Source organism: Pseudomonas sp. FW300-N2F2, assembly GCF_017351655.1.
Classification (GTDB): Bacteria; Pseudomonadota; Gammaproteobacteria; order Pseudomonadales; family Pseudomonadaceae; genus Aquipseudomonas; species Aquipseudomonas fluorescens_AA.
The window spans coordinates 173,015-230,685 of record NZ_JACNDQ010000003.1 but is presented as its reverse complement, the minus strand read 5'-3'; the positions used below and the strand labels follow the sequence as shown (position 1 = coordinate 230,685).

General features: G+C 57.8%; 47 protein-coding genes and 1 pseudogene (1 of these 48 cut by a window edge). 28 read left to right on the top strand and 20 right to left on the bottom strand.

Translation table 11 applies throughout. The features are described from left to right. From J4E63_RS21855 to J4E63_RS21820, 8 genes and pseudogenes are all read left to right on the top strand, one after another. On the top strand, positions 1 to 793 hold the 3' portion of the coding sequence (locus J4E63_RS21855; RefSeq protein WP_207283346.1) for an Abi family protein. Its footprint begins 197 nt before the window's first position; 793 of the gene's 990 nt are visible here — the last part of the coding sequence; the start codon falls outside the window, past its left edge; the stop codon is at positions 791 to 793. Between the two features lie 499 nt (positions 794 to 1,292). Next, positions 1,293 to 2,272: pseudogene (locus tag J4E63_RS21850) on the top strand (integrase domain-containing protein). A 641-nt stretch (positions 2,273 to 2,913) separates the two neighbouring features. Further along, a complete protein-coding gene (locus tag J4E63_RS21845; protein WP_207283345.1) occupies positions 2,914 to 3,516 on the top strand; it encodes a hypothetical protein in 603 nt (200 codons plus the stop codon). A 319-nt stretch (positions 3,517 to 3,835) separates the two neighbouring features. Continuing rightward, positions 3,836 to 11,422, top strand: a complete 7,587-nt coding sequence (locus tag J4E63_RS21840) for a CHC2 zinc finger domain-containing protein (RefSeq protein ID WP_207283344.1) — start codon at positions 3,836 to 3,838, stop codon at positions 11,420 to 11,422. Positions 11,423 to 11,579: 157 nt separating this feature from the next. Then, a complete protein-coding gene (locus tag J4E63_RS21835; protein ID WP_258679816.1) occupies positions 11,580 to 11,864 on the top strand; it encodes an HNH endonuclease family protein in 285 nt (94 codons plus the stop codon). A gap of 574 nt (positions 11,865 to 12,438) precedes the next feature. Next, complete coding sequence (locus J4E63_RS21830) at positions 12,439 to 12,939, top strand: sigma-70 family RNA polymerase sigma factor (protein WP_192262068.1); 501 nt, start codon at positions 12,439 to 12,441, stop codon at positions 12,937 to 12,939. Continuing rightward, positions 12,939 to 13,886 carry a FecR domain-containing protein gene (locus tag J4E63_RS21825; protein ID WP_259334097.1) on the top strand — a complete coding sequence of 316 codons (948 nt, stop codon included), beginning with the start codon at positions 12,939 to 12,941 and terminating at the stop codon, positions 13,884 to 13,886. The genes J4E63_RS21830 and J4E63_RS21825 overlap by 1 nt, the downstream gene beginning before the upstream one ends. Before the next feature lie 111 nt (positions 13,887 to 13,997). Beyond that, complete coding sequence (locus tag J4E63_RS21820) at positions 13,998 to 16,412, top strand: TonB-dependent siderophore receptor (protein WP_207283342.1); 2,415 nt, start codon at positions 13,998 to 14,000, stop codon at positions 16,410 to 16,412. Positions 16,413 to 16,550: 138 nt separating this feature from the next. Here the strand turns inward: J4E63_RS21820 and J4E63_RS21815 are convergent, their stop codons facing one another. Then, positions 16,551 to 17,552, bottom strand: a complete 1,002-nt coding sequence (locus tag J4E63_RS21815) for an alpha/beta hydrolase (RefSeq protein WP_310650716.1) — start codon at positions 17,550 to 17,552, stop codon at positions 16,551 to 16,553. 500 nt (positions 17,553 to 18,052) lie between these two features. Between J4E63_RS21815 and J4E63_RS21810 the strand changes: the two genes are divergently transcribed. Further along, positions 18,053 to 18,331: a DUF3077 domain-containing protein gene (locus J4E63_RS21810; RefSeq protein ID WP_192262066.1), complete on the top strand. Its 279-nt coding sequence runs from the start codon at positions 18,053 to 18,055 to the stop codon at positions 18,329 to 18,331. A 335-nt stretch (positions 18,332 to 18,666) separates the two neighbouring features. Then, positions 18,667 to 20,274, top strand: coding sequence for a methyl-accepting chemotaxis protein (locus tag J4E63_RS21805; protein WP_207283341.1), 1,608 nt, complete (start codon positions 18,667 to 18,669; stop codon positions 20,272 to 20,274). Positions 20,275 to 20,328: 54 nt separating this feature from the next. Here J4E63_RS21805 and J4E63_RS21800 read toward each other — a convergent pair whose 3' ends face one another. Then, a complete protein-coding gene (locus tag J4E63_RS21800) occupies positions 20,329 to 21,006 on the bottom strand; it encodes an RES family NAD+ phosphorylase (protein ID WP_060739640.1) in 678 nt (225 codons plus the stop codon). Then, positions 21,006 to 21,416 carry an MbcA/ParS/Xre antitoxin family protein gene (locus tag J4E63_RS21795; protein ID WP_060739641.1) on the bottom strand — a complete coding sequence of 137 codons (411 nt, stop codon included), beginning with the start codon at positions 21,414 to 21,416 and terminating at the stop codon, positions 21,006 to 21,008. Before J4E63_RS21795 ends, J4E63_RS21800 begins: the two co-directional genes overlap by 1 nt. Positions 21,417 to 21,760: 344 nt before the next feature. On the opposite strand from J4E63_RS21795, the gene J4E63_RS21790 reads away from it, so the two are divergent. Next, positions 21,761 to 22,687, top strand: coding sequence for a LysR family transcriptional regulator (locus J4E63_RS21790; RefSeq protein ID WP_207283340.1), 927 nt, complete (start codon positions 21,761 to 21,763; stop codon positions 22,685 to 22,687). Here J4E63_RS21790 and J4E63_RS21785 read toward each other — a convergent pair. From J4E63_RS21785 to J4E63_RS21750, 8 genes are all read right to left on the bottom strand, one after another. After that, positions 22,604 to 22,921, bottom strand: coding sequence for an AzlD domain-containing protein (locus J4E63_RS21785; RefSeq protein WP_060739643.1), 318 nt, complete (start codon positions 22,919 to 22,921; stop codon positions 22,604 to 22,606). The two genes, J4E63_RS21790 and J4E63_RS21785, sit on opposite strands and share 84 nt — an antisense overlap. Then, positions 22,900 to 23,613, bottom strand: coding sequence for an AzlC family ABC transporter permease (locus tag J4E63_RS21780; RefSeq protein ID WP_053117411.1), 714 nt, complete (start codon positions 23,611 to 23,613; stop codon positions 22,900 to 22,902). The genes J4E63_RS21785 and J4E63_RS21780 overlap by 22 nt, the downstream gene beginning before the upstream one ends. Next, positions 23,610 to 24,047 (bottom strand): GNAT family N-acetyltransferase, encoded by a 438-nt coding sequence (locus J4E63_RS21775; protein ID WP_207283339.1) that lies wholly within the window; start codon positions 24,045 to 24,047, stop codon positions 23,610 to 23,612. Before J4E63_RS21775 ends, J4E63_RS21780 begins: the two co-directional genes overlap by 4 nt. Positions 24,048 to 24,060: 13 nt before the next feature. Further along, entirely contained in the window at positions 24,061 to 24,807 is a 747-nt protein-coding gene (locus J4E63_RS21770; protein ID WP_207283338.1) for a 2OG-Fe dioxygenase family protein, read from the bottom strand. 292 nt (positions 24,808 to 25,099) lie between these two features. Further along, a complete protein-coding gene (locus tag J4E63_RS21765) occupies positions 25,100 to 26,386 on the bottom strand; it encodes an OprD family porin (RefSeq protein ID WP_109751952.1) in 1,287 nt (428 codons plus the stop codon). A 533-nt stretch (positions 26,387 to 26,919) separates the two neighbouring features. After that, positions 26,920 to 27,120 carry a hypothetical protein gene (locus tag J4E63_RS21760; protein ID WP_092169148.1) on the bottom strand — a complete coding sequence of 67 codons (201 nt, stop codon included), beginning with the start codon at positions 27,118 to 27,120 and terminating at the stop codon, positions 26,920 to 26,922. A 244-nt stretch (positions 27,121 to 27,364) separates the two neighbouring features. Further along, a complete protein-coding gene (aguA, locus tag J4E63_RS21755) occupies positions 27,365 to 28,471 on the bottom strand; it encodes an agmatine deiminase (RefSeq protein ID WP_207283337.1) in 1,107 nt (368 codons plus the stop codon). Between the two features lie 253 nt (positions 28,472 to 28,724). Next, positions 28,725 to 31,637: an aminotransferase gene (locus tag J4E63_RS21750; RefSeq protein WP_207283336.1), complete on the bottom strand. Its 2,913-nt coding sequence runs from the start codon at positions 31,635 to 31,637 to the stop codon at positions 28,725 to 28,727. A gap of 209 nt (positions 31,638 to 31,846) precedes the next feature. On the opposite strand from J4E63_RS21750, the gene rfbB reads away from it, so the two are divergent. The 7 genes from rfbB (at position 31,847) to J4E63_RS21715 (ending at position 38,982) form a co-directional block, all read left to right on the top strand. Continuing rightward, positions 31,847 to 32,929 carry a dTDP-glucose 4,6-dehydratase gene (gene rfbB, locus J4E63_RS21745; protein ID WP_207283335.1) on the top strand — a complete coding sequence of 361 codons (1,083 nt, stop codon included), beginning with the start codon at positions 31,847 to 31,849 and terminating at the stop codon, positions 32,927 to 32,929. Next, positions 32,926 to 33,801 carry a glucose-1-phosphate thymidylyltransferase RfbA gene (gene rfbA / locus J4E63_RS21740; RefSeq protein WP_207283334.1) on the top strand — a complete coding sequence of 292 codons (876 nt, stop codon included), beginning with the start codon at positions 32,926 to 32,928 and terminating at the stop codon, positions 33,799 to 33,801. The genes rfbB and rfbA overlap by 4 nt, the downstream gene beginning before the upstream one ends. Continuing rightward, positions 33,798 to 34,343: a dTDP-4-dehydrorhamnose 3,5-epimerase gene (rfbC, locus tag J4E63_RS21735; protein ID WP_207283333.1), complete on the top strand. Its 546-nt coding sequence runs from the start codon at positions 33,798 to 33,800 to the stop codon at positions 34,341 to 34,343. Before rfbA ends, rfbC begins: the two co-directional genes overlap by 4 nt. After that, on the top strand, positions 34,340 to 35,224 hold the full coding sequence (gene rfbD / locus J4E63_RS21730; protein WP_207283332.1) for a dTDP-4-dehydrorhamnose reductase: 885 nt from the start codon (positions 34,340 to 34,342) through the stop codon (positions 35,222 to 35,224). The genes rfbC and rfbD overlap by 4 nt, the downstream gene beginning before the upstream one ends. A gap of 68 nt (positions 35,225 to 35,292) precedes the next feature. Further along, positions 35,293 to 37,101 (top strand): ATP-binding protein, encoded by a 1,809-nt coding sequence (locus J4E63_RS21725; protein ID WP_207283331.1) that lies wholly within the window; start codon positions 35,293 to 35,295, stop codon positions 37,099 to 37,101. Next, a complete protein-coding gene (locus J4E63_RS21720; RefSeq protein ID WP_207283330.1) occupies positions 37,098 to 38,489 on the top strand; it encodes a sigma-54 dependent transcriptional regulator in 1,392 nt (463 codons plus the stop codon). The genes J4E63_RS21725 and J4E63_RS21720 overlap by 4 nt, the downstream gene beginning before the upstream one ends. Positions 38,490 to 38,526: 37 nt before the next feature. Continuing rightward, entirely contained in the window at positions 38,527 to 38,982 is a 456-nt protein-coding gene (locus tag J4E63_RS21715; protein WP_207283329.1) for a YiiD C-terminal domain-containing protein, read from the top strand. A 125-nt stretch (positions 38,983 to 39,107) separates the two neighbouring features. Here J4E63_RS21715 and cysQ read toward each other — a convergent pair whose 3' ends face one another. Together cysQ and nudE are read right to left on the bottom strand one after the other, a co-directional pair. Beyond that, positions 39,108 to 39,935: a 3'(2'),5'-bisphosphate nucleotidase CysQ gene (gene cysQ / locus J4E63_RS21710; RefSeq protein WP_207283328.1), complete on the bottom strand. Its 828-nt coding sequence runs from the start codon at positions 39,933 to 39,935 to the stop codon at positions 39,108 to 39,110. Continuing rightward, positions 39,932 to 40,498, bottom strand: a complete 567-nt coding sequence (gene nudE, locus J4E63_RS21705; protein ID WP_060739656.1) for an ADP compounds hydrolase NudE — start codon at positions 40,496 to 40,498, stop codon at positions 39,932 to 39,934. Before nudE ends, cysQ begins: the two co-directional genes overlap by 4 nt. An 88-nt stretch (positions 40,499 to 40,586) precedes the next feature. Here nudE and yrfG point away from each other — a divergent pair, with 88 nt between their 5' ends. Then, a complete protein-coding gene (gene yrfG / locus J4E63_RS21700; RefSeq protein WP_207283327.1) occupies positions 40,587 to 41,249 on the top strand; it encodes a GMP/IMP nucleotidase in 663 nt (220 codons plus the stop codon). Positions 41,250 to 41,360: 111 nt separating this feature from the next. Here the strand turns inward: yrfG and lysM are convergent, their stop codons facing one another. Then, positions 41,361 to 41,801, bottom strand: a complete 441-nt coding sequence (gene lysM / locus J4E63_RS21695) for a peptidoglycan-binding protein LysM (RefSeq protein ID WP_092330074.1) — start codon at positions 41,799 to 41,801, stop codon at positions 41,361 to 41,363. A 133-nt stretch (positions 41,802 to 41,934) separates the two neighbouring features. Here lysM and J4E63_RS21690 point away from each other — a divergent pair, with 133 nt between their 5' ends. The 4 genes from J4E63_RS21690 to J4E63_RS21675 all read left to right on the top strand — a co-directional run bounded on the left by J4E63_RS21690 (position 41,935) and on the right by J4E63_RS21675 (position 46,877). Then, complete coding sequence (locus J4E63_RS21690) at positions 41,935 to 42,822, top strand: LysR family transcriptional regulator (protein WP_207283326.1); 888 nt, start codon at positions 41,935 to 41,937, stop codon at positions 42,820 to 42,822. Between the two features lie 93 nt (positions 42,823 to 42,915). Continuing rightward, entirely contained in the window at positions 42,916 to 43,755 is an 840-nt protein-coding gene (gene fdhD, locus J4E63_RS21685; RefSeq protein ID WP_207283325.1) for a formate dehydrogenase accessory sulfurtransferase FdhD, read from the top strand. After that, positions 43,752 to 46,100: an FdhF/YdeP family oxidoreductase gene (locus tag J4E63_RS21680; protein ID WP_207283324.1), complete on the top strand. Its 2,349-nt coding sequence runs from the start codon at positions 43,752 to 43,754 to the stop codon at positions 46,098 to 46,100. Before fdhD ends, J4E63_RS21680 begins: the two co-directional genes overlap by 4 nt. A gap of 297 nt (positions 46,101 to 46,397) precedes the next feature. Next, on the top strand, positions 46,398 to 46,877 hold the full coding sequence (locus tag J4E63_RS21675) for a glycine zipper domain-containing protein (RefSeq protein ID WP_060739662.1): 480 nt from the start codon (positions 46,398 to 46,400) through the stop codon (positions 46,875 to 46,877). Positions 46,878 to 46,955: 78 nt separating this feature from the next. On the opposite strand, the gene J4E63_RS21670 is transcribed toward J4E63_RS21675, so the two are convergent. The 3 genes from J4E63_RS21670 to J4E63_RS21660 form a co-directional block, all read right to left on the bottom strand. Then, positions 46,956 to 47,375, bottom strand: coding sequence for a thioesterase family protein (locus J4E63_RS21670; RefSeq protein WP_092475515.1), 420 nt, complete (start codon positions 47,373 to 47,375; stop codon positions 46,956 to 46,958). 46 nt (positions 47,376 to 47,421) lie between these two features. After that, positions 47,422 to 48,648 carry a 3-hydroxyacyl-CoA dehydrogenase gene (locus J4E63_RS21665; RefSeq protein ID WP_207283323.1) on the bottom strand — a complete coding sequence of 409 codons (1,227 nt, stop codon included), beginning with the start codon at positions 48,646 to 48,648 and terminating at the stop codon, positions 47,422 to 47,424. Between the two features lie 107 nt (positions 48,649 to 48,755). Further along, the gene (locus J4E63_RS21660) at positions 48,756 to 50,684 is read right to left on the bottom strand and encodes an ATP-dependent DNA helicase RecQ (protein ID WP_207283322.1); all 1,929 of its coding nucleotides are present in this window, start codon (positions 50,682 to 50,684) and stop codon (positions 48,756 to 48,758) included. A gap of 257 nt (positions 50,685 to 50,941) precedes the next feature. On the opposite strand from J4E63_RS21660, the gene J4E63_RS21655 reads away from it, so the two are divergent. From J4E63_RS21655 to J4E63_RS21645, 3 genes are read left to right on the top strand one after another with little or no spacing between them, the layout of a single operon-like run. Then, a complete protein-coding gene (locus J4E63_RS21655) occupies positions 50,942 to 52,006 on the top strand; it encodes a S8 family peptidase (RefSeq protein WP_207283321.1) in 1,065 nt (354 codons plus the stop codon). Between the two features lie 51 nt (positions 52,007 to 52,057). After that, positions 52,058 to 52,303: a hypothetical protein gene (locus tag J4E63_RS21650; protein ID WP_207283320.1), complete on the top strand. Its 246-nt coding sequence runs from the start codon at positions 52,058 to 52,060 to the stop codon at positions 52,301 to 52,303. 47 nt (positions 52,304 to 52,350) lie between these two features. Continuing rightward, positions 52,351 to 52,704, top strand: coding sequence for a DUF1493 family protein (locus tag J4E63_RS21645; RefSeq protein ID WP_207283319.1), 354 nt, complete (start codon positions 52,351 to 52,353; stop codon positions 52,702 to 52,704). A 78-nt stretch (positions 52,705 to 52,782) separates the two neighbouring features. On the opposite strand, the gene J4E63_RS21640 is transcribed toward J4E63_RS21645, so the two are convergent. The 3 genes from J4E63_RS21640 to J4E63_RS21630 all read right to left on the bottom strand — a co-directional run bounded on the left by J4E63_RS21640 (position 52,783) and on the right by J4E63_RS21630 (position 55,985). Further along, positions 52,783 to 54,327, bottom strand: coding sequence for a phosphoenolpyruvate carboxykinase (locus tag J4E63_RS21640; RefSeq protein WP_060739668.1), 1,545 nt, complete (start codon positions 54,325 to 54,327; stop codon positions 52,783 to 52,785). A gap of 178 nt (positions 54,328 to 54,505) precedes the next feature. Beyond that, complete coding sequence (gene hslO / locus J4E63_RS21635) at positions 54,506 to 55,408, bottom strand: Hsp33 family molecular chaperone HslO (protein ID WP_192262045.1); 903 nt, start codon at positions 55,406 to 55,408, stop codon at positions 54,506 to 54,508. 172 nt (positions 55,409 to 55,580) lie between these two features. Beyond that, the gene (locus tag J4E63_RS21630) at positions 55,581 to 55,985 is read right to left on the bottom strand and encodes an RNA-binding S4 domain-containing protein (RefSeq protein WP_060739670.1); all 405 of its coding nucleotides are present in this window, start codon (positions 55,983 to 55,985) and stop codon (positions 55,581 to 55,583) included. A gap of 253 nt (positions 55,986 to 56,238) precedes the next feature. Between J4E63_RS21630 and J4E63_RS21625 the strand changes: the two genes are divergently transcribed. After that, the gene (locus J4E63_RS21625; RefSeq protein WP_170847591.1) at positions 56,239 to 56,703 is read left to right on the top strand and encodes an ATP-dependent zinc protease; all 465 of its coding nucleotides are present in this window, start codon (positions 56,239 to 56,241) and stop codon (positions 56,701 to 56,703) included. Further along, a complete protein-coding gene (gene rimK / locus J4E63_RS21620) occupies positions 56,700 to 57,605 on the top strand; it encodes a 30S ribosomal protein S6--L-glutamate ligase (RefSeq protein WP_003196697.1) in 906 nt (301 codons plus the stop codon). Before J4E63_RS21625 ends, rimK begins: the two co-directional genes overlap by 4 nt. Positions 57,606 to 57,671: the final 66 nt, after the last annotated feature.

Sequence of the window (57,671 nt, the reverse complement as noted above, 5' to 3'; positions counted from 1 at the left end):
GGCAATCGTCGATATTTACCGCTTCGATGGTACGTTGCGGCGCATCACCATGGATGCCATCGAACGTGTCGAAGTCGCCATACGAGCGACTATCAGCAATCATATGTGCCCAAAGTACGGGCCTGACTGGATAGCTGACGCGTCCGTCTTCTCCTCGTCATACTCACACACCGATTTATTGCGTCCATTGCGGGAGCAAATGAATAAGGAGCGCAGTAAACTCAAACGTGATATCGACCGCATCAGAAAGGGCCGACACGCCGATGGGCTCCAGCAGCAACGGATCGAAAACCGTATGCGTGACAACTATTTCCGATATTACGGTGCAACCTATGCCCACCCGGAGTTGCCGCCCGCTTGGGCGGTCTTGGAAGAACTCAGCCTTGGGACGGTATCTACTCTCTTCAATGCCATAGGCAGAAGCGCCGACAAGAAAGCTATCGCCACCAGGTTCAGTCTGCCATTCGAAGTATTAGCCTCTTGGCTACACACGTTGACCTTCATTCGTAACTGCTGTGCTCACCACTCACGGCTATGGAACCGAGAGCTCTCGATTCGACCATCCTTACCTAAAGAATGGGCCATCCCAACGGCTCCCGCTGACCGACCTCAGCCCAAACAGCGGCTATACGTCGTATTAACGATGCTGGCCTACCTAACCGACTTGATCAGCCCAGACAGCTACTGGAAGCTTCGCCTGGCCGAAATCATGGATCGGCAGGAACTGGATTACTTGAGGCTCATGGGATTTCCAGATGATTGGAAACGTCAGCAGCAATGGTGTCTAGCGTAAGGAAGTTAGAAACAGACTGCGGTTAGTTTCCTGTTCGATCACTCTAGCCAAAAACCGTGGTCTGTCCCCATCGATCTTCTGCTGCAGCCCACCTCGTACAAGGCATTGCGGCATTCCCCCTCGTGACAATCGGCGTGACAAACACCGAAGTCACCAGCAACAGCGATGCCGATGATGGTGCCGCAGCCCAGGGAATGGACTGCACCTGACTGACAGTCAGGCACGCCCCGGTCATCGCATCGCTGCCTTCACCCGACTCAGGATCTCGCGGCGTCGGTTTCGTCAGCCAGAGCAGCCTCCACCCGCCCACTTCTTCGGAAGTGTTCAGGAGGCCAGATCATGAGATGCCCAAGCTCACGGTCGTAAAGAGCCGTCAGTCCCGCGTTAGTGGACAACCCTCACAGGTCGCAGGGGCCTTGATCCCTGATAACACTCAACATTTTTGGCGGGATGACGTGGGGGAAGGTTTCAACGGTTTGGCTTCGAGAGGAGTTTGATCATGGCACTGGTGGGCAAGCGAGATGGCCGCAATTTTGGTTATGGCCGGCAACTGAGCTATGCCGGGCCGCAGGCTTTGAAAGACCTGTTTGGCAGTGGGCATTACGGTACGGTCAAGGCGCATTGCGATCGCTGGCAGGCGTTCGTGCGGTGGTGCCGATCCGAAGAGGGACCGGGTTACAACGATGCTCGGCTGATAGACAGACCGACCTTACTGCAATATGCCAATCACCTACGCCAACAGGTCAAACAAGGTGACCTGAGCATCGCCACCGCGCAGAACCGACTGTCCAGCGTTAACCGAACAATGGCAGCGCTTCGCGGTGATCAATACGTCAGAGTACCGAGTCCGAGAGCGCATTAGGCATGCAGCGCTCGGGCGTTCGCAGCGCGGCTCCGCAGGGCCAGGACAGAGCGCAAATTGAGCGGGTTGTTGAGGCGCTCAGCGACCAACAGCAATATCGAGTCGCTGCCATTCTGTATCTAGCCCGTGAAACCGGAATTCGCCTGCGCGAGGCCATTTTGGCAGACCTGCCAAGGCTGCAACGTGAAGCTAGGCAAATTGGGAAGATCAACATTCAAGAGGGGACCAAAGGCGGTCGGTCTGGGGCATCCGTTCCCCGCTGGATCACCGTGAACGACCAGATACGATCTGCGTTAGAGTTCGCCCAAGTAGTATCACCGAATAAAAGTCGTAATCTTCTTGCTCGCGACGAAACCTATGCCGACTTTATCCGTGAGACCGTTCGGCCCGTCCGCGACGCTCTACATCAGCATCGGCTAAAAGGCTTTCACGAACTGAGAGCGGCCTATGCCTGTGAGCGCTATGAACAAATCACTGGCTACCCAGCCCCAATCAACGGCGGCGATTGCTATCAACGGGATCCCAATCTCGACAAAGTCGCCCGCCAGCAGATCAGCCACGAACTCGGGCATGGCCGAATCGATGTAGTTTCTGCCTACATCGGGGGACGAAAATGACCAAGCCGTTCGATATGGAGCTTTTCCTTAGTGGCGTGCTCACCGGATCGCATGCGACCAGGACGCGACATATTCGCCAGGCCAAGATTATTCAAGCAGCGATTGTGGGTCGCTGGCGGAAGGATAACCCGTGGAGATGGCAGAGAAAGTACCTAGTGTGGGTACTGAACCATTACTTACAAAGCTGTAAAGGCTCAACTCGTTACTACTACCGGTTGACGATTCAGTTGATAGCCCTACGACTAGGAAGATCATGGTCTCAAGCATCACTCGAGACTGAACGCGACTTTCGGAAATAGGCCCTCACCAGATACACCCTCCTAGCTTCAACGTCCTACCTTTCGTCAGCGTTGCTCTCAACCATAACCAAAAAAGTACTCGAGCGTTTTTCCTAAGGGTCGCAAGCAGCAAAAGTGGACGATAGTAAACCCTCCTTTTCTGCAGTTGCCTTATGCCATCACACGTGCGTTACTAGTACCGAATGTCCGTTCGATGTGATGGTCAAAAGGTCACTTGTTATCTTGCTACAAGTACTATTTTATGACATTACGGCTACCGCCGAGACATTCCCTACTTGAGTCCAACTGCTAGGCGGTTGCTTGCTGACTAGCATAATAGCTATACATACAAGGGTTGCTCACATGAGTGAACTAGATCCAGAAGAGTTAGAACAGAGAGCAAAGTTAACTCTAGACATGTGTGGCGGCATTCAGCCTATGCATATTTCATTTTATGCACTGTCAATATCCTATTCCGCCGAGCGGGCCTTGGCAGCGTTTGAGTTGTACGACCATCTAATCGAACATGTCGCAGACGCAGCATCTTTAATAAGCTCGGTTCAAGATGCTGTCGGTCACATCGGAGCACTATCTCGTTATTTCTGGCCATCGCCCAGTGGAAAAAAGAATAGTCAACACGCGCTTAGACTAGCGCGAGGAAAAAAGCTACGGAAGCATTATAAAATAGCTGACAATTCACCTTTAGCAGATAGAGAACTTCGAAACGCTTGGGAGCACTTTGATGAAAAGCTAGACACATATGTCATATCAAATGATGCTGGTTACTTTTTTCCTACTCCTATTATTGATTCACATACATTGGCTGACGACCCCACTGGTAAAATATTCAAACTACTAGACCCAGAACACGAATGCTTAGTTCTACTCGGGAGGAAATTCTTCTTTCGCCCCTTGCGTGACGAGGTAGAACGAATTTTTTCAAAAAACAAAAAACCTATTTTATAGTAGATATTCCACTATCGTCATTTTGTTAAATAGGTGTGATAAAAATTTCGCCTATACTCGCCCAATCTATGACTCACTTCTAGTATCGCTTAATACTTCATTTAGCCTTGAATTAAAAATAAAGAACATGGAGGAATATCAATAGAGTCAGTCTATCACAAGACCTGAGGTTTACTGAAACCGCTAAACACACGACTCCAATTTATACATCTCAGGACGGAAACCCAGTTAAAAAATTGAAACTGTATTTCAACTCCCATGCAGCCATCCTAAAAAAATGATACAGTTTTGCCATCATCTACATAAATGCGAATTCAACATGAATAACAAAATTTCAAGGAATGAATTTCACCAATTGATCCAGCAATTGGCTGACAATGTGGAAATTGATGAGCTTGCTGAACGCCTGGGATTATCGGTCAAGAGGGTTGGTGATAAATCGGTATCTTTATGTATTGAGCATAACGAAAAAAATCCCTCAATGCAGTTATATAAAAAAACTTCAAGCGATAGATCCCATTACCACTGTTTTTCTTGCCACGCTCACGGAGACATATTTAAGTTTGTACAAAATGTCAAAAATGTAGATTTTACTACTGCTGTGAAATGGCTGGCGGAAACTTACGGCTACACTATTTCGAAGCAAACTTTCAGAACAAAACCCAAAAACAATTTGTCGCCTTCCGAGAAAAACGAATCCTCAAAGATTAATATTGACTTCAAAACCTTAGAAAGCGCACTAAAAATATATAAAACCAATTCAAGCAAAGAGCTTGAGAATTGGCTAACCCTCAGAAAGCTTACACTATCCACAAGCACAATCGCAGAAATTTATCTAGCACCTCCAAGAACATTATCGCGAGAAATAGAAAAAAATAAAAACAACTATGGAGCATTCAGAGCCACTCTCGAACAGTTCGAGTCCAATGGACTGATAAGACGAGAAACCTCAGAACTAGTTCAGGAGCGAGTCCAAAATTTAAACTTAGGTGATTCGTATAGAGACTTCTTTTACGATGAGCGAGTAATATTTCCGATACGAGACGAACATAACCAACTTGTAGGCTTTGCAGGCCGCAAAACAAAAGAGGGGTCACGATCACCAAAGTACTTATATTCTCCTAGGCTACCTAAATCTAGTATATTGTACCGGTCTCACGAAGCTTTTTCTAGAATAAAACTCCTTATTAAGGACAACAAGCAGCCCACCCTCTATATTTGCGAAGGTTTATTGGACTGTCTGAGACTTGAAGAGTTAGGGTACGCAGCAGTAGCGATCTTAGGCTCAAGCCTTTCTGAACATCAAGCACAAATTATAATCGACCTCGCCAACACCCTCCCAGAAGTTTCTCCACTTCATTTAAGAATATTTTTAGACCGCGATCAAGCTGGCCTTAAAGGTTCAGCTATATCTATAGAGAAAATTTTAAATAAGGATACTCAACTTCGAGTTGAGATTTCATTTATTTGGGTTCTCGATGAAGATATTCCCAGCGAATCATTGACTGCGAAAGACCCTGACGAACTGCTGAGCAACTACAAGCACATAGATGAAGCTGAGGTTTTTCTCAATCGATCTACGCATCCTGCGGCTCTCGCACTCATATCAGAAAAATTAAAAATCTCGCCTTCTTCCATCCTGGATGACAACGCTTGGAGTTCAATACCCGCCGGGGCGAAATTTCGAGTAGGACAGTATCTATCAGCCGTATCCCAAGGTTTTCCAAGAAAGCTTCTCGTTATAAATGGCTCGCCGCTAAGTGAAGAAAAAACTTGGATACAAGAACTAGCCAGTTATAGCGAACCGAAAAAACTCAAAGAAAAAACTAATTATCATATTTATCCAGACCAAAACGCTGCTCTGAAATTAAATTTAGCGAGAGAGTTAGCCCAATCTGGCGCTAATAAGGGGGAAGTTCTTTCGGATATAGCCGCTTGGCGTAGGCTGTCATTAGCTGCGACAACGTTTAATGAAGGAATTGCATCGCGCTTAAAGCAAAATCAGTTTCAACCTATCGAGCCTTTTGACGCTGTGCATGTTTCACGTGGATTTGGCAAGACTGAACCGCGACTGAAGTCGATGCCCTGCCCAGAAGACTTGATAGCCCAACAATATATTATTAATGAGTTGCTATCTGAACAACTAGACGACGGTACAGATCTACAATTTAGCGAATTTATCCCAGCAGTTCGTTACTACCGGAGCCTGGATAAGCAAAAAACCACGGGAGAACCTAATGGCTCATCCTTTGAAGAAACACTAAGCTTCGCCTATCAAATTGATATGGATGTTCTAGAAGGTCGACACCCACCATCATCGGGAGGAATATTTCGACCTTACTTTGATTGCTGGAAGGAATTCATAGCATCGCTCCTTTCGCAAGGCAAAGGAATGAATCAAGTACACATGGTCCGACTTGATTTAAAGCGTTATTATGACAATATAAAACGCTCTGTAATGAAAAGTATGCTTCAAGAATGCATAAGCTCCGCCTTTGCAAACTTGGATAGTTCCGAACATTTTGCTCCTCTATTCCAACCTAAGGGTTTTATAGGTGAACGTAATCGAGCTGTGGTAGATTTTCTTGTAGATCAAAGTTTTGGATTTTACTTCTATCACCCAGATACAGGAGAGTCAAAAAAATCTGATCGTGAGCGAGGAATCCCCCAAGGCCCAGTTTTATCGGCATGGTTAGGTAACAGTTTACTTTTCAAACTGGATTCAAAAATAAGGAGTAAGCTCAAAGAGTACAACTATGAAGGGCAGTCACGTGCAGGGTATGCGCGTTACGTTGATGACGTCGTAATTATTAGCGACAGCCTCGATATCCTGAACGTGCTCAGAGCTGTTGTCGAAGACGTAACCAGTTCACTGGGACTGGAAATGGTTCCAAAAGAAAGTTTTGCACCAATGAGTGCTCAAGATTTCTTAGATGAGCTAACTTCTGGGCGTGCTTTAGCCGTATCAGGACCGCGCGAAGAAACGGAAGTATTCGAAATTGAAGATTTCGAATATGGCTGGGGCGCGTGGCAAGAGCAGCAAATAACTCGGCAAAGTTCACTGGAGCTATTGAGAGACCCACGTTTATATCAGGCATCACCTGAAATAATAAAAAATCAGCTTTTTACTGCCCTCAGAGCTAGCGACCTCAGGCCTTCGGAGCTTAGTAAAGCAGCGCGCTGGACATGGTACATTTCGGCGATTATTTGTCACAATGCAAACAACACAAATGTTATTGGTGTTTATTGGGAAATTTGGAATAGCGTTTGTCAAAATTCACCCTTCGAGTTAAACAAGGATTTACCTTGGGACGACCCATCATTTTACGCATTGGAAGGGTTACAAAGTTTATTAGAGCGAGCAAACAAGATCGATTACGGTTTCGACTCTAGCGAATCTAATGCTCGACAACAAGGCATTATTAGCCTAGCCAGAGTTGCCTGTGAGTCGAGTTTTTTTGAGCCATTTTACTCAACCAGTTCTGATCAATGCCCTGAGGGATGGGGGCAAGGTACACACCAACTCAAACGTATGTTTGTGCAAAGAATCATTTGTATTCAATGGATGGCTAGTCAACTATCAAATCAGTTAATACAGACTTCTAAAACTGATTCGCTTGCGTTAAGCATTATAGAGAAACAGAACGCTCCATTCAGAATCTCCCTCAAGAGGGCTATTATCACAGATACGGAAACTAATGGCCGCAATATTACAGGATTAACAGTATCTGGTGACCCTTTAGGAGAGTGGAATCTGCTGCGTGATGCTTTTTTGTGGCTACATAAAGCAATAGTTTGTTTGGCTATAAACTCGGGAGCTAATGGGCCCGATCCCCTTGCGGATTTTGCACAAGAGCTAAATCTAATATCACAAAAGTCTCAAAATCCGTCAAGTGCCTTCGTCCTAGACAATGATAATTACCTTTCAATTCTTAAATGTCTTCTTCCTTCCTGCGATAATGACGAGCATGCCAGTGATGATCATGATCCATCTGGAGAAGTTATACTTCTGGCATTACAAACATTTGCTGCGATCACTCCTAGAGAAGCCTTGGCGCATCTATTAGTTAATCGGCATCATTTACTGCAAAATGGCGAGACGAAAATACCTTTCCCTCCTCTCCCAGGCATCCCAGCACATGGCCTACTTCTTTATTCTGATCGGTCGAGCGAGTCGAGTTGGGTAAAAATTTCAAAAATATGGTGGGTTACTCTTCCATCACTTAATGCAGATGCAGAGAGTATTCAAAATCCGACCTTTAAAGTGTCAACAGCAGACACCTCCGCACTTGAATTTCGACCGAACTGGAAAGCCATAGTACAAGTTGGAAAACTGGAAATTTTTGAAGCAGAACTAAAAGAAAATAACAACTTTTGGACTCCAAGCTCTCCGCCGGTCTTTGATATCGATGCCTCGAAGTTAAAGTGGATAGCAGATGCATACGAAGCGATCGCTAGAATAAATAAAACCTCATCTTCCAGCCAGCTAGAATATGTACCTGCTTGGCCATATTTAGTCACCAACAACAGACCTGATCACAACGATGAAAGCGTTTTAACAATTTCTTTGTTCACTCCGAGCTACCCCGCGTTATCCCTTGATGGACTTGCCTTCGTTAGAGAGGGTTCACGTGGACTGAGAACCATAGAGGTACCTGAACAATATGGCCGATATTGGCGTACAGGCGTATTTTTATCAGAGCTTTCTGGGTTTCGTCGTGACATTGATACATTTGCTGAACTCGGCCAAAAAACCGCAGATACAGCTAACAAGCAAGAACTACTAGAGCCGGCAACTCACTTACTCAGGAACGTATTACGTAAGCTACGCGGCACTTATTTCAAAGATCAAGTTCTAAGCCCGCTAGAGAATGAAGATCATCTACCTGCAACTGTTGCTAGATCTCTAGAACTTCTTCGTGGTTTCCCTGTAGGTGGGGAGCTGTCTGAAGAGATTGCATATGTTATATCCAGTGAGGCCGAAACAGCAGCAATGCATATTCGCCTGTCCGGAAATATATATCCATTTTCACAAGGACTTTTCTCTCATTACATCGAAAAAGTTGCTCTAAAAGTCATAAACGTAATGCCTACCAGCTGGGGGGCAGAATTAGCAGATAGTGACGACGAGAACTTACTAGCAACCGATAGAATCATTCCTGCATCTTATTTCAAACTCTCTGAGCGTTTTTCTAAACTAATAAACGCACAACGTTCAGTCCCCTTGCAGGCAAGCAGTTTATCCGCCCTCATTGTGGGTTGTAAAATAGCTGCGATTTCCTCATGGGCGCGGGAGCTCGCTTTTATAATTCAGGCTTTAGGCGAAGATCATTGGCCTTACCCCGCTGAAGGAGAGCTTACTCAAACGTGGAAAATCACAGAGAACGGATTTTTGCTGGATCAGGCAGAGGATTCAATTCCTTTCCTAAATGAATATTTTATTAAACAAGTTAAAGCCAATGCCTCGGAGTCAGCATTCACCCAAATAACACCCTTGGGTTGGTTAGTTTTGGTTTCAGGGAGGGTAGGACTATTTGGTGAACACCGAAAGCTGCCCTTAGAACGCGAGTGGGATATAGAAACAAAAAATAAAATTGGAAAGCTAGCCATCCTCCTTTCCGAGACACCTATAAAAAGTGATCATGATCAAGCTACTCTTGATCCAGACTGGCCATTTGAATTTAGTTGCGATAATGCGTTTTCTTCATGGGCCGACCCAGGGGTGCTTGAAGCAATTAATTGTTTTTCAGTTATAGAGTCAAATTTAAAATTAAACATAGAGAAAGCTGTAGGCTCTTGGAAATTCAACTCCTCCGAAAATAGCTTCACAACTATATCTGGCGAAGAATGGTCTATTTCTCGTTGGCAGATCGCACTATCAAGCGGAGTAAAACCTGAACGTATACAACAAGGTTCCAAACTTCTGAGCATCTGGCAAGAAACCTTTGATTGCAATGACAATCTCTTATTGATCAGTGCACGAGATGAAAAACTTAGCAAACTTTTAATTCCCATCCCCCAACGTACCGCTCTTGAGAGCGAAATTAAAGACTCATCTCAATCATCGTTTGAAGAGTATTCCTCCACTCTTGGCTCGAACGCTAAGCCAGTGGATCACACTTCGGAACTTATCGATGCCCAGATTGCTACTCAAGAGGGCTTGGAGCGTTTATCGCCAAGTAACGCTTTTGTATCATCCGATGACATTAATAATATTTCATCCAAGACAAGGAAGTCGGATAATAAGACTCGAAAAGAATGGCGTTCTATTCAAGAAAGGGTATGGGAACCGCGCCGACAGCGTTCGCCAGGACATATTCGAATAGCAATCATGCAATGGGTAGTAAATGATACCTATCGCCACCCAATAGTAGACTCCAAAGATTGGAACAAAGAGCTTCCACCCAATAAAACTGGATCTTCATCTGTTAGTCACTACGAGCTTCGCAGACGAAAATTTTTATTAGAGGCACTGTCTTCTTGTAAGAGCTTTGGCGTGGACTTACTAGTACTACCAGAGTATTCAGTAAGGCCAGACACGATCAAGTGGCTTAGAGAACAAATTAAAAGAAAGCCAGGAATGCCTGCCGTGCTGGCCGGAACATACAAATTATATGGCAACACAACAGATCCAGGGTTCGCGGAAGTTCATGACGGTATCCTGGGACTTTCAGATCACCTGAAAACTTTTTCCACTTTGCCACCAGAAAAACCTAAAACATACCTTTCGGGAGAACACAGCTCTATATTAACGCTTATTGCTCCGTTGAACCTGAGTAACGGGGACCGGTTGGCTTGCACATTCTCACGCAGAAAAAAATACTCATCACTTGCAGCATCTGAAGTTTTCTCGCCACTGTTAGAGCCTTTAGCTCCTCTATTTTCACCGAACTCCCTACTTTCTGAAATCAGGAGACGTGATAGTGATGGCGCCAGAACAGCATTTGATAGCGAAATTAAACCTGAGGAAATTCTGGAGTATTCTAAGCAACTGAGACACCTACTATATAGCACGGAGTTTATATGTTCTGAGCTTTTCCTTCCAATGAGTCCAGTTAACTACAGAGCTTTAGCTGCCGAGCTACAAAAACTGGCCGTTAAATTCGGACACACGATATCAAATGAAAGTGCAGAAGCCATCTTGATCGAAGATTTGATATCTATGTCAGCCTACCTAGGCCTATCGGGAGATGGCGATAGTAGGAGATCTATCATCATTGTACCTGCAATGACTTCCAGATCAGCAGACTATTGGATATTTGGGCAAGCCACTTTGCTATCTGGCGGTGCAACAACAGTTTTTTGCAATGCCGCTTGCAAGAAACAAGCAATCGGTGGAAGTTGCTTCATTGGCAGAGAAAGTTGGAACAATTCAAAAAAATCAATTTTCCATGACCTAATAACTCCCTACGCAGGCTGGTCTAAGGGTATTTATTACAACAACCCTAACGATGCCTTGGGGCAGACAGAACAAGCAGTTGTAATAGCAGATATCGACCCATCCTTCATGCAAGAGGGAAAACCCAGACCTCAAGCGCTGGCAGTTCCACTTCAGCTAGTGGCATACCTTCCAATAGCAGAGTTAACGGAAAAAAACAGGGTTGAGTTCTACACTACTTTGAGTGAAACAACAGCGCTTATTAACACTGCTGAAATGTTCGGCCGAAATATATCCCCAGAAGCACCCGGCGTTCATCAGATTCAAGAGCTAATATCCACTATTTTTGACGAGGACAACGTCAAACCGCTGAGTGATCGTTATAATCATTGGCGAGATTACTGGAGGGCTAATCCAACCGCAGGTATACCTCCAGTTATAACCGACTGGTTAACTGTTGATCCGTATGATGAAAATGACTTAGCGCCAAAAATTTTCATTCCCTCGTTTCCGCCGAGTGATGATTAAGGCAACTAATTTCTATAAACCTCGAAGAGGGATTTGAGGTCTTCTAATCTCCGAAGACCTCACTCGGCACTTCACTAACCATCAGTGTATTGAGCACACCTTTACTGTATGCACTTAATTACTTTCAGCCCCATTTTTCTCTTCAAAAAATTATCACATTGCACCTACGAGTGAACCCGCAGGCATGCCCCACGGATACGATGAATACGATGAAACGTTCACCTCTGAATATCTGAACTGCCTCGGCAATTACCTACTGCTTTCCAAATCCCATAACTGTGCCGTGGGAAATATCGTATTTGCCAGGAAACTGGCTACCTACACACACAACGCACAGCAGCGAGAAATAGCCACGTTCGTCGCCAATAAGCAGCTTTGGGGAAAGGACGCGATTCAGCTAAGGCACGACAAAATAATTGAAGCATTGATGACAGAGCTCTGAGGCGGTGCTCACCCTAGGACGCGCTAGCGAGCTCAGGCTTCAGGTCAGGCTCAATTTGAATAAATTGCTACTCGTCAGTGAAGCCCCAGTTCGATTCCACTGAGTGCCATAACTAGCTGATTTATTTATAGTTACTAGTTGGGGTACGCCAAATTTTCCACCGAATTCCAGACCCGCAGAAAACCTAGCCGCGCCGAATGCTACCGTTCGTCTGGTGCCGCACCATACAAGGTTCATAGAAGGCTTTCAGAATCTCTGCCCCCCTGACAAACCCGCCTTCTGGCGTTTTTTTGTTTTGGCGCTCCGTCGGACTCCGCTCTCCGATGCGCGCAAGAAGCGGCTGGAGGTCAAGCGGATGCTGGCGGAACTCTCAGTGAACCGGGCACTGGATCAGGTCGACCCGATTGCCTGCTACGCGGCGCGTAAAAATCCTGCTCGATCCATGGAGTGCTTGCTCGCGATATCAGGTTTTCCACGGACGTCATTCAGTGGGTGCCATGGAAAGTCTCTTGCATTAATATCCCGCCATCACAATAATGAGATCGATTATCATTTATACCTCGGTATCTCTCTCATGTCGGCGCTTGATCATTCGGCTCTTCATCGGTTGTACAGCGAACACAACAGTTGGCTGAAAGGCTGGTTGCGTGTGCGCCTGGGCAACGCCGCCGATGCGTCGGACCTGGCGCAGGACACGTTCCTGCGAGTGATGACGGCGCGCAATGACGCACCCATCCGCGAACCCCGTAGTTATCTGAGCGCCATCGCCCGTTCGCTGCTGATTGATAAATCCCGTCGCCGCACCATTGAGCAGGCTTACTTGCAGGCGTTGGCCCAGCGGCCGGAACCGGTGGATGTTTCGCCGGAGATTCGCTTGTCCATCATCGAGATGCTGGTGGCGGTCGATAGCCTGCTCGATGAGCTGGGCCAGCGCACGCGGGAAATTTTCCTGGCGGTGCAGCTCGAAGGACTGAGCTACGTGGCGGCGGCCGAGCGGTTCGGCGTGTCGGTGACCACGGTGAAAAATCATCTGATTCGCGCCATGACCCAATGCCTGTTGCTGGTGGATAACTGATGTCCTCGTCCCTGAACCTGGAGACGCTGGAAGCGGCCGCCACGTGGTACGTGCAGCTCAATGACGGTGCAGCCTGCGAAGCGCGCACGCAGGCGTGGCAAGCGTGGATGCAAGCCAGCCCTGAACATGCGGCCGCTTGGTCGCGGGTTGAAAAGCTTCAGCAGCAGTGGGCGATGATGCCGCAGCAGGCGGCGTTGTCCGGCCTGGGTGCAGCGCAAGCGCAACGCCGTGACGTACTAAAAATGCTTGGTATGCTGATGGTCGTCGGCGGCGGTTCATGGCTGGCCGTTGAGCAGGTGCCGTACCGCTCGATGCTGGCGCAACAGCGCACGGGCATCCGGGAACGTCGCTCGCTGCGCCTGGACGATGGCTCGCAACTGGAACTGAACGCCGACACTGCACTGGACATCCATTTCGACTCCAGACAGCGGCTGATCCAGCTATTCCGAGGCGAAATCATTGTGCAGACCGCCAAGGACCCCGCCCAGCGCCCCTTCATGGTTCAGACCGCGCAAGGGGGCGTACGCGCGCTCGGCACCCGGTTCAGTGTGCGACAACTGCCCGAGCAAACACGGGTCGGTGTGCTAGAGGCCGCGGTTGAAATCAGCCCGCAGCGGCATGCCGATCACGCGCTGCGCCTGGAAACCGGCCAGCAGGTCACGTTCGATCTCGATCGGGTGGGCAGCCCCCGCCCCCTGCCAGCGGGTTCGACCGCCTGGGTGCAGGGAATGCTGAGCGTAGACGACTGGCGTCTGGGGGATTTCATCGAGGAGTTGGGGCGCTATCGCCCGGGCGTGCTGCGCTGTGCCGCAGAGGTTCGGGGGTTGAGCATTTCGGGCGCCTTCCGCATCGATGATACGGACACCGTGCTGGAAAACCTGGGTAAATCCTTGCCGGTGAAAGTGCGTTACCTGACGCGCTACTGGGCCAGCATTGAACCTGTGTGAACCCGCTTCGCAGAATCTTCACCGGCAACCTTGCTGATTTCGATTCTCATCCGTCAATGACATAAGCCGCGATATAGCGGGTTTCTGCCATGACAACGGAAGGATCACTGAATGCCCCCGCTTCCCCTCAAAACCCCGACGCTGCTGACGCGCGCCGTTCGCCTGGCCGTGCTGGGCGCTTCCCTCGCCAGCCTGTCTGGCCTGGCGCTGATGCCGGTTCAGGTCATGGCTCAAAACCTAACCGCTTACCAGATCGCCCCCGGGCCGTTGGGTTCCGCCCTGGCCCAGTTTGGTGTGCAAGCGGGGGTTACTCTTTCGTTCGACACCGAGCAGGCTCGTCATCTCACGACAGCCGGGCTCAAAGGCTCATATAGCATCGAGGATGGGCTGTCGCGCCTGCTCGCCAACAGTGGACTGCAAGCGCAACGTCAGAGCAATGGCGGGTACGTTCTGGTCGCGAACCGCACCGACGATGCCCTGGAACTGGGGGCCACGCAGGTCACTGCCAACCAGTTGGGTACGGTGACCGAAGGCACCGGCTCCTACACCCCCGGCACCATTGCAACCGCTACACGCATGGTCTTGACGCCACGACAGACACCACAATCGATATCGGTGGTCACCCGCCAAGCCATGGATGACTTCGGCCTGAGCGGCATCGATGACGTGATGCGCCACACGCCGGGCATCACCGTCTCCACCTACGACAGTGAACGTACCAACTATTATTCTCGCGGCTTCGCCATCCAGAACTTCCAGTACGATGGCATCCCGATGACCCGCAACGCCCCCTACTCGGCCGGGCAGACGCTGACTGACATGGCGATCTACGATCGCGTCGAAGTACTCAAAGGCGCGACCGGCCTATTGACCGGTGCCGGTGGCCCTGGGGGCACCATCAACCTGGTGCGCAAGAAGCCCACTTCCGAGTTCAAGGGCCATGTCGAACTGGGCGCGGGCTCCTGGGACAACTACCGCTCGGAAATCGACGTCAGCGGCCCGTTGACGGAGACCGGCAACGTACGTGGCCGCGCGGTCGCTGCCTATCAGGACAAGCATTCGTTCATGGATCACTATGAGCGCAAGACCAGCGTGTTCTACGGCATTCTCGAATTCGACCTGGATGAAGACACCCTCCTCACCGTCGGTGCGGACTACCAGGATAACGATCCAAAAGGCTCAGGCTGGTCGGGCAGCCGTCCGGTATATGACTCCGCGGGCAATCCGATCAGTTTGCCGCGCTCCTTCAACAATGGCGCGAAGTGGAGCAAGTGGGAGCAGTACTCGCGTACCGCGTTCGCAACCTTGGAGCACACGTTCAACAACGGCTGGGTGGCCAAAGGGCAATACAACCACCAGATCAATGGCTACAACGCCCCGCTGGGCTCGCTGGCCGAACCCAATCCGACGACCGGGCTGTCCTCCATCTACGCCAACAAGTACACCGGTGAAACCGTCAGCGACAGCGGCGATTTCTACCTCACAGGCCCTTTCAGCATGCTCGGTCGCGAACATGAGCTGGTCATCGGCTCGTCGATCTCCTCTTCACACTGGGTGGGCAAGGACTACTACAACCCGACCTACACCAACAACGTCATCGACTTCTACAACTGGAACGGTGACAGCATCGAGCCAGACTGGGGCGATGTCGGCTTCAAGAACGACGAGACCACCCGCCAATCGGGCGTGTACATGACCGGGCGTTTCAGCCTGATGGATGACTTGCACCTGTTGCTGGGCACGCGTATCGCCAACTATCAGGTAACCGGTACCAGCGACACCAAGGATACTGGCAAGGTCATTCCTTACGCCGGCCTGGTCTATGACCTCAACGATAACTACTCGCTCTATGCCAGCTACACCGAAATCTACTTGCCGCAAACCGCATATCGAGACAGCAGCAACAAAATGCTGGAGCCGGATGAAGGCACCAACTACGAGCTCGGCCTCAAGGGTGAGTTCTACGGCGGACGCCTGAACACCAGCCTGGCCTACTTCGAGGTTCATGAGGAAAACCGCGCGGAATTCGACTCGACCGCAGACACCTCGCTGGTTGCCAACCCTTATAGGGGCATCACCGCCAAGACCAAAGGCTATGAAGCGGAAATCTCCGGCGAACTGGCGCCCGGCTGGCAGTTGCAAGCGGGTTATACCCACAAGATCATTCGCGATCAGAGCGGCACCAAGGTCTCCACCTGGGAACCGGAAGACCAGGTCAACTTCTACACCACCTACAAACTCACCGGCTCTTGGGACCGCCTCACTCTGGGCGGCGGCGCTCGCTGGCAGGGCGAGGGATGGCAGCTACTGAACAACCGCCCGAAGAAAACCACCGACAAGTTCTCGCAAGACCCTTACTGGCTGGTCGACGTGATGGCGCGGTATCAAGTGACTGACAACGTTTCCGCCACCCTCAACGTCAACAACGTTTTCGACAAGAAGTACTACACCAATATCGGGTTCTATAACTCGTCGTACTACGGCGATCCGCGCAACGTGATGCTCGCCACTCGCTGGGATTTCTGATTTCCGCGATCAAACCGGTTTCCGTTCTGCGGCTCATGCAACAAAGCCCTCGTATCGCTACGAGAGCTTTGTTGTTTCTGGGATATTGATATCCCTACCCCCTGCCTCCGTCGCAACTCGCCAAGACCTATGCATTCTTTAATTTCGCAAAAAATCCAGGATCGCTTGACTGGTAGCTTCCGCTTTCTCCTCAAGCACCCAATGCCCAGTATTTTGCAAGATCAAGGAATGGGGTTGCGAGGTAATGTGCTGCACTTGCTCGGCCAACGTCTTGCCTCTTGAGTGATCCCCGCCAATGGTGAGCACCGGGAGGGTCAGTTTATTTTCAGCGAACTCTTGGTTGTCATTTGCGTCATGCTCTATCCACGCCGAATAAAGCTTGAAAGCTGCGCCCATGCGCCCTGACCGGGAATAGTCGTTCAACAAGGCCTCACGCACCTCTTGCGTTACCTTGGGATTTCCTGGGTAAACGAACTCATCGAAAAACATGTCCAGGTAAATCTTTTCTTTACCCTTGATCATTTTTTCGGCGGTGCTTCCAAAGAAGCGAAAATGCCACTTGCTCGAGATACCGGTTGCGGGATTGCCATTAAAGGGAATCTCCCACCCTGGAATACCCGGGATAAAGCCGTCCATTAAGACGATGTGTTTGGTTTCGTATGGATAAAGTGCGCCGTAGGCATAGGCGACAATCAAACCCATGTCGTGACCCACAACATCAACCCGATTCATCTGCAGTTTTTTAATCAGCTCATGCAGATCCAGCGCCATGTTCTTCTTGTCGTACCCACTGGCTGAAATATCCGTTTCTCCGGCACCACGATAATCAGGAACGACAGGGGTGTAGCCAGCGCGCACCAAGCGCCCCATCACGGCCTCCCAGTTCCTCCAGCTTCCCGGAAAGCCATGGATCAGAAGTACCGGTCTTTCACCGTTACCGCACACCAGATAGTGCATGCGAATGCCGTTCACATCCGCGTATTCACTTCTAAATACTTCACCATCAATGACCATGCCAGGCCCTTCCATCAATGGAATCGTTGCATGCGACTGAGCGGAAGAGGCTGGAAAAGCCAAGATGTCGGAAAGAATAAATTGCCTCATCCTGAAGACCACCTTGAGCCAGATGACTTCTTCCACACTGCGTCCAGACTGGACAAACCTAGCTTGGATGTATCCACAATAAATTCGCCACTGTCAGGACTGACAGTGGCGACGAGTGGATATCGACGATTTTCTGTAATCGCTTCGCCAGCGCCCCATGAAAAGAAGGTTTCAGACCACTGGACTCCAGCCAGTTAGAAGCTACAAGCCAGGTAAAATCTGGATACGCAATTTTGGATTCGCCAGCATCGCGCCACGATTGCCCCTCCTCCAATCGCTGACTACTCTTCAACAGTCGCTGCCAATTCAGCGACCGGGCGTAGGAAACCCGAAGTAAATCAAGGCGTATCAGCTGCGCCTCGCTTACTATTGCAGGCGCTTTTTCTGTGTCTGCGATATGCGTTATGGCGGCTGTGCGCGGGACACCTTCGGGTGTGCCGGGTGCCTTGATTCCCGGTTTTCCTACCCCGTGCATGGCCGCCACCCAATCCCGTAGGAAAGGACGGTTGCGGCTCTCACAGTCAAGGAGCCAGACAATGCCAAACCCGCAAGACCTCAAAACCCCAGGCCTAACCCCCTTCTGCTACCACTCCGACCGCCCTTTATTCCGCGTCAACAGCGGCATACCCATCGGCGAAGCCCTGTCCCACGCTTCCGATCTGCTCCACGTTGCCAAGGTCCTGGCCGAGGACGCGGCGATGATTCGCGGTACGGATCGGTATGCCTGGGCGTCGTGTTATTTGCAGGATATGAGCAAGGCCGTCATCGACGACGTGGTGAAGGTGCTGGAGGCGCCGGGGAGTAATCCTGCTTAAGGGCCGCAGGCCCAATGCTACCCGCTGGGTCGAGCAGCATTGGGTTTCTTCTGTATGACGGGAACGATTGAAGAAGGGCTGCTTCGCAGCCCAGCGGGAGCAAGCTCCCTCGCCACGGATTAGGGACAGAACACAATGACTGACTGCAATGAGTTTGTGGGATTTCTGAATGGGCTGTATTCCCTCCACCCTGCCCCTGTCCAAACAGTTTGCAACGTATTCATCTAATCAAATCTCCCGCCGATAGCCTCAGATAAGCGCATGGAATACCGCAAGGCTCTGCTCGCGCTCGACTACACTTTTCCAGAATTCCCCCGCTCCAGGAGCAGTAAGCGATGAAGATCCGCACCAAGGTCATAGGCTCGGGGTTGGTCAGTCTTTCTTTTGCGTTGCTGCTCGGCGGTATCGGGTTGTGGGGTTATCACTCCATGACCGAGGCTCTGGTGCAGAACGAGACCAGCATTTCCGCCATGCGCAAGCACATGGAGGCGGACATGATGCACGACGCCATTCGTGCCGACGTACTCGCCGCTCTGCTGGTCAAGCCGGGGGATGCCCAGGGGACGAAGGAGGTGCTTGAGGCGTTCGATGAGCATACGCAGCGGATGCGCAAGGTCATTGCCGAAAATGCCGAGGCGAAGTTGCCGGGGGATGTCGCCAAGGCGATTGTCGAGCTCAAGCCACAGGTGGAGACCTACATTGATAAAGCCAAGCAAATAATCAGCAAGGCACTGAGCGGTGCCCAGGATGGCCAGGCGTTGCGGGCGGAGTTCGACGGGGCGTTTTCGGCGTTGGAGGAGCGCAACGAGGCAGTGAGTGAACTGATCGAGAACCAGGCGCAGTCATCCCGCGAGCATCAGGACGGCAGCATTCAGAGCTCGGAGCGTTGGCTGATCGTGACGTTGCTGGCCACCTGCGTGGCGCTGGCGCTGTTGTCGTGGAGCCTGCTCAAGGCGGTGCTTACGCCGCTGAACAAGATCATCCTCAATACCCAGGCGATTTCCCAAGGGGATCTGCAGCGCTCCATGGGCACGCAAAGCAAGGATGAGCTGGGCCAGCTGCAAGGCGTGATCGAGCAGATGCAGACCAATCTGCGGCAGATGATCGCCACGATCCGCGGCCAGAGCGATGAGTTGCATGGCACGTCCCGGAACCTGGGCGATACGGCGCGGCAGATTGTCTCCAGTGCCGACCAGCAGGCCCAGAGCGCGACCAGCATGGCGGCGAGCATGGAGCAGATGATGGCGAACATCAGCCAGATCCATCAGCACGCCGATAGCGCCCGGACGATTTCGGCGCAGTCCGAACAATTGGCGAGCAGCGGCGGCCAGGTGATTCTCGGGGTGGTGGAAGGCATGAACCGGATCGCCGAGGTGGTCAACCAGTCTTCCAGCAAGATCACCGCGCTGGACGCCTCGTCCGAAGACATTCATTCCATCATCCAGGTGATCAAGAGCATCGCCGAACAGACCAATTTGCTGGCGCTCAACGCCGCCATCGAAGCCGCCCGCGCCGGTGAAGCGGGCCGTGGTTTTGCGGTGGTGGCCGACGAAGTACGCAACCTGGCGGCGCGCACCACCCAGTCCACCCAGGAAATCACCGCGATGATCGAGCGCATCCAGTCCAGCGCACGGGATGCGGTAGCGAACATGCAGGCGTGTGTCAGCCGCGTGGACGAAGGCGTCAACCTGGCCCAGCAGGCCGGAGTATCAATCAGCGAAATCCGCACCGGTGCCCGGCATGCGGCCGAAGTGGTGGAGGAAATTTCCCAGACCATTGCCGAGCAATCCAAAGCCAGTGATGAAATGGCCCAGCGGGTGGAGTCGATTGCCGAGCAGTCCCGCGAGAACACCCGTTCGATTCACAACCTGACGCAAACAGCGGATCAATTGAACGATGCGGCGGGATCGATGCAGGCTTCGGTGCAGCAGTTCAAGATTTGATCGGATACCCGTGGCGAGGGAGCTTGCTCCCGCTGGGCTGCCTGGCAGCCCTTTTCAAACCTCGCTCACCTCGAACACAAACGAAATCTCCCGCTTCTGGGCACTCCAGACGTACCGAATATGCTTGCCTTGCACCGGAATCGAAACCGCCGGCGGGCGAAACGCGGCCACGCATTCGTGGCCGGGCAGGCGGACGCTGTTGTACAGCAACCCCCAAGACAAGGTTTCCCGCAGCTGCCGGGCGAACACCTGGGATGGGCCGTAGGCCGTAGGGTCTGGGTTGTGGAGGTGAGGGTAGTCGTGGCGAATGTCGTGCAGGGGTTTGACGACCTTGTTGACGTAAGTGCGCATGGTCAACTCCAGGTCTGGCTCATTGGTCGCCCCGAGGAATCGCGCCTGGTGGTAGCAGGTCTCGGCGATGGCGGCTTCCTGGCTGCTGGCGGCGTAGTAGACACCGAAGGTGCCGTCGCTGAAGCGGCTGCTTTTGCCAATGTGGGTAAACGCCGCCATCACCGGCGAGGAGCCGGGCCCGGAAACACGGTCCTCGGGACGGACCCGGGACAGCACGCCGGCCTGTTCCATCAGCCGATCGTTGGTCAGCGCTTCCAGGGCGTAGGCCGTGGGCAGGTCTTCCGGGTCGAGTACGTCTTCAAACAGCGAAATCGGAGGGAAGCTGCTGTTGACGATCCGATAGGCCCGTTTCCATTGCGGGTCCGCCAGTGGTGGCATCATTAACCGCGCACTCCGTCGAGGTATCGGCGCACATCGGCGATGTCCACCACCCGCCCGGTCAACATGTAGGACAGCGCCGACTGGCCGTTGAACGGTGCCGCGGTATTCGGGCTGCTGACCCACTGATAGGCACGGTCCCGGCTATTGCTGAAGATAATGCTCAGCGCCTTGTGGATACCCATGAGGTAGGAAATGCGCTCCAGCGTATCGCGAGGCAGCCTCACGTTCTCCGGCAACTGTTTGTATTTGTAGAAGGTCGTGTTGCCCACCTTGCCCAACAAGGTGCGCTGCTGCTCGACGCTGCAACCCCAGAGCGCCATGAGGTTGAAGAAAAACTTCAACGCGACTCGACCCGCATCCGGGGAGTCCAATTGTTGCTGCGCGTTGAGGGTGATGGAGGAAGTCGCCATGGCTTTGGCTCCTTTTTAGCGGGGTGGTGCTTAGAGGATAGTACACATATGGATTATTTTTAAGTTTTTATTCGCAAGTGGACTCCAGCGACACTCTATTTGAACCCATTCGGCATGGCTTTCCAGGCCAACAAACGCAACCAGGTTCTCACTAATGGGTCTTGGCCAGCATCCACTGGGCAAAATCCGCAAATCCCGCATAAGCTCCAACCATCGCCTCCCGGCGCTTTTCGGCACAAAATCGCGACAAGCGTGGCAAGGTGCATGATGATAGCCGGCATGGCCACTTGGCCGGCCCAGGTGCACAACAATAGCGAGCCCACTTAAGCAGAGGGCATTACCTCATGGATAGCAGAACCCTACGCAACCTCATGCGTATCGTGCAGACTGGCTCGTTGTCGGCAGCGGCCGAGCATTCGTGCCTCACGGTGCAGGCGTTGGCGGCGCAGTTGAACAAGGTCGAGGAACAGTTCGGCTTCCGGTTGTTCCGGCGCTCGAACAAGGGCCTGACGTTGACGAGCCAGGGCTCGGAACTGACCCCTTTCATGGATCAGGTGCTGATTGCCACCCGGCAATTGGAAGAAAAAGTCGCGGCACTCAAGACACCGCGACAGCGCACGCTCAGAGTGGCGCTCAATACCACCCTGCCGGCGGAGTTCAACCGACGGATGATCGATCGATTGATCGCTGTGTTCCCCCAGTATCAATTGGAATTCAGCTACGCCGAGTCGATGGAGAACCTGAGCAAGCTCAGGAACGAAGATTTTGACCTGGCGATCCTGATTGGGCAGCAACAGGGCGGTTTTACCAGCATCGCCATGCCGGATGTGCAGGTGCAGGTGGTCGGTGCCCATTGTGGTGACGAAGACGACTCCCTTGGCCTGCTCGGTGACAAGTTTCAGGTGCGTCCGGCAGAAGAATGTCCGTATTCCCACAGCTTCCTGCGCTTTCTCGACGCTGGCCTGGGTGAATACGGGTCGAGCCAGCGCATGGTGTATTCCTGCAGTGAGACGCTGACATTGTCGTTGATCACGCAGCTCGATGGCCTGGGGCTGGTGTCCCGGGAGGCGGCGCTGCGCAACGGCCTGGCGATTTTTCCGGACTTCGAGGATTTCCTCGAGGTCCGTCTGGCGGTGAACAATCCGGAGTTGTCTGGCCAGGCGCTGCACGATGTGGTGGACCTGACGCTACAGGAACGAACCGAGCGCGATATACGCCGCCGTGCCCAGCGCCACACTGAGAAACAGGTTGCGGCTGAAATACGCACATAACAGCGTCGGAATCGCGGCATAAAACTCAGGGCGGTCGAGTTGTATCTGCTGGTCCTTGATCAATAATGGGGTCAGGCTGATGGCAGCGACGATCGCCACTGGCAGGTATTCCAGGGCACGGGCGACGAAGGGCGGCCAGTGGTCGGTATTGACCTGCAACGGCAGGGCACGTGGCAGGAAGGTCACGGCCATCATCAGGACCACGACCAGGATCAGGAACGTTTGGTCAGGCATACGCCCACCCCGCAGCCAACGAACGTGGCAATGAAGACATTGAACGGCGAGCTGCCCAGCAGGCTCAGCCCGCCCATGCAGACGACGGCCGCCAGGGCCGCGATCAGTTTGTTGCGGGTGTCGCACAACGAAACCAGCACATAGAGCATCATCGCGGTCAGCGCATAGTCGAGCTGGTACTTGATGAGGTGCGCCGCGTATTGCGCACACACCGCGCCCAGCAAGCCACCGAGCACCCAGGACGTATGGCAGAACAGGTTGAAACCGACCAGGTAGCGCACGCTCACCGGCGCCCCGCTGCCGAGCTTGACGCTGTGGAAAGCGAATGACTCGTCCGTCAAACCTGCCGCGTAGCACCAGCGCTCGAAACGACTGAGGCCCAGCGCACGCAGGGCCTTGGCCATGTAGACCGACATCAGCATGTGCCGGGCATTGATCAGGAACGTGGTGAGCACGATGGTGGTCAGTGACGCACCGCTGGAAATCAACGCCAGCGCCGCGAATTGCGAAGCCCCCGCGTAGACGAACAGGCACATCGCCACCGGCAACCACAGGGGCAGCCCGGCGTTGACCGCCATCAGACCGAACACAAACGAAACCGTGAAATAACCCGCTACCACCGGACTGGCTTCAGCAAAGGTACGCGAGGCTTGTGGTTCGACCGCCAGCGGCTGGCTGGAAGTCTTGTTCATAAATCCCTCTCGAAGGTGATTTCACCCCGAGGCTCACAGAACCCCTGGGCGGCCCAGAAACGCTTGCCGGCCAGATTAGCATCGTCGACGAAAAGGAACATGCGCAGCACGCCTACCCGCTTCATGTCAGCCGAGGCGGCCTCGACCAGGCGCTGGCCCAGGCCTTTGGTGCGATGCTGCGGGCTGACCGCCAAGTGATTGATCGTGCCACGGGTGCCGAGCATGCCGCCGATCACCGCGCCCACCACTTCGCCGCTCGCATCGATGGCCAGGTACGCGGTGGTGGTGTCCTGCAACAACACACCGCGCAAGAATCGGGCATCCTGCCATTCGCAGAACGACACTTCGTCGAAACCGCGAAAGAACCGCTCCAGTCGCTCGGCGTCCCGGACCATGGCCCGGCGCAACAGGACTTGCTGCGTCGGGTCGTCCATGGGTTCGAGCCGTTCAGCGAACAATGTCGAAAGCGGTCCCGGGCCGCGAGAAGGAAATGGCCAGGATCTGCCGGTAGGCCATGTCATGGCTATGGGTGTTGCGCGCCGGGGTCACGTAATGGCGCATGTCGCGGTCCAGGAAGAACGTGGTGTCGAGGATGTCCTCGTAGGTCGTCGCCGCCAGTTGCTCTTCCTGGGCGCTGTACAAACGGCTCTCCGCCCCCGCCACATTCTGGCGACCCCAGAAGTGCACGCCGCTGAACGGATAGCCGTCGCAGTGAATCCCTTCAGGGGTGATTTCCAGTTGTTTGCCCGGCTTGATCTCGATGCGGATCTGATGGATCTGGCACTGCCAGATTTGATCGTGCAAGTCCTGGGGCAGGACGTTCTTGTACACCTCGAAGTCCGTATCGATCAGGCTGCGCATCACCGGCGAATTGATCACTTCGTTGGAGAAGTCCTGGAAGTGACGCTCCAGTCCGCCGACATAGCTGTTGTTGGCCTTGGACTGAACGTAGGCCCGGTGTTCGAGCTGCTTGAGCTCTCGGGTCGTGGGGTTGTATTCGAAGTCGCTGTAGCGGCGAAAACGCATGCCTGACTCGGCCTGGCCGTAATAACTGTCGGGCTCCATGTTTTCCCAGCTTTTGGTCAGCCGGACAAAATCGCCGAAATGACCGTAGAGGTTGAAGTCTCCACCGCGAACGTTGACGTATTTGTCACGTCTCAGCGCTTCGCCCACTTCCCTGTTCAGAACGATCATTTTTCATAGGTCTCCACTGCATTGAGCGGCCTAATCTAGTAGGTGCAGGATTTACGTCCATGAGAAAGTATTTGAGGCATTTCAAGCGACGCTTGAAACGGAGGGCGAAGTTGCATTAGTACGACTTTTTCTCGGGAAAACAGGCTGTTTCAGTAGCTTTTCTTGCGCGAAAAGCCAAAAGAACCCGAGTTTGGCGTCGCAACGCTATTCACTTCAGGCAGGTATGAATCGGTTGTGGCGAGGGAGCTCGCTCCCTCGCCACGGTTTTACAAGCTCGTGACCCGGTCAGGCATCAGAAGACGTTGATCGGGTAATCCACGAACACCCGCAGCTCATTGCCGCTGACGTTGTATTCGCTGGACTTCTGCGACACCCGCAACACGGAGCTGCGCAACCTGACGCTCAAGTCCTTGGCCGGGCCGCCCTGGACCACGTACTTGAACTGGTTGAAGATCTCGCGCTCGGTACCGCCTTCGCTGGTGGACGTGGTGATGTTATCGCCACGCACATAAGCGACGTTGTAGGTCAGGCCCGGAACGCCGAAGGTGGTGAAGTCCAGGCCGTAGCCCAACTGCCAGCTGCGCTCATCCTCGGCGTTGAAGTCGGACCAGTAGGAGTTGGCCAGGTAGATCGTGTTGCCGCCGTCACCCACACGATTCTGCCCGCGCTGATAGCCACCGTAGGCGTAGCCCAGGTTGCTGTCGCCGGTGCTGCGCTGGTGAGCGAGCGTGAAGCTGTGCGGGCCGGTGGCGAAGGTGGCGGCCAGGCTCCAGATCTTGTTGTCGTCGCCGGTGACGTTGTTTTCGCGAACGTAGCTGTTGTCCAGCTTGGTGCGATAACCGTTGAAGTCCAGGGTCAGGGACTGATCCTTGGCCAGCGGGAACACGTAGTTGGCGTTCACGTATTGCTTCTTCAATACGTCCTCGACATCCGAGGCGTAGAGCGAAGCCTTGAACTGCTCGGTGAACTGGTAGCTGCCGCCCAATACGTTGATCGACTTCAGGCCACCGCTGTCGCGGCCTTCGGCGCTCTTGCGCGATTCGGCGGTGAAACGACCGGCATTCAGTTCCAGGCCCTTGATCTCCTTGGAGGTGATCAGCGTGCCGGTGTAGCTTTCCGGCAGCAGGCGCGAGTTGTCATAGCTCAGCACCGGCAGGGCCGGCATCTGGTCACCGTAGGCCAGTACGGTGTTGGAAACGCGGAACTTGACCGCGGCACCGAACTTGGACAAGTCATCGGCCGCGTTGCCGCTGTCACCTTGCTTGAAGAAATCGATGCCTTGCGCACCGCTACGACCTTTGCCGCCGTCCAGACGCAATGCGTACAGGCCGAAGGCATCTACACCCACGCCCACCGTGCCTTGGGTGAAACCGGACGAGAACGTACCGATGGCCGCCTGGCCCCATTCGGCCTTGTCCTCGTTGCCGTCTTTGTAGTCGCGGTTGATATAAGCGTTGCGCAACAGCACTTTCAAGCTGCTGTCTTCAACGAACCCCTTTGACTCCGCCTGGTCGTTGGCCATGGCGTGTGTCGTGCTCAAGATCCCCAGTGCGATCAAACTAATGCGCTTGTTCAACATGATTATTTTCCTTGTACGGGTTGATACGCACCGCGGCGAGCAGCCGAAATGGCGCTTTCTGCGCTCTTTTTCGGACTCTTGCTCCTGAAAATAATGAAAAGGCCCGCCCACGTTTGATCGTGTCGGGCCTTTTTATTATTTAAGAGTCATGGCTGTCAGCCACGGGCGTAGGGCGAATCCTAGTCGCGCCCTCAACAGTGTGTCAATTTCGTGAATCGTCTGTGATTGGGCGAAAAACATCTAAGAATCGATCAGAACGAACAGCCATCCAAACCGCAAGTCGCTGATGGCGCAAAGGCCTGCTACGGCAGGGTTTGCTTGAGCCATGGGACGAAGGCCTCGGGCTTGCCCAGCCCCCCCTGTGGGAGCGAGCTTGCTCGCGATGGCTGTGTGTCAGTCAACAGCCGTGTTATTGATCCACCGCTATCGCGAGCAAGCTCGCTCCCACAGGGATTTTGTGTGAGTTCGAAAACCAGCGGGCACAAAAAAAGCGCTGCCATCCCGGCCAGCGCTTTTTATCAATCCGTCGAATTCTATCCTTGCATCACATCCCACAACGCTTCCAACTCAGCCTCGCTGAACAGGCCAGCGGGGTAACGCTCAACGATCACCCGGCGCGGATCAGGTTCTCTGATCTGACGCGTTCCGTTGGACTTCAACCACTGCGCCAAGGCTTGAAGCGACTCACCATTGACGGCCAAGGGATGGCATGTGCGCTCGCTTGTCATATTCATTCCAGCGCCCTCTCCTGGTTGATGAGCGGCTAATTTATCCAAGGTTTATGACAAAACAACTCAGCTCCATTCCCCGGAACTGCCGCGTATCCGATACAAGAGCTATGCCAATGTATCCACGCCCACCCATGAACAGATACAAAAAAACCCACGGCCCAATCGGGCCGCGGGCTTGCCGGGATGGATCCAAAATCGCCGACTCAGGGCCGGCGCAGGCGCTATCAGCAGGCTGTTACATCGCCACTCATTTTACGTATGGCGCGGGTTGCTGTTGGGTAAGGCAATGAATGTTCCCGCCGCCCAGTAACAGTTCGCGTCCGGGCACCATGACCACTTCGTGCTGCGGGAACAGGTTCTGCAGGATATCCCTGGCCGGTGCGTCCAGCGGGTCGTCAAAGCTGGGCGCGATGATGCCGCCGTTGACGATCAGGAAGTTCACATAGGAGCCGGCCAGTCGCACGGTTGGGTTGCGCTCCTGGGAACCTTCCACCGCATCCACGCCCGCGCATTCCTCTTCGGTGGCATACATCGGCCCCGGAATCGGCATTTTGTGCACTGTGAACGAGCGTCCCTTGGCGTCAGTGCTGTTTTGCAGCACATCCATCGCCGCATGGCAGCGGGTGTAGTTCGGGTTTTGCGGGTCGTCGGTCCAGGCAAGCAGGACTTCGCCCGGACGCACGTAGCAGCAGAAGTTATCCACATGGCCGTCGGTTTCGTCATTGAACAGACCGTCCGGCAGCCAGATGACCTTGTCCACCGCCAATTGCGCGCTGAGCACCGCCTCGATCTGCTCACGACTCATGTGCGGGTTGCGATTGCGGTTGAGCAGGCATTCCTCGGTGGTGATCACGGTGCCTTCGCCATCCACATGGATCGACCCGCCCTCGAGCACAAAACCTTCGGTGCGATAACGCGGGCTGCGCTCGATCTCGAGGACCTTGCTGGCCACTTGCGAATCCCGGTTCCAGGGCGCATACAGGCCACCGTCAAAACCGCCCCAGGCGTTGAAATCCCAATCGACACCGCGCACTTCCCCGCTGTCATTGATCACGAACGTAGGGCCGGTATCGCGGACCCAGGCATCGTCGCTGGACATTTCCACCAGGCGGATATTCGGTACATCGAGGCGCGCCCGGGCATTTTCGTACTGGGCCGCGGACACCGCCACGGTCACCGGTTCAAAACGGGCGATGGCCTTGGCGACCGCCACGTGGGCGGCCTGCGCGGGCTTGCCGCCCAGGCGCCAGTTGTCCGGACGCTCGGGCCAGATCATCCAGACCTGGGTCTGGGTCGCCCATTCGGCAGGCATGTGGAAACCATCCGCGCGCGGAGTGCTGTGCAACGTTGTCATGGGTCATCTCCTGGGCGATGGGCAGTGGCAACTTTATAAACGATAAATATCGACTAATAAAGCCACAAAAACTAAACACCATCAAAAAAAAGCGAAAAACACCGACAAAAATCGATTTAAAAAGGTGCGCCAAACCCTGTGGGAGCGAGCTCGCTCGCGATAGCGGTCGTTCAGCCACATTAATACTGGCTTGGACACCGTCATCGCGAGCAAGCTCGCTCCCACAGGAGAACAGCTTGGCGTTCCAGATCGATTACAGCCCCTCGTCCAATACCTTCGCCAGCATATCGACAAAGAAATCCACGCTCTGACGCGTGGTCACCATCGGTGGCTTGATCTTGAGGATGTTCAGATAATCGCCAGTCGGTTGCATGAAGATCCCCAACTCCCGCAGGCGATTGCACAGCGCCATGGTCTCTTCAGTAGCCGGCTCCAGGGTCTCGCGATCACGGATCAGTTCCACGCCCAGGTAGAACCCGGAACCATGCACCGCACCGACCAATGGATACTGGTCGATCAAGGCCTCCAATCGAGCCTTGAAGTGCCCGCCAACCACCCGTGCGTTTTCCCAGAGGTTGTCTTCTTCCATGACATCCAGCACCGCCATGCCGATCTGGCAACTGACCGGGCTGCCACCGGCCGAGGAGAAGAAGTACCCCTCGGCTTCCAGCGCCTCGGCGATTTCCCGGCGGGTGATGACCGCACCCAGCGGCTGGCCGTTGCCCATGCCCTTGGCCATGGTGATGATGTCCGGCACCACGCCTTGCTCTTCGAAGCCCCAGAAAAACTCGCCCATGCGTCCGTAACCGACCTGCACCTCGTCGGCGATACAGACCCCACCGCGCTCGCGCACCATCGCATAGACCTGCTTCAGGTAACCGGGCGGCAGTGCTATCCCACCGGCGTTGCCGTACACCGGTTCACAGATGAAACCGGCGAGCTGACGCTTGCTCTCGGCAATTTTCGCCAGGTTGTGCTCGACGCTGCGCACGTAGTCCGGCGCACTGTCGGGACCGCGAAACTCGCCACGATAGGTGTTCGGGGCAGTCACCGGGTGCACCCAGTCCGGGCGGCTGCTCAGGGCCTGGGGGTTATCGGCGATGGACGTCGATACCGCATCGGCGGCCACCGACCAGCCGTGATAGGCCTCCAGCACACTGAGCATGTCCCGTCCGCCGCTGTAGGCCCAGGCCAGGCGGATCGCCAGGTCATTGGCCTCGGTGCCGCTGTTGACCAGGAACACCCGGTCCATGTTCGACGGCGACAGCGCCAGCAGGCGTTCGGAAAACTCGGCGATCGCCGCGTAGTGGAAACGCGAGTTGGTATTGAGCAGCGACCATTGCCGGGCAGCCACCGCCGCCATGCGTGGATGGCCGTGGCCCAGCACGGCGACGTTGTTGAGCATGTCCAGATACGAGCGGCCCTGCATGTCGATCAGGTGGTTGCGCCAGCCACGCTCGATGCGCGGCGGATCGACGTAATAATGTTTCTGCGAACGGGCGAAGCTCGCATCGCGGCGAGCCAGCAACGCCTCGGGATCAACCTGCGGCTCGGCATCGCAGGCCAGCCCCAGCAGCACCGCCGGCGAAGGGCAAAGCGCCTGCCAGGCCAGGGCCCTGGAGGGCGTGCAGAACAGCGGCGGATTCACCTGGGCGCCCCGGCACAACTGGACCTGCAACGGCCCTGTCACTTCACCCAGCACCTGCCCCTTGACCAGCGCCGCCCCGGAATGCAGCGGCGAAGTCACGCCCCACAAGCGCACGCTCAACTGCGCACTGTCCAGTTGCAACATGCCGTCGGCGGCCTTGTGCACAACCCCGGCGAACGGTGATTCGAGCGGCGTGCCCTGGGGCACACTCAACGCCACGTGCAACGGATAAGTGTCGGGTTCCACGGCGCTGTCCGGCCGGGTGCGAGACAAACGGTACTGCCCGTAGCGGCTGGCGGCCAGGCCGTGAAGCCCGGCGGCTTCGTCCAGCAGGCGCTGGTCGATACCCGGCTGCTCCCAATTGCCGGCCTCGAAATGCGGGCTCAGCACACCCAGGTCGATCAGGGCGAACTCACGCCCCACCAGGGTCGGCAACAGCGGCGCAAAGCCCTCGCTGGCAATGGCCGGCAGGCTGTGGCCGACGGCGGTGAGAATCGCCGCTTCCATCAGTTCGAAGGGCACCGAGTGAGCCACTCGGAAAATCTCCCACTCATGGGCCAGGTTGTCGCGGCTGTATTGGTTGTCCGGGTCGATGGAAACCTGCTGTTCACCGCTGAGCACCAGCACCGCGGCGCGCGCCACGATCAGTGGCCACAGCGCCAACAGCTCCTGGTGCTGCAAGGGGTTGACTGCGTGGTAGGCCTTGATCGCCGGCAAGATGAAGAACGGATCGCCGTCGGCGTGATGCAGCAGGGCCGCGCACGTCACCGACAAGTCAGTGATGCGCCAGGTACGGACCAGGTCGCCGAAATCGATGACGCCCTGCAATTGCCACTGGCGCTGGGCATCGCGCTGCCAGACCACGTTGTCATCGGTGATGTCCATGTGGATCGCCTGCACCGGCAAGCTGGCCTTGAGCGGTTGCAAGCGCCGCTCGGCCTGTTGCGCGACCTCGGCGACCAGATGGCGCCGTTGTTCATCCTCGATGACAGGCAACAGGTACTCGACCAGGGCCGGGGCATGGCGCGCATCCCATTGCAGGGTGCGCTCCAGGCCCGGGTGGTCGAATGTCGCCAGGGCCAGGTCCATTTCCGCGCACAGGCGGCCCAGGCCCGTTACAAGCTCGGGCGTCAGGTGCTTGAGTTGCGTGAGGGACTGGCCGTCGATGTACTCCAGCAGGCGCAAGTGAATCGCTTGGCCGTCGACGTCCAATGTCAGCAGGTCCAGCCCATTGCTGGCGCAAATCACCCGCGGGACTTTCACCGCGTCGTGTCCGGCCAACTGTTTGAGGGCTGCGTGTTGGGCCTGTATTTCCGGGACAGCGTAGTCGCCGTGGCAAATTTTCAACACAAAGCGCCCGCGCTCGCTGTCAACGCGGTAGTTGAGGTCCTGGTTGCTGCCAAGGGGTCGCAGGTCGCCACTGAGTCCGTAATTCGAGCGCAACAGCACCAGCGCTTGCTCGGCGCTGATCTGTGGGCTTGGCAAACTGGCACGGTGAACCAACGTAGCGAGTGGCATACAAGGACCCCTGAAGTGGTTTTGTTTGGATGCCTATCTCGCCACTGAGCCGGAGGATAAGCAACCCCTCTGTTCAAAAATATGCACAGCACTCCTGAGGCAATGCATGGGGAGAGTGTGTCCTGGGGATATTCGCTTGCGCCGCTCCCGCCATGCCGACAAGCTATGCTCCCTATGCTTTGTCGTCCCACGGAAAAAGGCTTAACCGGATGCGCATTCTCATCACTGGCGGTGCTGGCTTCATCGGCTCGGCGCTCATACGGCACTTGATTCTCGATACCGAGCACCAGGTCCTGAACCTCGACAAGCTGACGTACGCTGGCAATCTCGAATCGCTGAGCAGCATCGATCACGACAGCCGCTACAAATTCGTCCAGGCCGACATTGTCGATCAAGCGACCGTCAGTGCGGTGCTCGCGCGATTCAAGCCGGAAGCCATCATGCACCTGGCGGCCGAGTCCCATGTAGACCGCTCCATCGATGGCCCGGCAGACTTCATCCAGACCAACATCGTGGGCACCTACAGCCTGCTGGAAGCCACCCGCGCTTATTGGCAGGCCCTGGCCGAGCCGCAGAAACGCGCGTTTCGCTTCCACCACATCTCCACCGACGAAGTGTATGGCGACTTGCACGGCGTGGATGACCTGTTCACCGAAACCACCGCCTATGCCCCAAGCTCACCGTATTCGGCGAGCAAGGCGGCGTCCGACCACCTGGTCCGCGCCTGGCAACGCACCTACGGCTTGCCCGTGCTGTTGACCAACTGCTCGAACAACTACGGGCCGTTTCACTTCCCCGAGAAGTTGATTCCCCTGGTGATTCTCAATGCGTTGGCCGGTAAACCGCTGCCGGTCTACGGCAACGGCCAGCAAGTGCGCGACTGGCTATTCGTCGAAGACCATGCCCGGGCGCTGCTCAAGGTCGTCACCCAGGGCGCGGTCGGCGAGACGTACAACATTGGCGGGCACAACGAGCAGAAAAACATCGACGTGGTGCGCAGCATCTGCGCGCTGCTCGAAGAGCTGGCGCCACGCAAACCCGAAGGCGTCGAGCACTATGCCGACCTGATCAGCTTCGTCCAGGATCGCCCCGGCCACGACCTGCGCTATGCCATCGACGCCAGCAAGATCGAACGGGAACTGGGCTGGACACCTCGGGAAACCTTCGAGACCGGACTGCGCAAGACGGTGCAGTGGTACCTCGAGAACCTGGTGTGGTGCCAACGTGTCCAGGACGGCAGTTATCAAGGCGAGCGCCTGGGTTCGCTCGACAACAAGGATGCAATTGCATGATGAAAGGCATTGTCCTGGCCGGCGGTTCCGGCACCCGCCTGCACCCGATTACCCTCGGGGTTTCCAAGCAGCTCTTGCCGATTTATGACAAACCGATGATTTATTACCCGATCTCGGTGCTGATGCTCGCGGGCATCAAGGACATCCTGATCATTTCCACCCCCCAGGATCTGCCGCAATACCGCAACCTGTTGGGCGACGGCCAACAGTTTGGCGTGCAATTGAGCTATGCCGAGCAGCCATCGCCCGATGGCTTGGCCCAGGCGTTCCTGATCGGCGAACAGTTCATTGGCAACGACTCGGTGTGCCTGATCCTGGGCGACAACATTTTCCACGGTCAGTATTTCGGCGAGCAATTGCAGACGGCTATCAACCGGCCAAGTGGCGCGACGGTGTTCGGCTACTGGGTCAAGGACCCCGAGCGATTTGGCGTGATCGACTTCGACTCGGAAGGGCGGGCGATGTCCATCGAAGAAAAACCCACTGCGCCTAAATCCAGCTACGCGGTGACCGGCCTGTACTTCTACGACAACGACGTGATCGAGATCGCCAAGGCCATCAAGCCATCCAAACGCGGCGAACTGGAAATCACCGACGTCAACAACGCCTACCTGCAACGCGGCGACCTGCACGTCGAGCGCTTCGGCCGCGGTTTCGCCTGGCTGGACACCGGCACCCACGACAGCCTGCTGGAAGCCTCGCAGTACGTGCAGACCATCGAACATCGCCAAGGCCTGAAAGTGGCGTGCCTGGAAGAAATTGCCTACCAGCAAGGTTGGGTCAGCCGCGAGCACATCCTTGAGCGCGCCCAGTATTTTGGCAAGACCGGCTACGGCCAGTACCTGTTCAAGATCGCCGGAGAAACACGTTGAACGTCATCGCCACCCGTCTGCCGGACATCCTGATCATCGAACCGAAAGTCTTCGGTGACGATCGGGGGTTTTTCTACGAAAGCTTCAATGCCCGGGCGTTTGCCGAGGCGACCGGCTGCACCCTGCCGTTCGTCCAGGACAACCACTCACGCTCCACCCGGGGCGTGTTGCGGGGCCTGCACTATCAAATCGAACAGACCCAGGGGAAACTCGTACGTGTCACTGCCGGGGAGGTGCTGGATATCGCGGTGGACATTCGTCGCAGCTCGCCGACCTTCGGCCAATGGGCAAGCGTTCGCCTGTCGGCGCAGAACCATCGGCAGCTGTGGGTGCCACCAGGGTTTGCCCACGGCTTCGTCGTGCTGAGCGAATCGGCAGACTTCCTCTACAAGACCACCGATTACTACTCACCCTCGGCCGAACGCTGCATTCGCTGGGACGATCCGCAACTGGCCATCGATTGGGCGCTGGAAGGCGCGCCGATCCTCTCGGCCAAGGACCAGAACGGCAAGGCCTTGCACGAGGCAGACCTGTTCCCATGAATCCCCCCCTGCGCATCCTGATCGTCGGCCGCAATGGCCAGGTTTCCCGGGCGCTCCAGTCGCGCCTGAGCGGCATGGGCGAGTTGCTCGTACGCGGCAGCGACCAACTCGATCTGGCGCAACCGGACTCCCTGCGCGCACCCATCGAGGCCCTGAGCCCCGGCCTGATCATCAATGCCGCCGCTCACACGGCCGTCGACCAGGCCGAGAGCGAACCGGAACGGGCGTTTGCCATCAATGCCACGGCACCGGGTATCCTGGCCCAGGCAGCGCTCGACCTGGGCGTCCCGTTGATTCACTACTCCACCGACTACGTCTTCGATGGCCTCAAGCCCGCCCCCTACACCGAGGATGACACGCCCAACCCGCTGAGTGTCTACGGGCGCAGCAAACTGGCCGGCGAACATGCCATCGGCCAGGCAGGCGGCCAGCACCTGATCCTGCGCACCAGTTGGGTGTTCTCCACCGAGGGACGCAATTTCCTGCTGACCATGCAACGCCTGTTGCAGGAAAAACCGCAGCTGCGGGTGGTGGCCGATCAGATTGGCGCACCGACCTGGGCGGGCACCATTGCCGACAGCACCGCCCAACTGATCGAGCGCTGGCAGGCCGGTCAACCCGGAGCCTGGGGCACCTATCACCTGACGGCCCGGGGCGAGACGTCCTGGTTCGGTTTCGCCCAGGCCATCGGCGAAAACCTGCTCGAACGGAACAAGTCGTGTGCACTGCTAGAGCCCATTGCGTCCAGCGCTTACCCGACGCCGGCCCCTCGACCGCTGAACTCGCGCCTGGACTGCAGCCGCCTGCTCAAGGAGTGGTCGGTGAGCCAACCCGACTGGCGAGACGCGTTGCAGCAGTGTCTTGCCGGACAAGCCTGGTAAGGCCTTACAAATAGTATTTGCGGGGCAACTAGGCATAATACGCCTGTCACCACAGGCGCCCGATGTCCATGAACTCCACCCTTCCCCGCAGACCCCGTTGGCGCAGCCTGGCCTTGCTTGCGCTGTGCCTGGCACCGTTGCTGTGGCCGCTCGAGCACCTGGCCGAACGTTATTACCGCAGCGAACTGGCCGGACAGAACCGCCAGACCCTCGACCTCTACGTCGCCAACCTGTTGGGCACGCTGCACCGCTATGAGGTGCTGCCGCAGATTCTCGGCGACCTGCCGGCCTTGCGCGCCGTCTTGTCGACCCCGGACGACGGCGTGACCCAAGGCAACGCCAACCGGCTGCTGAAAAACATCAGCGCCCAGACCGGTGCGGAAGTCATGTACCTGATGGACCCCACCGGCAAGACCCTGGCGGCGTCGAACTGGGACAAGCACGACAGTTTCGTCGGGCGCAACTTCGCCTTCCGTCCGTACTTCATCGAAGCCATGGCCGGGCGCCTGGGGCGCTTCTTCGGCTTGGGCACCACATCGGCCAAGCGCGGTTATTTCTTCGCCGCCGCCGTGCACGACCGCGAAAAAGTCATCGGCGTGCTAGTGGTCAAGGTCGACCTCGACCACACCGAAAGCCTGTGGGGCAAGACCCCGGAACAGTTGCTGGTGACTGACCACAATGGCGTGGTCATCCTCACGTCGCGCCAGGAATGGCGATTTCGCGCGACCCGGCCGTTGGGTGACGACGAGCGCAAGGCCATCAGCGCGGTACAGCCTTATCCGACCCGCGACCCCAAGCCGCTGAACCTGGATGCCAACGCCTGGCTGACCCAGACCCAGGCCATCGAAGAAACCGGCTGGAGCGTGAGCATTCTCGCCCCGCGCACGCTGATCGACCGTCCGGTGCGCACCGTGGTCGCCATCGGCGGCGCGGCATTGCTGGTCTTGATGCTGTTGCTCGGCTTGATGATGCAACGCCGGCGCCATTATCTGGATCGGATCGCCTTCGAAGCCAAGGCCCGCCACCAGCTGGAAGGGCGGGTGGCCGAACGGACCAGCGACCTGGAAGGGCTGAACCGACGTTTGAAGCAGGAAGTGCTGGAGCGCGAGCAAGCCCAGCAGGAGTTGGTCCGTGCCCAGGATGACCTGGTGCAAGCCGGCAAGCTGTCGGCCCTGGGCACCATGTCGGCGAGCATCAGCCACGAACTCAACCAGCCGCTGGCGGCGATTCGCAGCTACGCGGAAAACGCCGAGATATTGCTCGACCACCAACGCACCGAGGATGCCCGCGGCAACCTCAAGCTGATCAGCGAACTGACCGGGCGCATGGCATCGATCATTGCCCACCTGCGCGCCTTTGCCCGCCGCGATCGCCATGCCCCGGAAAGCGTCGCCCTGCAACCGGCGCTGGACGACGCCCTGGCGCTGCTCGCCAAACGCCGGCGCAGCATGGAAGTGGAACTGATCCGCGACTTGCCGGCCGCCACGCTGTGGGTCGAGGCCGGCGAAACCCGCCTGCGCCAGGTACTCGGCAACCTGCTGGCCAACGCCCTCGATGCGCTCACCGAGAAAGGCCCGCCGCGCAAACTCTGGCTCAGTGCCCAGGCCACCGACACCGGCGTCAGCCTGTACATCCGCGATAACGGCCCGGGTTTTTGCATGGAAGCCCTGGGCCGCGCCGGTGAGCCCTTCTACACCACCAAGACGCGCACCCAGGGCCTTGGCCTGGGGCTGGCGATCTGCGACACCCTGATGCGCGCCTTCGGCGGCGAACTGTCGTTCGCCAACCACAAGGAAGGCGGCGCCCTGATCACCCTGAAGCTGCGCGCCGGCGCGCCCGGGGTGAGCCTGCAACCGTCCGAGGACCGAAGTGTATGACCATCGATAACCGGATTGAGGTGGTGCTGATCGATGACGATCCCCATCTGCGTCAGGCCTTGAGCCAGACCCTCGACCTGGCCGGCCTGAAGATCCTGCCCCTGGCCGAAGCCAAGGGCGTGGCCGGGCAACTGCCCCGTGACTGGCCGGGGGTGGTGGTCAGTGATATTCGCATGCCGGGCATGGACGGCCTCGAACTGCTGGGCGAACTCCACGCCCAGGACCCGGAACTGCCGGTGCTGCTGATCACCGGCCATGGCGACGTGCCGCTGGCGGTGCAGGCGATGCGCGCCGGGGCCTACGACTTCCTGGAAAAACCTTTTGCCAGCGATCATCTGCTCGACAGCGTACGCCGGGCCCTGGCCTTGCGCCGCCTGGTGCTGGACAACCGCAGCCTGCGCCTGGCCCTGAGCGATCGCCACGAACTCAGCGCCCGCCTGGTCGGCCAATCGGCTCCGATGCTGCGCCTGCGCGAGCAGATCGGGGCACTGGCCGCCACCCGCGCCGACGTGTTGATCCTCGGTGAAACCGGCGCCGGCAAGGAAGTGGTCGCCCGTGCCTTGCACGACCTCTCAAGCCGACGCAATGGCCCCTTCGTGGCGATCAACGCCGGAGCCCTGGCCGAGTCGGTGGTGGAAAGCGAGCTGTTCGGCCACGAGCCCGGTGCTTTTACCGGCGCGCAGAAACGCCGTATCGGCAAGTTCGAGTTCGCCAACGGTGGCACGCTGTTTCTGGATGAAATCGAAAGCATGAGCCTGGATGTCCAGGTCAAGCTGCTGCGCCTGCTGCAAGAGCGCATGGTGGAACGACTGGGGGGCAACCAACAGATCCCGCTGGATATCCGCGTCATCGCCGCGACCAAGGAAGACCTGCGCCAGGCCGCCGACCAGGGACGTTTCCGCGCCGACCTGTATTACCGCCTGAACGTCGCGCCGCTGCGCATACCGCCGTTGCGCGAACGGGGCGAGGATGCGCTCATGCTGTTCCAGCATTTCGCCAACGAAGCCAGTGCTCGCCATGGCCTGCCACCCCACGGATTGCAACCGGCGCAACGGGCGTTGCTGCTGCGCCACAGCTGGCCGGGCAATGTCCGGGAACTGCAGAACGCCGCCGAACGCTTTGCCCTGGGACTGGAACTGGCCCTGGACAACAGCGCGCCAGACGGCAACCCCGGCGCACCGGTGGAACTGGTCAGTGGCGGCTTGAGCGAGCAGGTGGAAAATTTCGAGAAAACCCTGATCGCCGCCGAACTGGCGCGCCCCCACAGCTCGGTGCGCAGCCTGGCCGAAGCCCTGGGCATCCCCCGCAAGACCCTGCACGACAAGTTGCGCAAGCATGGCCTGACCTTCGGCGACAGCAGCCAGGGTTCGGCCGATGAGTCCGATTGAATTATCGTCATTTCCCCGTCAAGCAAGAGGCCCCGCAATGAACCGCGACAGCCGTTACCTGGAATCGATCCTGCACCACGACATCCCCTTGACCCGGGACATGGGCCTCAAGGTGCTCGATTGGCAGGCCCGGCAACTGCGCCTGTCCTTGCCCCTGGCGGCCAACGTCAACCACAAGAGCACCATGTTCGGTGGCAGCCTGTATTGCGGCGCCGTACTGGGTGGCTGGGGCTGGCTGCATCTGGCCCTGCGCGAGGAAGGCATCGAAGACGGGCATATCGTGATTCAGGAAGGGCAGATCAGCTATCCGCTGCCAGTGACCCGCGATGCGACTGTCGTCTGCGATGCGCCCGAGGAAAAGCTGTGGAAGCGCTTCCTGGCCACGTATCGGCGCTATGGCCGGGCGCGGCTGACTTTGCAGACGCAAGTGTTGAACAGCGGGAGCGAGGACGTGGCAGTGCAGTTTGAGGGGCAGTACGTGTTACACCGCTAAAGCAACGCAGCCCCCTGTGGCGAGGGAGCTTGCTCCCGCTGGGCTGCGAAGCGGCCCCAAGATTTTGCGGTTGCTGCGCAACCGAGCGGGAGCAAGCTCCCTCGCCACAGGAAAGCAGGTACGGTTCAGGAACGGGCCAACTCCAGTAACTTGCCCCGCCACGGCGCTTTGGCCGGCAACGCCAGGAATGACGTATTCAACAGCGACTCCCGCGGTGGATAGCAGAACGGTTCGCCGCTCAAGTCCAACACCTCGCCCCCCGCACCTTCCAGCACCCCCTGGGCGGCGGCGGTGTCCCACTGGGAGGTCGGCGCCAGCCGGGGATAACAATCCGCCGCGCCTTCGGCCACCAGGCAGAACTTCAACGAACTGCCAATACTGGTCAGTTGCAGCTCGCCCAGGCTCCCGCTCAAGCCCTCCAGCAGGCGTTCCTGCTCCGGGCTGGTGTGCCGGCGACTGGCGACCACGGTGAACGCTTCGCTCGGCGCCAATACATCACGAACCGCGATAGGCAAAGGCACACCGCCCTTGTCGCCACGCCAGGCACCCAACCCTGCGCCGCCGACGTAAAAGCGTCCATTGGTCGGCATCGACACCACACCGAACACCACGCGACCCTGCTCCACCAAGGCGATATTGACGGTGAACTCCTCGCTGCCGGAGATGAACTCCTTGGTGCCATCCAACGGGTCCACCAGCCACCAGCGCTGCCAGCCGGCGCGCACGCTTTGGGCAATATCGGCGTCCTCTTCGGAGAGGATCGGAATATCCGGGGCCAGCGCCGTCAACCCGGCCACGATCACATCATGAGCCGCCATGTCCGCGGCAGTCACCGGCGACTCGTCGGCCTTGTGGTTAACCTGCACGTTGGCGCGCCAGAACGGCAGGATCGCGTCACCGGCCTGGAGCGCCAACTCGACTACCGGAGCCATCAACGAATGAGGGAAAGTCATGACAGGAACGCTCCACGCTGGGCCAGCAGGTCACGGGCCAGGTACAGCGCCGCCAAGGCCCGGCCCTCGGTGAATTGCGGGTTCTGCGCCAGGGCCGAGAGCTCACGCAGGTTGACCTTGTCCACCCCCATCGGCTCGGGCTCGTCGCCCTCCAGGCGTTCTTCGTACAGATCGGTGGCCAGCACCACCTGGATCTTCTGACTCATGTAGCCAGGGGACAGCGACAACTCGGTCAGGTGTTCCAACTGTCGTGCACCGAAGCCGGCTTCTTCCTTGAGCTCCCGCTCAGCCGCCGCCAGCACGTCTTCCCCTGGCTCGATCAAGCCCTTGGGCAGGGACAGTTCGTAGGCATCGGTGCCACCGCAATACTCTTCCACCAGCACCGCGTGGTCGGCGTCGAGCATCGCCACGATCATCACCGCGCCGTAGCCCGCACCGTTACTCGCCAGACGTTCATAGGTACGCTCCACACCGTTGGAAAACCGCAATTTCAGTTCTTCCACACAGAACAGGCGGCTGGTAGCGACGATCCGGCGATCGAGTATGGTGGGTTTCTGGCGCATAAACGGCTCCCTGGGCGATAGCAGGCTACTATACCCGGCCTATTCTGATTGTTTGTGTCGGATATCCGATTACCGCTGGAGAAGTTTTATGGCCTTGCTGCCCTGGCATGAGATCGATACGGTTCTGCTGGACATGGACGGCACCCTGCTGGACCTGCATTACGACAACCATTTCTGGCTCGAACACCTGCCCCAGCGCTACGCCGAACTGCATGGCGTGAGCCGGGCGATGGCCGAGATGGAGCTGCAACCCCTGTTCGAGCGCAACGCCGGCCAACTGCAGTGGTATTGCCTGGATTTCTGGAGCACTGAACTGAAGTTGCCGGTGCGCGAACTGAAGTTGGAAACCGCCCACTTGATCGCCTTGCGCCCGGACGCCGATACGTTCCTGACGGCCATCCAGCGGGCCGGCAAGCGCGTGGTGATGATCACCAATGCCCACCGCGATTCGTTGTCCTTGAAGCTGGAGCGCATCGAACTGGCCCCCTACTTCGAACGCTTGATCAGTTCCCACGACTACGGCTTCCCCAAGGAAAACCCGCAGTTCTGGGACGCGCTGCAAGCCGACCTGAATTTCGACCCGGCCCGCAGCCTGTTCATCGACGACACCCTGCCGGTGCTGCGCAGCGCCCGGGATTTCGGCGTGGCGCACCTGTTGGCGGTCAGCGAGCCGGACAGTCGCAAGGGGCCGAAGGATACGGGGGAGTTCGAGGCCCTGGGGGATTATCGGGACTTGATTGCCGGGCTTTGAACCGCGCCATATTCATCGCGAGCAAGCTCGCTCCCACATTGGTTTCGCGGCGAACCAGGAAACCCTGTGGGAGCGAGCTTGCTCGCGATGAAGACAATACAGACCTGCAAGTTACTCGGGAATACGCAACACCTGCCCCGGGTAGATCTTGTCCGGGTGCGACAGCATCGGCTTGTTGGCCTCGAAGATCTTGTTGTACTTGTTTGCGTCGCCGTATTCGGCCTTGGAAATGGCGCTGAGGGTGTCGCCCTTCTTCACCGTCACGAAACGCGCCGCCTTGGCCACCGGGCCCGTCACGGTGATCTGGTCGTCGACACTGCCGACGCCGGCGATGTTGCCCACCGCCAACAGGATCTTTTCCTTCTCTTCCTGGCTCGCGACTTCACCGGTGACGATGACTTTGTCGCCCTCGACGGTGGCCTGAACGTTCGGATTGCCCAGGCCGACCTTTTCAATGTGCTCTTTCAGTTGTTCGCTGGCATTGGCATTGCCGGGGGTCAGCAGGTCGATCAGCTTTTCACCGGCTTCCTTCACAAAGCTAAAGATACTCATGGCACACGCTCCTTGATTTAAATGTCCAGACGCAAAGACTAGACCAGGCAAGACGAACCCGGTTCCCAGCCGACCAATGACCCCGCCACGCGCAAGCGCTAGAATCCGGATCTTCCCGCGCCCTGGAGCGAAGATGGACATCAAGCAGCTGAAATTTCTCATCGCGCTGGACGAAACCCGTCACTTCGGCCAGGCCGCCGCACGCTGCCACATCACCCAGCCGACCCTGTCGATGCGCCTGCGCAGCCTTGAAGAAGAACTCGACCTGCCGCTGGTCAACCGCGGCCAGCGCTTTGAAGGTTTCACCGCGCCGGGAGAACGGGTGCTGGCCTGGGCGCGCACGGTGCTGGCGGCCTATGACGGGCTGCAGGCCGAAGCGGCGGCTTGTCGGGGCAACCTGGTGGGTACGCTGCGCCTGGGCGTGGTGCCGTTGTCGGACTTCGACCCGCTGGCGATGATGCAGCGCTTGCACACCGAGCACCCCAGCCTGCGTTTCGAATTGTCGTCCCTGAGCTCCGAACGCATCCTCGAACAGTTGGCGAACAACCGCATCGACCTGGGCGTTTCCTACCTGGAACGCCTGGACAACGAACGTTTCGAGGCACTGCCCTTCAGCCCCACCCGCATGGGCTTGCTTTACGACCAGCGTTATTTCTTTTTCGGTGAACAACCGCTGACTTGGGAAGCCTTGATCGAACTGCCCCTGGGCATGCTCACCAGCGGCATGCATTTTCGCCAGTCCATCGACCACAATTTCCACAGCCGGGGCCTGACCCCACAACCGCTGTTGCAAACCGACGCGGTGCACCAATTGTTACAAGCTGTGCACGGCGGGCTGTGTTGCGCGGTGATGCCCCTGGACAGCGGCCTGGACGTCCTGACCGAGGATTTGCGCATCCAACCCATTGAAAACGCCCAGACGCTAGTCCCGCTGGGCCTGATCATGCGGCGCGGTGCCCCCCGCTCGGCGTTGGCAGAGGCCTGTTTTGCCCTTTACCAGAAATCAGCGACGACTTCTTGATCGACGTCATCTATTGGAAGATCAGTAATAGCGATTAGACGTGGCAGATTGCCGCATTTAGTCTTAACACTATTCCTACTTTCAGTGATGCCCATGAACGACAAGCCTCCGGTCAGTCCAGCGCCAGCGATGGAAACATCCACGCCGGTCGCCAGCCAGAGCTATGGCTACTGCAATCTGGACCACTCCCAATCGGACAGCACCGCGCTGGCCGAGGAAGTGGCGCTGGCGATTGCCTATAACGGCATCAGCCAGGCAGTCATGCTGGTCACCCCGACCGACCTGGAAGACTTCATCGTCGGTTTCAGCCTCGGCAGCGGCATCATCGAAGATTCATCGGACATCTATGACCTGCAACTGAGCGGCACGGGTGCCGCGCACTATGCCCAGGTGACCATCGCCAACCGCGCCTTCTGGAACCTCAAGCAGCAACGCCGGCAGTTGGCGGGCACCAGTGGCTGCGGATTGTGCGGCGTGGAAGCGGTGGAACAGGCCTTGCCAAACCTCAAGGTGCTGCCCGGCGCACCACTGCCCGCGGCGCAATGGCTCGATGGCCTGCGTGAGCGTATCAGCCAATTCCAGCCCCTGGGCCAACATTGCGGCGCGGTACATGCGGCGTTGTTCATGAACGCCCAGGGTGAATTGCTGCTGGGCCGCGAAGACATTGGCCGACACAACGCCCTCGATAAGCTGATCGGCGCGTTGATCCGGCAACAGGTCCCAGTGGCCGGTGGCGTGGCGATCGTCACCAGCCGTTGCAGCCTCGAACTGATCCAGAAAGTACTGCGCGCCGGCATCCAGACCCTGGTCAGCCTGTCCTCGCCCACGGGCCTCGCCGTGCAGTGGGCCCGCCAACACAACCTCAACCTCATCCACCTGCCGCAGAAAAGTGCGCCGCGGGTCTACAGCCCTGCGATGGAGAAACAAGCGTGAGCAATCATCAACAAGCCGACCAGAAACCCGTACCACGCTACAAGCCCTACAAGGGCCCGGCCGGTGGTTGGGGTGCGCTGATCAGTGTCGCTCAGGCCTGGTTGACCAGCGACAATGCGCTGAAAAACCTCCGCATGATGCTCAAGACCAACCAGAATGGCGGTTTTGACTGCCCTGGCTGCGCCTGGGGCGACTCTCCCGAAAGCGGTATGGTCAAGTTCTGCGAGAACGGCGCCAAGGCCGTGAACTGGGAAGCCACCAAGCGCCGCGTCGACGGTGCATTTTTCGCCAAGCACAGCGTGACCTCGCTGCTGGAGCAGAGCGATTATTGGCTCGAATACCAGGGTCGCCTGACCGAACCCATGCGCTACGACGCCGAAACCGACCGCTACAAGCCCATCAGTTGGGAATCGGCGTTCGCCCTGATCGGCAAGCACCTGCAAGGGCTGTCCAGCCCCAACCAGGCCGAGTTCTATACGTCGGGCCGGGCCAGCAACGAAGCGGCCTACCTGTATCAACTGTTCGTGCGCGCCTACGGCACCAACAACTTCCCCGACTGCTCGAACATGTGCCACGAAGCCAGCGGCGTAGCGCTGGCCCAGAGCGTGGGCGTGGGCAAGGGCACGGTGACGTTCGATGACTTCGAGCACGCCGACGCGATTTTCGTCTGGGGCCAGAACCCTGGCACCAATCACCCGCGGATGCTCGAACCACTGCGCGAGGCGGTGAAACGTGGTGCCCAGGTGGTGTGCATCAACCCGCTCAAGGAGCGGGGCCTGGAGCGCTTCCAGCACCCGCAGAGCCCGATCGAAATGCTCACCAACGGCAACAAGCCGACCAACACCGCGTATTTCCGCCCGGCCCTGGGTGGCGACATGGCGATCTTGCGCGGTATGGCCAAGTTCCTGCTGCAATGGGAGCGTGAGGCGCAGAACAGCGGCGCGGCGGCGGTGTTCGACCATGCGTTCCTCAATGAACACAGCACCAACGTGCTGGATTACCTGGCGGCGGTCGACGATACGCCCTGGGAACAGATCGTCGAGCAATCGGGCCTGACCCTGGTCGAAATCGAGCAGGCGGCGCGCATGTACGCCACAAGCCAGAACGTGATCATGTGCTGGGCGATGGGCATCACCCAACACCGTCACTCGGTGGCGACCATCCAGGAAATCGCCAACGTGATGATGCTGCGCGGCAACATTGGCCGACCAGGCGCAGGCCTGTGCCCGGTTCGCGGCCACAGCAACGTGCAGGGCGACCGGACCATGGGCATCAACGAGCGTCCACCGGTGGCATTCCTCGACGCGCTGGAGCGGCGCTTCCAGTTCAAGGTACCGCGGGAAAACGGCCACAACGTGGTCGAGGCGATCCACGCCATGGCCGACGGCCAGGCGAAGGTGTTCATCGCCCTGGGCGGCAACTTCGCCCAAGCCACGCCGGACAGCCATCGGACCTTCCAGGCCTTGGCCAATTGCGAGCTGACGGTGCAGATCAGCACCAAGCTCAACCGCAGCCACCTGGCTCACGGCAAGGACGCGTTGATCCTGCCGTGCCTGGGCCGCACCGACATCGATTTGCAGACCGAAGGCGCGCAAGCGGTGACCGTGGAAGACTCCTTCAGCATGGTGCATGCCTCATTCGGCCAGTTGCAGCCGCTGTCGAACCAGATGCGCTCCGAACCGTGGATCATCGCCGGCATCGCCGCCGCCACGCTGGGTAGCCGTCCGGTGGACTGGAATTGGCTGGTGGCCGACTACAGCCGCATCCGCGACCTGATCGCCGATACCATACCCGGCTTCAAGGACTTCAACGAAAAGCTGAAAAACCCTGGTGGATTCTATCTGGGCAACAGCGCTGGTGCGCGTCGCTGGAACACCCCGTCGGGCCGCGCCAACTTCAAGCCCAACCTGTTGCCGAGCGACCTGGTGCATGAACGCACCCGTGCCACCGGCCAGTTGCCCGACCTGATCATGCAGTCCATGCGCTCCCACGACCAGTACAACACCACCATCTATGGCCTCGATGACCGCTATCGCGGCGTCAAGGGCCAGCGTGACGTGTTGTTCGCCAACGAAGCGGACATCATTCGCCTGGGCTTCAAGCCGGGGCAGAAAGCCGACATCGTCTCGCTCTGGGATGACGGTCGCGAACGTCGGGTCAAGGGTTTTACCCTGCTGGCGTTCGACATTCCGGCCGGGCAGGCTGCGGCCTACTACCCTGAAGTGAACCCGCTGGTGCCGCTGGAAAGCACGGGCGACGGCAGCCACACGCCGACGTCGAAATTCGTCGCGATCCGCCTGGAAGCGGCGAGCGAGAATGGACTGATCCTGGCCAAGTCGGCCTGACACAGTATTGTGGCGAGGGAGCTTGCTCCCGCTTGGTTGCGCAGCAACCAGAAAAGGGAGTCGCAGCCCAGCGATACCCCCTCGCTACAGAGTACTTTCCAGCGCCCACAAAAAAGGCCGTTTTCCATAGAAAACGGCCTGTCCGAAGTAGCTAAAGACCGGCCAATTCGCGTTAAGTTCCGACCGTAAAACAATAACTTAGAGAATTGTGCACAAGTCGTGTTACTCGTCGGATTTCTATTGTAACCAAGCGAAGCGAGCCTCAGGATCGCGCCGTCATCCCTTTGAGGCTCCTCTATGAAGTTCTCCTCCATTCTCTTGTTGTCCCTTAGCCTGGCCAGTGGCATCGCTTCCGCCGGCGGTACTGCCGAAGCAGGTGTGGGCGGCGCATTGGGCGGGGTTTTGGGTTCGGTCGTCGGCCAGTCCCTGGGCGGCAACACCGGTTCCACTATCGGCGCGGCGCTGGGCGGTGCGGGCGGTAGTGCGGTCGGCGCAGACAAACACAGCCGCGGCGAAGCGGCGATCGGCGGCGCGCTGGGCGCGGCCGGCGGTAACGTGGTCGGCCGTAGCGTCGGTGGCAGCACCGGCAGCCTGATCGGTGCGGCGGCGGGCGGTGGCGCGGGTGGCGCCCTGGGTAACTACATGGGCAAGGACGATGACGATGACCGTCGTTATGACGATCGCCGTGGTGATCGCCGCTACTACCGTGACGGCCATCCAGGTCGCGGTCATGCCTACGGCCACCGCAAAAAACATCATCGCCACTACCGCGACTAACGGCTGATCGATACTAGCCGTTGAAGATCGCAGCCTCCGACAGCGCCCAGCGCTGGCAGGAGGCTGCGATTTTTTGTTTCAGACCACCAACCGCTCCAACGCCCCACGTAGCCGATCCGCAATTGCCACCGGCCGATTCGACGCCCGATCCACGAATACGTGAACAAAACGCCCCGCCGCACAAGCCTCCTCCTCGCCCGCCTTGAACACCGCCAGCTCATACTGCACCGAACTGCTGCCCAACTTGCCAACTCGCAGGCCGATTTCAATCCGGTCAGGAAAGGCGATCGAGGCGAAGTAGTCGCAGGCCGAACTCACCACGAACCCCACCACGTCTCCGTCATGGATATCCAGGCCGCCGACTTCGATCAGGTAGGTATTCACAGCGGTATCGAAAAAGCTGTAGTAGGTGACGTTGTTGACGTGACCGTACACATCGTTGTCGTGCCAGCGCGTGGTGATGGGCTGCAAGTGTGGGTATTCGTTGCGTTGGGGCATCAGCTGTCCTTTACGGTTGTTCAATGGTCTTGACGTGGCACGGGGCTCAGGCCTGCGCGAATCCCTTGCCCTGCGCCGCCAGCTCGCCAATCACACGCGCGGGCTTCCATTGGTCGCCCTGCTTCGTTTCGAGCTCCAGCAGGCGTGCGTGGATGGCTTCCAGCCCCTGCCCGTCAGCCCAGGCCATCGGCCCGCCCTTGTCCGCAGGGAAGCCGTAGCCGTTGAGGTAGACCAGGTCGATAGCGTGGGCCGACTCGGCAATGCCTTCCTGCAGGATCTTCGCCCCCTCGTTGACCAGCGCCAGCAGGCAGCGCTCGAGGATTTCCTCCGGGCCGATCTCGCGACGCTGGAAACCCAACGCCTCACTGACCCGCAACACCAGCGCATCGACCTCGACATCATGCTCGGCCTGTCGACTGCCCGGCTCGTAGTGATAATACCCATTGCCGCTTTTCTGGCCGAACCGTCCCAGTTCGCACAGACGATTGTCCACCTGCACCTCGGGCGCATCCTGGCCCTTGCCCGCCAGCTCACGGGCACGCCACTCCAGGTCGATGCCAACGACGTCGTACATGCGAAACGGCCCCATGGCGAAACCAAAGCCTTGCAACGCCGCATCCACCTGATGGGGGAACGCCCCCTCCAGCAACATCTTGCGCGCTTCCAGCACATACGGATGAAGCATCCGGTTGCCGATGAAGCCGTGGCAGTTGCCCGATATCACGCTGACCTTGCCCATGCGCTGGCCCAGCACCAGGGCCGCATCCAGCACCGCTTTGGAGGTTTGTGCGCCGCGAACGATCTCCAGCAGCTTCATGATGTGCGCCGGACTGAAGAAATGCAGGCCCAGGACCTGGGCTGGCCTGCGGGTGACGGCGGCGATGGCATCGATGTCCAGCGCCGACGTGTTGCTCGCCAGGATGGCCTCGGGCTTGAGCAGGCCGTCCAGTTCGCGAAAGATAGTCTGTTTGAGCTCCAGGTTTTCGTAGACCGCTTCGATCACCAGGTCCACCTCACGGATCGCCGCGTAATCATCCGCCCGTGTCACCCGGGCGATCCGCGCATCTGCCTCACCCTGGTCGATACGACCCTGGCGCACACCATGGGCATAGGTCTCGGCCACGGCAACCAGTGCCTGCTCGAGCATCTGCGGATTGTTGTCGACCCACTGCACCGCCACGCCGGCGTTGGCCAGGCACATCACGATGCCCCGCCCCATGGTGCCTGCACCGACCACCGCGGCGCGCTGAATATCGAAAGGTGTCTGGCTCATGTTGGCTCTCTTGTTGGCGATCCGAAGACAGCCTTCACCTTAGTCAGCCGCCGAATGTTTTTGAAATTTATTCGTGTGATGAAGGGCATTCAGCGGATGGATGCAGCTCACAGATGCGCTTGAGTCCACTGGCGAACTTCGGCGTATGGATACGCTTCCAGTGCGGCGTAGCCAGGGATCTTCCGCGCCTTCAATCGGGTGAACAGCGGCACACTGATCCCGCACAGGAAGCGGGTGAGGCGCTCGGCAGACGGCACGCTGCCGCTGTGCTGCTCATGCTTGTGGATAAAATCGCCACACAGCGCCTCGAAGCTTTTATCCACAAGCGCCGGCAGCGCAGGCGGCTCCGGCAGGCGAGCGATCTGCCCATGGCACACCGAACAATGGCCACACGGGTGGGGTGCACTGTCGTCGCCGAAATACTGCGCCAAGCGATGACCCAGGCAACGGTCGGTGGCGAACAATTCGAGCATGGCGTGGATCCGCGCGATTTCACCGTGTTCGTGCCGGGTGAAATAGGCATGCAGCTCGGCACTCAAGACCTGCACATCCAGGTCCGCTTCCAGCACGCTGTACACCTCGGTCATCTGCTTGCTTTCCAGCTCGATCCAGCCCTTTTCCTGGAAATAATCCAGCGCCTTGACCACACGATTACGCTCAGCGTGGTACTGCCGGTACATCCCGTCGAAATCCACCGTGGCCCAGCTCCGGGCGCGACTGGAAGTCTGGATGATGGCCGCGACGAAGTCCCTTCGCTCACCTTCGAAGCGCTCCAGCAGCTCCTGGGGCTCGGTCAGGAACTTGAAGCGATACTCCGCGAAATAGGCATAGCGCGGCGCGATCAGCCGGCGCAACTCCAACTGGACCAACAACGTCTTGAGCGGCAGTTGCCGGATGTTGCTCTGGTCCGCCAGCGGGCCCAGCAAGAACTCCCATTGCCCATCGGGGGCAGCGGCCTTCAGTTCGTCGAGCACGCAACGAATGCCTGCGAGCTCCGGCGTATCGCCGTACACAAAGTTCTCCAGCACGTTGAGACTGTCGCGGTTGGCCAGCACCAGGCAATCCGATGGCTGCCCGTCGCGCCCGGCCCGGCCGATTTCCTGGCTGTAGTTTTCGATGGACTTGGGCAGGTCGAAATGCACGACGTTGCGAATATCGCTCTTGTCGATGCCCATGCCGAAAGCGATGGTGGCGACGATGCAATTGGATTGCCCGCCCATGAATCGCCGCTGGATGGCTTCGCGTTGCTCATGGGGCAAACCGGCGTGATAGGCCTCGGCCTCGATACCGTGCTGGCTCAGGTGCTCGGCGATCTGCTCGGCGGTTCGCTGCAAGGTGACATAGACGATGCTCGGCTGCCCGACGCGCGCGCCTAACCACTGCACCAGCCGTGCGCGCTTGGCGACACCCGGTACGGGCTCGACCAGCAGATTGAGGTTAGGTCGGTAGAAACCGGTCGTCACCACATCGGCGGCGGCAATGGCGAATTTCGCCTGCATGTCGGCGATGACCTTGGGCGTGGCGGTGGCCGTCAGCAGCAATACCTGGGGAATATTGAACTGGTGCTGGTAATCGGGAAGCTTGAGGTAGTCAGGTCGGAAGTTATGCCCCCATTCCGAAATACAGTGGGCCTCGTCCACCACCAGCAACGAAATCGGCACCTGCTGCAGGAAATTGCGAAAGCGCTCGTTCTTCAGGCGCTCCACGGAAATCATCAGGATCTTCAACTCGCCCGAACGGGCCCGCGCCATGGCGTCGTTGGCTTCGTCACGGCTCTGGGCCGAATCGATACTGGCCGCCGCGATGCCGTGGCGCTTGAGGAACACCAACTGGTCCTGCATCAACGCCAGCAGTGGCGAAACCACCAGGGTCAGGTGCGGCAAGAGCAGGGCCGGCAATTGATAACACAGGGACTTGCCCGAGCCGGTGGGGAAGATGGCCGCCGCCGACCGACCGGCCAGCACGGCGCCGATGGCCGTCTCCTGGCCGGGACGAAACTGTGGATAACCGAAAACCTGTTCCAGGGTGCTGTGCATGCGCGGTCGCTCCTTTGACTGCTGCGAGACCCAAAGACTAGCGGGACAACGCAGCGCGTCGAGAAAAGGTCGGGGGTAAAAACGATACTGGATGATACAGCGTCGAGCGCCTTTGCCTTGCCACGAGCAGATACAAATCCGGGCAATTTGATGTCTCGTCCCGACTTCGCCACCACGGTAAGGTGCGCCGAAAACTCATGCTGTACGTCAAGGCCAGGAAGCCTGACGCTCGATTTCAATTCTTCAAGGAACGAACCATGCCACACCCATTTTCCGCTCTACGCGCGCTGACGATCACGTCGGCCTCATTGCTCGCCGGTTGCTTGACCATCCCCGATCCACCCGGCGTGGATCCCACCCAGTTCGAAACCCCGGAGTATCACGCTCAACAAGGCTTGGCCGTCGTCAAGGCATCAGCGCTCTACGCTCGTGGCGGGACTGGCCAGGATGTTGTCGTGGCGTTGATCGACTCGGGGCTCAACGCCAGCCTCGAGGAGTTCGAGGGCAGACTGGGTGATCCTGGATTCGACCATGTCGAAGGCCGTCCCGGCACCGTTGACCGCATCGGCCATGGCACGCAGATGGCCGGTATTCTCGCCGCCAACAAGGACGACCGGGGCATGCACGGCATCGCGTTCAATGCGCGGTTGATCCCCTTTCGCTTTGGCGACGACAACGAGCCGTTTTTCTTCGACAGCGAAATCGCCCGGTCCTGGCAAAGTGGTTTTGACAAGGGTGCCCGGCTGTTCAACAACTCGTGGGCCAACGCCATTCCCGCCACCGAGATCAATGAGGCGCGCTACAACCAGGTGATGCCCGACTCCCTGGCCGTCGCTCGAAAACTGGTCGCGGACGGCGCCGTGTTGGTCTTCCCCACCGGTAACGAACTCAAGCGCGAGCCCCTGGCCGAGCCAGGACTGCCAGTCGCATTGCCAGAGCTGGAAAAAGGCTGGATCGCAGTGGTGGCGTTGAAGAACGACGGTAGCGCCATCAATGGCAAATCCAACTATTGCGGCGTCGCAGCCGCCTGGTGCATCGCCGTTCCCGGCGGCGACGCCGGTGCACAGGCCGGCCTGCTCACCGTTGGCAAGGACGGCCGCTACGTGCAGACCGCTGGCACATCTCCCGCCGCCGCGTTGGTCAGTGGCGCACTGGCGGCGCTACAAAGCCTTCACCCGCAACTCAGCCCGCAGCAGATACGCGAACATCTGCTGGCGACAGCCAACCGCACAGGTATCTACGCCAACAGCGAAGCCTATGGCAGAGGATTGATGGACCTTGAGGCCGCCGCACTACGCATGCCTGAACAAATGGCTGACTGAACCCAAACCCCTATCGCTCGCGAGCCTGGCAGCAATCGACTCGCGATACCCATGAACACTTTGCGCCTGGCCCACCAACGGCAGGACGCCCGCGGTTCGCAGCTTGAAAAAGGAATTAACCATGTCGCACAAACTGAACCTACCTACCGTCCTGATGCTGTCCCTACTACTGGGCGGATGCATGAAATTCCCCGACGACCCGCCAATCCTCGCGACGGTCAAAACCGCAATCGCGACGCCTGCGATTTCTTGATTGCAGCGTTCTTCTTTTTCCAACGGGCAACGATTTCCCCCTAAACTTTCCACCGGTACAGACGCACCTCTTTTATTCTGGACATTTCATCATGCACCTTGCGCCAGACTTCCCCGATGACCATGCCGTGCGCCAACTCATGGAGCTGCTCCACGAAGAAATCGGCCTGCCTGAACGCAAGACGATTCGCCTGGGCACTGCGATCAATCTCGACTTGGGTTGCGATGGCGCGGACGCCCGGCACCTGATGGAGGCACTGGAGGAGCGGTTCGCCATCGAGCTCATCGACTACGACGCCTACCGCTATTTTCAGCCTGAAGGGTTCGATGTGTTTCAAAAGCGCAGGGCCAAGGGCCGGGGGAACAAGCTGCCACTGACCATCGGCATGCTTTACAAGGCGATCAAGGCACAGCGATGGGATACGCGGGAAGTGGAAGAGGCCTAGCTGATCGGCGCACCTCAAATAGCCGCCCATGAAAAAACCGCCCATGAAGGGCGGTTTTTTTCATTCACCAACCAAGCCTTACAGCTGCGGCCCAGCAGCCTTGATCGCGTCGCTCACGTCGAACTTCTTGAAGTTCTCGGTGAACAGGCCGGCCAATGCCTTGGCCGCTTCGTCGTAGGCGGCTTTGTCGGCCCAGGTGTTGCGTGGGTTCAACAGGCCAGTCTCGACGCCTGGAACAGCCAGCGGCACGTCCAGGTTGATGATGTCCAGGTGTTCGGTTTCAGCACCGATCAGCGCGCCGCTCTGGATCGCCGCGATCACCGCACGGGTGGTCGGGATGTTGAAGCGCTTGCCGACGCCGTAGCCGCCACCGGTCCAGCCGGTGTTGACCAGGTAGACCTTGGAGCCGAAACCACGGATGCGTTTGATCAGCAACTCTGCGTACTCACCGGCCGGGCGCGGGAAGAACGGGGCGCCGAAGCAAGTGGAGAAGGTCGACTTGATGCCACTGCCCGAACCCATTTCGGTCGAGCCCACCAGTGCGGTGTAGCCGGACAGGAAGTGGTAGGCGGCTTGTTCTTCGCTGAGGATCGACACCGGCGGCAGTACGCCGGTCAGGTCGCAGGTCAGGAAGATGACGGCGTTTGGCTCGCCACCGAGGTTTTTCGGTGCGCGTTTTTCGATCAGCTCACGCGGGTACGCAGCGCGGCTGTTCTGGGTCAGGCTGTCGTCGGCGTAGTCGGCTTTCTTGGTGACCGGGTCCAGGACGACGTTTTCCAGTACGGCGCCGTGCTGGATGGCTTTCCAGATCACCGGCTCGTTCTTCTCGGACAGGTCGATGCACTTGGCGTAGCAGCCGCCTTCGATGTTGAAGACCACGCCCACGCCCCAGCCGTGTTCGTCGTCACCGATCAGGTAACGGCTTTCATCGGCGGACAGGGTGGTCTTGCCGGTGCCCGACAGGCCGAAGAACAGGGTCACATCGCCCTCTTCGCCCATGTTCGCGGCGCAGTGCATCGGCAGCACGTCAACGGCTGGCAGCAGGAAGTTCTGCACGGAGAACAGGGCTTTCTTCATTTCACCGGCGTAGCGCATGCCGGCGATCAGCACTTTCTTGGCCGCGAAATTGATGATCACGGTGCCGTCGGAGTTGGTGCCGTCGCGCTCAGGCTCGCAGACGAAGTTCGGCGCGTTGAGGATCTGCCACTCGTCCTTGCCACCGGCGTTGTATTGCTCGGGGTTGATGAACAGGCAACGGCCGAACAGGTTGTGCCACGCCGTCTCGGTGGTCATCTTGACCGGCAGGTAGTGCGCAGGATCGGAACCTACATGCACATGGGAGACAAAACGCTCGCGCTCGCCCAGGTAGGCTTCGACGCGGTTCCACAGGGCATCGAACTTGTCGGCCGGGAACTTGCGGTTGATCGGGCCCCAAGCGATGGCGTCCTGGGTGGTTGGCTCTTCCACGATGAAACGGTCGACTGGCGAGCGACCGGTACGATGACCGGTACGAACAACCAGCGCGCCAGTATCGGCAAGCTCGCCTTCACCGCGATTCAGGGCTTCTTTGACCAGATCATCGACACTCAGATCGGTGTACACGGCGTTATTGGCTTGCGTCATGAGATTCCCCGTCGGCCCGTGGCCGAGTGCTCCAAACGTTTTGTAGTAGGAAGTCGCGCACTACTACCCGAAAAAAGTGGGCCGGATTATGCCAGAAAAGCCCAAAAAAAGTAGGGCCCTCCCGTCAGTACGGCGTAAATCCGGCGTTTGCCAGGAGATTTACCTGCGCTGAACCGTTTTAGTGTCGAGTATCTGACGGTGTGTCGACACCCGCACCGGCGAACAATTGAGCGATGTCCGCCGCGTCGAACAGGTAGCGCTCATTGCAAAACTGGCAGTCGATCTCGATGGCGCCGCCATGCTCGATCACCAGTTGCTGCGCATCTTCCAGACCCAGACTGACCAGCGCATTGCCGGAACGTTCACGAGAGCAACTGCATTGGAAGCGCAACGGCTGGCCGTCGAACAAGCGTACCTGCTCCTCGTGGTAGAGGCGATGCAGCACGGTTTCGTTGTCCAGGCTCAGCAGCTCATCGGCGCTCAGGGTGCTGGCCAGAGCGGTAATGTGCTGCCAACTGGCGTCGCGTTCCTCGGTGTCGCGAAGGCGATCGGCGGGCAGTTGTTGCAGCAGCAAACCGCGCGCGCGCCGCCCGTCGGCGTAGAGCCAGAAACGGGTATTGGTCTGCTGGGACATGACGAAGTAGTTGGTGAAGCACTCGGCCAGGGTCGCGCCGTCGAGATCGACGATGCCCTGGTAGCGCTTGCCATGGGTGGGGTCCACCGTCAGGGCCAGCACGCCGTTGGGCATCATGTCGGCCAGGGTCGCGTCGGGCGCGATCTGCTCGGCGTGATAACGGGCCAGGCCACGGATCTCGCGCTCGCTGGAGCACTCGATCATCAGCAGCGGGACCGGACCTTCGGAACGCGCCTGGAGAATCAGCAAGCCATCGAACTTCAAGGTGCCCACCAGCAACGCCGCAGCCGCCATCAGCTCGCCGAGCAGTTGTGCGACCGGCTCTGGATAGGGGTGCTTGGCGAGGACTTCGGCGTAGCTACGCTCCAACGCCACCAGCTCGCCACGGGCGTCACTGTCATCGAAGATGAAACGTTGGGTGTAGTCGGTATCCGGTAAATCAGTCATAGGATCTGGTATCTGAGGTGATGACAAATGATGGCGGGCATTTTATGGGCATTCAGGGTGGGTTCCAAGCAAGGCTTGGGTTTGCCTGACGGGAAGAGACCGATGACTCAATCCGAATGGTCATTGTGGCGAGGGAGCTTGCTCCCTCGCCACGGGCCTTGCGCCAGCCTTTTTATTCGTTATTGCTGCCATGAAACTTGAACAGGTCCCGGCGCTGCTTCTTGCTCGGCTTGCCATCGGTACTGACCCCCAGGGCGCCGGCCTTGCGTTGCGCGGCGGCGGCTTCACGCTTGGCGATGCTGGCTTCGGTTTCGCGATACAACGCCTGCGCTTCAGGTGCGCCGCGACGCACGATCGACAGGGCCTCGACCACCACGGTCTTTTCATCGAACCCGGTGCGGATGACAAACTCATCGCCGATGCGGGGCTCCTTGCCCGGCTTGCAGCGCTCTCCCCGGTGATGGACCTTGCCGCTTTCGATGGCGGTCTTGGCCAGGGCCCGCGTCTTGTAGAAGCGCGCCGCCCACAACCATTTATCGAGACGGACCTTGTCGTCTTCTTCCTTTTTTTGTGCCACTGCAATTCCTCTTTCTGCCATTAACCGGAACTGTACTACCGTTTTTGTCGAGCGCACGAATCAGGCCCGACGGATAGAATGCCCGCCAAACCGACGCCACACACATCGCTTCGGCCGGAATCGGTTACAAGCACACACAAGTGCGTAGATAACTGTCGCCATTTTGTGATTATTCTGCGTGAATACCGCGATTCGCGGAGTCCACGATCCGATGCACTGATCGCAGGTTTTTTTATTGAAGACTTTTGACCATTTGACCGTTGTCGGTCTGCGCGAGTGGGTGGCGCTCCCGGATCTGGGAGTCGTGGGCCTGCGGGCAAAAATCGACACCGGGGCCAGCACCTCCAGCCTGCATGCCACTGACATCGAGCCGTTCGAGCGCGATGGCGAAAAGTGGGTGCGCTTCACGGCGCACCTTGGCACGGTGGTGCAGTTGCGCCATCGCCGCTGCGAAGCCCCGCTGGTGGCGCGCAAGACCATAAAGAGTTCCAACGGCCACGCTCAGGTCCGCTACGTGATCAGCACCACGTTGGCGCTGGGTGACCGGGTCTGGCGGGTCGAGTTCACCCTCGCCTGCCGAAAATCCATGCGATATCGCCTGTTACTGGGTTCCAAAGCCTTGATCGACGGCCAACTGGTGGTCAATCCAGGCACCAAATATGTTCAAGAAAAGCCGGCATTCCCGGTGTCCACTACCTCTGCCACAGGTGTTGCATGAAGATCGCTGTGCTGTCGCGTAATCCGCGTCTGTATTCCACTCGTCGCCTGGTTGAAGCCGGGACCGAACGTGGCCATGAAATGGTGGTGATCGATACCCTGCGCGCCTACATGAACATCGCCAGCCACAAGCCGCAGATCCACTACCGTGGCAAGCCGCTGGAAGGGTTCGACGCGGTGATCCCGCGCATCGGCGCATCGGTGACGTTCTATGGCTGCGCCGTGTTGCGCCAGTTCGAAATGATGGGGGTGTTTCCCCTCAACGAGTCCGTGGCCATCGCCCGTTCCCGGGACAAGCTGCGCTCGCTGCAATTACTGTCACGGCGCGGGATCGGCCTGCCGGTCACCGGTTTTGCCCACTCGCCCGACGACATTCCCGATCTGATCGCGATGGTCAACGGCGCACCGCTGGTGATCAAGGTGCTGGAAGGCACCCAGGGCATCGGCGTGGTCCTGTGTGAAACCGCGACGGCGGCGGAGTCGGTGATCGAGGCATTCATGGGCCTGAAGCAGAACATCATGGTCCAGGAATACATCAAGGAAGCCGGTGGCGCCGACATTCGCTGCTTCGTGGTCGGCGACAAAGTGATTGCCTCGATGAAACGCCAGGCCAAGCCCGGTGAGTTCCGCTCCAACCTGCATCGCGGTGGTAGCGCCAGCCTGATCAAAATCACCCCGGAAGAGCGCATGACCGCCCTGCGGGCCGCAAAAGTCATGGGCCTGGCCGTGGCGGGCGTGGACATCCTGCGCTCCAACCACGGGCCACTGGTGATGGAGGTCAACTCCTCGCCGGGCCTGGAAGGCATCGAGACCACCACCAGCAAGAACGTGGCAGGGATCATCATCGAGCATCTGGAAAAGAATGGCGGGCCGAACATGACCCGGACCAAAGGAAAGGGCTGAGTCAACACAAAACCCTGTGGGAGCGAGCTTGCTCGCGAAAGCGGTACATCAGTGACGAACAGGTTG

Excerpts from the sequence above, each read along its gene's own strand:
- J4E63_RS21845 (WP_207283345.1), top strand. The coding sequence starts at position 2,914 with ATGAGTGAACTAGATCCAGAAGAGTTAGAACAGAGAGCAAAGTTAACT.
- J4E63_RS21840 (WP_207283344.1), top strand. The coding sequence starts at position 3,836 with ATGAATAACAAAATTTCAAGGAATGAATTTCACCAATTGATCCAGCAA.
- J4E63_RS21830 (WP_192262068.1), top strand. The coding sequence starts at position 12,439 with ATGTCGGCGCTTGATCATTCGGCTCTTCATCGGTTGTACAGCGAACAC.
- J4E63_RS21825 (WP_259334097.1), top strand. The coding sequence starts at position 12,939 with ATGTCCTCGTCCCTGAACCTGGAGACGCTGGAAGCGGCCGCCACGTGG.
- J4E63_RS21820 (WP_207283342.1), top strand. The coding sequence starts at position 13,998 with ATGCCCCCGCTTCCCCTCAAAACCCCGACGCTGCTGACGCGCGCCGTT.
- J4E63_RS21810 (WP_192262066.1), top strand. The coding sequence starts at position 18,053 with ATGCCAAACCCGCAAGACCTCAAAACCCCAGGCCTAACCCCCTTCTGC.
- J4E63_RS21805 (WP_207283341.1), top strand. The coding sequence starts at position 18,667 with ATGAAGATCCGCACCAAGGTCATAGGCTCGGGGTTGGTCAGTCTTTCT.
- J4E63_RS21800 (WP_060739640.1), bottom strand. The coding sequence starts at position 21,006 with ATGATGCCACCACTGGCGGACCCGCAATGGAAACGGGCCTATCGGATC.
- J4E63_RS21795 (WP_060739641.1), bottom strand. The coding sequence starts at position 21,416 with ATGGCGACTTCCTCCATCACCCTCAACGCGCAGCAACAATTGGACTCC.
- J4E63_RS21790 (WP_207283340.1), top strand. The coding sequence starts at position 21,761 with ATGGATAGCAGAACCCTACGCAACCTCATGCGTATCGTGCAGACTGGC.
- J4E63_RS21785 (WP_060739643.1), bottom strand. The coding sequence starts at position 22,921 with ATGCCTGACCAAACGTTCCTGATCCTGGTCGTGGTCCTGATGATGGCC.
- J4E63_RS21780 (WP_053117411.1), bottom strand. The coding sequence starts at position 23,613 with ATGAACAAGACTTCCAGCCAGCCGCTGGCGGTCGAACCACAAGCCTCG.
- J4E63_RS21775 (WP_207283339.1), bottom strand. The coding sequence starts at position 24,047 with ATGGACGACCCGACGCAGCAAGTCCTGTTGCGCCGGGCCATGGTCCGG.
- J4E63_RS21770 (WP_207283338.1), bottom strand. The coding sequence starts at position 24,807 with ATGATCGTTCTGAACAGGGAAGTGGGCGAAGCGCTGAGACGTGACAAA.
- J4E63_RS21765 (WP_109751952.1), bottom strand. The coding sequence starts at position 26,386 with ATGTTGAACAAGCGCATTAGTTTGATCGCACTGGGGATCTTGAGCACG.
- J4E63_RS21760 (WP_092169148.1), bottom strand. The coding sequence starts at position 27,120 with ATGAATATGACAAGCGAGCGCACATGCCATCCCTTGGCCGTCAATGGT.
- aguA (WP_207283337.1), bottom strand. The coding sequence starts at position 28,471 with ATGACAACGTTGCACAGCACTCCGCGCGCGGATGGTTTCCACATGCCT.
- J4E63_RS21750 (WP_207283336.1), bottom strand. The coding sequence starts at position 31,637 with ATGCCACTCGCTACGTTGGTTCACCGTGCCAGTTTGCCAAGCCCACAG.
- rfbB (WP_207283335.1), top strand. The coding sequence starts at position 31,847 with ATGCGCATTCTCATCACTGGCGGTGCTGGCTTCATCGGCTCGGCGCTC.
- rfbA (WP_207283334.1), top strand. The coding sequence starts at position 32,926 with ATGATGAAAGGCATTGTCCTGGCCGGCGGTTCCGGCACCCGCCTGCAC.
- rfbD (WP_207283332.1), top strand. The coding sequence starts at position 34,340 with ATGAATCCCCCCCTGCGCATCCTGATCGTCGGCCGCAATGGCCAGGTT.
- J4E63_RS21725 (WP_207283331.1), top strand. The coding sequence starts at position 35,293 with ATGAACTCCACCCTTCCCCGCAGACCCCGTTGGCGCAGCCTGGCCTTG.
- J4E63_RS21720 (WP_207283330.1), top strand. The coding sequence starts at position 37,098 with ATGACCATCGATAACCGGATTGAGGTGGTGCTGATCGATGACGATCCC.
- J4E63_RS21715 (WP_207283329.1), top strand. The coding sequence starts at position 38,527 with ATGAACCGCGACAGCCGTTACCTGGAATCGATCCTGCACCACGACATC.
- cysQ (WP_207283328.1), bottom strand. The coding sequence starts at position 39,935 with ATGACTTTCCCTCATTCGTTGATGGCTCCGGTAGTCGAGTTGGCGCTC.
- nudE (WP_060739656.1), bottom strand. The coding sequence starts at position 40,498 with ATGCGCCAGAAACCCACCATACTCGATCGCCGGATCGTCGCTACCAGC.
- yrfG (WP_207283327.1), top strand. The coding sequence starts at position 40,587 with ATGGCCTTGCTGCCCTGGCATGAGATCGATACGGTTCTGCTGGACATG.
- lysM (WP_092330074.1), bottom strand. The coding sequence starts at position 41,801 with ATGAGTATCTTTAGCTTTGTGAAGGAAGCCGGTGAAAAGCTGATCGAC.
- J4E63_RS21690 (WP_207283326.1), top strand. The coding sequence starts at position 41,935 with ATGGACATCAAGCAGCTGAAATTTCTCATCGCGCTGGACGAAACCCGT.
- fdhD (WP_207283325.1), top strand. The coding sequence starts at position 42,916 with ATGAACGACAAGCCTCCGGTCAGTCCAGCGCCAGCGATGGAAACATCC.
- J4E63_RS21675 (WP_060739662.1), top strand. The coding sequence starts at position 46,398 with ATGAAGTTCTCCTCCATTCTCTTGTTGTCCCTTAGCCTGGCCAGTGGC.
- J4E63_RS21670 (WP_092475515.1), bottom strand. The coding sequence starts at position 47,375 with ATGCCCCAACGCAACGAATACCCACACTTGCAGCCCATCACCACGCGC.
- J4E63_RS21665 (WP_207283323.1), bottom strand. The coding sequence starts at position 48,648 with ATGAGCCAGACACCTTTCGATATTCAGCGCGCCGCGGTGGTCGGTGCA.
- J4E63_RS21660 (WP_207283322.1), bottom strand. The coding sequence starts at position 50,684 with ATGCACAGCACCCTGGAACAGGTTTTCGGTTATCCACAGTTTCGTCCC.
- J4E63_RS21655 (WP_207283321.1), top strand. The coding sequence starts at position 50,942 with ATGCCACACCCATTTTCCGCTCTACGCGCGCTGACGATCACGTCGGCC.
- J4E63_RS21650 (WP_207283320.1), top strand. The coding sequence starts at position 52,058 with ATGAACACTTTGCGCCTGGCCCACCAACGGCAGGACGCCCGCGGTTCG.
- J4E63_RS21645 (WP_207283319.1), top strand. The coding sequence starts at position 52,351 with ATGCACCTTGCGCCAGACTTCCCCGATGACCATGCCGTGCGCCAACTC.
- J4E63_RS21640 (WP_060739668.1), bottom strand. The coding sequence starts at position 54,327 with ATGACGCAAGCCAATAACGCCGTGTACACCGATCTGAGTGTCGATGAT.
- hslO (WP_192262045.1), bottom strand. The coding sequence starts at position 55,408 with ATGACTGATTTACCGGATACCGACTACACCCAACGTTTCATCTTCGAT.
- rimK (WP_003196697.1), top strand. The coding sequence starts at position 56,700 with ATGAAGATCGCTGTGCTGTCGCGTAATCCGCGTCTGTATTCCACTCGT.